The following is a 57,671-nucleotide window of genomic DNA, read 5'->3' as shown; positions in this document are numbered from 1 at the left end:
ATCCCTTTCAAGAAAGCCTGGAAACTGCTAAGAAGATTGTATCCAATAGTTTTTATGCTATCCGAGAGATTAAAGGGTTATTAACAGGTATTGAATATTCAATCCTGGAAAAACGATTCAAATTAGAACGTGTAGCTTTTAAGCAATTATTTATAGAAGGTGAGGCAAGAGAAGGACTTCTTGCTTTTACAGAAAAAAGAAAACCAAATTTTAAAAGGTTGTGATAATAATGGAAAACGTATACATTGTGGCGGCAAAGCGAACAGCAATTGGTTCCTTTGGCCAGTCATTGAAATCCTATTCTGCTGTACAGTTAGGCGAATTTGTTGTGAATGAGTTGTTCTATGAAATTCCGGCTGTCAAAGAAGAAGTGGATGAAATTTTAATTGGAAATGTGTTGAAACACGGTTTGAAAGGAAATCCTGCACGTCAAATTGGCATACATACAGGATTGCCAGTCTCTGCAACGGCTATGACAATCGATATGCAATGTGCTTCGGGTCTTACAGCAATTATTCAGGGTATGAATAATATTCGAAGTGGTCAAAGTGATGTCGTTGTAGCAGGTGGTATTGAAAGTATGACAAATGTACCGCATTTAATGTTACAAAGCAGATGGGGGACACGTCTTGGAAATCCCAATGTTGTAGATGCATTGCTTCACGATGGATTGATTTGTGCGATAGAAGATTATCATATGGGTCTCACAGCGGAAAATTTAGTGGATCGATACGGAATTTCAAGAGAAATGCAAGATGCATTTGCGTTGGAAAGCCAAGAGAAAGCATTGCGTGCTATCGAGGAAAATCGATTTGTAGAAGAAATCGTTCCAGTACCTTGTGAACGGGAAGATAAATATTTTAGTACGGACGAACATCCTCGAAGTACATCGATTGACCGCTTAGGTAATTTAAATCCAGCCTTTAAAAAGGAAGGTTCGGTCACTGCAGGAAATGCTTCTGGATTAAATGATGGTGCTGCAGCAGTATTGCTCGTTTCTGAGAGTGCATTAAAACGTCTTAATCTGAAACCTTTGGCGAAAATTGTCTCGACTGCTACATGTGGCGTCCAGCCCTCGATTATGGGCATTGGTCCTGTTCCAGCGATTTTGAAAGCACTCGACAAATCTAATTTGGAGATGGATGACATCGACTTGTTCGAAATCAATGAGGCATTTGCTGCCCAAGTGTTAGCGGTCAATATGGAACTCAATATCCCACTTGAGAAATTGAATGTCAATGGTGGTGCGATCGCCTTAGGTCATCCAGTAGGTGCTTCTGGTGCTCGTATTATTGTCACACTATTGCATGAACTAAAAAGAAGAGGACTAAAGAAAGGAATCGGTTCATTATGTGTAGGAGGTGGTCAAGGTGCAGCAGCAATCATTGAAGTTGTTTGAGGATGTACTCGTTGTTGGTGCGGGGTTGATGGGTGCTGGAATTGCGCATGTTCTTGCGGAAAGTGGTGTCCAAGTCACCTTAGTAGATCAAAATGTCCAAGTTTTGGAACGTGCACAGCGTCAAATTGAAAAAATGCATAACAGGAAGCATCCGGATGTTGATGTCCAATCGATTTTCAAGAACATGATATTCTCTACAAATTTGGAAGATGGCAGGCATTGTTTATTGGCGATTGAAGCTGTTCCTGAAAAAATGGGTATTAAACAAGAAGTTTTCAAACAACTGGATGAAATATTACCGAAAGAAGCCATTATTGCAAGCAACACCTCGTCTTTATCGATAGCAGCTTTAAGCAGTGTAACGATAAGACCTACTCAAATCGTCGGCATGCACTTTTTTAGTCCGGTACCAATAATGCGACTAGTGGAAGTTGTACGTGGCATCAATACATCAGATGATACAACTGAAAAAATCAGGAAATTTGGTGAACAGATAGGTAAAGATGTGATTATCGCAAAAGATTTCCCAGGTTTTACGGTCAATCGTGCCTTAGTTCCGTTATTGAATGAGGCAGCGTATCTAGTAATGGAAGGAAATGATCCGGAGGAAATTGACCGTGGTCTAATGCTCGGCGCAAATCATCCAATTGGACCACTAAAGCTTGTAGATTCTTTAGGTGTCGATGTTTTGTTATTTACAATTGAAAGCTTGTATGAAGGATTTAATGATTCGAAATATAGACCTTGCCCACTTCTAAAGAGAATGGTAGAGGCTGGACATTTAGGTAAAAAATCAGGTAAAGGGTTTTATGACTATTCTTAAATGAGGTGTTTAGGTGAAACTTGTAGAAGAAAGACAGTTGATACGAGATTTAGTGAAAAAAATTGCAAAAGATCAAATAGAACCACAAGCGGCTGCTGTAGATAAAAGTGGGGAAATGCCATGGGCTAACTTGAAAGTTCTAGCGGAAAATGGGCTTTTCGGAGTACATGTACCAGAGGAGTACGGTGGAGCAGGGGCTGATTATGCAAGTCATTTAGCGATAGTTGAAGTAGTGGCGAAAGCATGTGCATCCACATCGGTTGCTTTGTCTACACAAGCTCTTACAATGGCACCATTCTTGTTAGCTGGAACACACGCGCAAAATATGAAGTATTTGACGAAATTGGCCTCTGGTGAGGTGCTTGGTTCTTTCGGTATTACAGAGCCGCAAGCCGGATCAGATGTATCGGGCGTTCAAACAACAGCTAAAAAAGATGGCGATGATTACATTTTAAATGGGCATAAGATTTTTATTACGAACGCGGGGGAGTCGGGGATATATGTGTTCGTTACTCGGACGTCCGAGGAGAGAACAAAAGGGATTACATTATTTATTGTGGAGAAAGGAACACCGGGATTAAGTTTTGGCAAAAAAGAAGAAAAGATGGGCATTAGAGGTTCTGTTACACGCGAAGTGTTTTTAGATAACGTCCGTATTCCAGCGGTAAATATGCTCGGTAATGAAGGGGAAGGATTCAAAATTTTAATGAATGTCTTTAATGAAACAAGACCAGTTGTTGGGGCGCAGGCATTAGGCATTGCAACAGCTGCATTCGAATATGCGAAAAATTATATCTCAGAGCGTAAACAGTTCGGCAAAACACTCGATCAATTTCAACTATCACGAGCTAAGATTGCTGAGATGTTTATTCAATTAGAAACGGCGCGTCTTTTGGTTTATGAGGCTGGACAGAAATTGCAGGAGCAAGATGCACAAGTGCCGCTCTATTCATCCATGGCTAAATGTTACGCTTCAGATGTAGCAATGAGTATTACAACAGATGCCGTCCAATTATTGGGAGGGAATGGTTATATTCAAGAATATCCCGTTGAACGTTATATGCGAGATGCAAAAATTACACAAATTTATGAAGGAACGAATCAAATTCAACTGTTGATCATTGCGAATGAATTATTGAAATAAAGGTTAAGTATAGTTTATTAGTTATAAAGGTAGATGACTAGTATTTAACTGGATTTGAAAACTAAAAGAAAATAAGATTTATAGTCGAATTATAGTTAGAATAGGAGTTTTTAATACAATGATGGAGGTGCAGCATGAATCATTCTTTTCAACTCAACCTAAAGACATTTCTAGAAAGAACAATCAGTTATTTTCCTAATAAAGAAATTGTTTCACGAGAGTCTGATGGTTCATTATTCAGTTATACTTACTCGGATTTTTTTACTAGAGTCCAAAAGCTAGCGAATGTCTTGAAATCTTTAGGAATACAAAACGGAGATAAAATTGCTTCGCTTGCTTGGAATCATCATCGTCATCTTGAATTGTATTTGGCAGGTCCTTGTTATGGAGCAGTACTTCATACTGTCAATCTTCGATATGGAGAACCTGAAATCATTTATACAATTAATCATGCAGAGGATAAGATATTATTTTTCGACGAAGATCAATTGCCAATTATAGAATCGATAGCAGATCAATTGCCATACGTCGAAGCTTATATAGTTCTAGGGAATAACATTCCCAAAACAAAGCTTTCGCCGATCTATAGTTACGAAGAACTTATAGAGGAAGCAGACTCACAGTTTCAATTTGAAATGCTAGATGAACATTCCCCGGCGACGATTTGCTATACATCAGCAACGACAGGGCTTCCTAAAGGAGTTACTTATACTCATCGAAGTTTGTACTTGTACACATCTGCGTTATGTTACAAAGATGTCCTGGCTATTTCGGAGACAGATACCATCATGCCGATAGTGCCAATGTTCCATGTTAACGCTTGGGGGTTACCGTATGCTGCGATTGCGACAGGGGCTAAATTGGTACTGCCTGGCTATCGTCCAAATGTCCATCAGCTATTATCCTTAATTGAATCTCAAGAGGTTACGTTAACTGCAGGAGCCGTTACGCTAGGTATTCAAATGATGAGTAAATTAGAAGAATATGAATACAATGTGTCCAGTTTAAGAGCACTTTGGCTAGGAGGACAATCAATTCCAGCGTCCCTGATTAACAAGTTCCATCAAAAGTATAATGTGCCGGTTGTTCAAGGCTATGGGGCAACAGAAACTTCTCCATTAATTACATTTCTACATGTAAGAAAAGATCAAGAACAGATAGACGAAAATGATAAAGTTAATCTACAGACCAGACAAGGGATTTTAATTCCTGGAATTGAAATGAAAATTGTTGATGAATTAGGGGAAGATATTCCATGGGACGACCAGAAAATGGGAGAAATTTATGCGCGGGGACCATGGGCAGCAGATAAGTATCTAAATGATGAACGATCTGCTAGCTCCTTTATTGATGGCTGGTGGAAAAGTGGCGACATTGCTACCATCGATAAACTAGGATCGATTCAAATTGTTGATCGAAACAAAGATATGATCAAAAGTGGTGGTGAATGGATCTCTTCTGTACAACTCGAAAATGAACTTATTGCCCATCCAGACGTACTAGAAGCGTGTGTAGTAGCTATTCCTGATACAGAGTGGCTTGAACGACCATTAGCTTATATAGTACTTAAACAATCAATGGACGAGTCAGATATGAAAGCGGAGTTAATCAAGTGGTTAACACCAAAGTTCCCTAAATGGTGGCTTCCAAATCAGTTTGAATTTTTAAAAGAAATTCCTAAAAATGCAACTGGAAAATACAATAAAAACTTATTGCGGGAAATGGTAATTAAAAAGGGAGAAGAAAATTTTAAGCCTGTTTAAGAAATAGAGTATTTTCTTATCTTTTCAGGTAAAAAGGGTATAGAGGATAAATTATCATCAATTTGTTCTGAATTTTCAGCGAAATTTTAAAGGTGGAGGGATACAAATGAAGATTGACGATAAAGTTCAAAAAAAACAAATGAAGAGAGTGGCACTTGCCAGTATTATTGGAACATCAATTGAGTGGTATGATTTCTTCCTTTATGGAACAATGGCAGCATTGGTTTTCCCTCAAATATTTTTTCCCGAATCTAGTTCTTTTTTAGGGACTTTACAAGCATTCATCACCTTATTTGTAGGTTTTGTTGCTCGTCCTATTGGGGCAATAATCTTTAGTTCTTACGGCGATAAAATAGGGCGAAAAACAGCCTTGGTTACTTCATTGCTATTAATGGGGATTGCCAGTACTTTGATGGGCTTATTGCCTTCCTTTGAGACTATTGGTATTCTTGCACCCATTTTGTTAGTTATTCTCCGTTTCATTCAAGGAATTGGTGTAGGTGGAGAATGGGGAGGTTCTGTTACTCTTTCTGTTGAATGGAGTTCAAAAAAATCTCGTGGATTAATGGGAAGTATGACCCAATTAGGAGTTCCAATTGGAATGTTATCTTCCACGGCAGTGGTTTCCCTTTGTATTTTCTTGACCGGTGATCAATTTGCAGTATGGGGTTGGAGAATACCATTTTTATTAAGCATCGTCCTTGTCTTTATTGGCTTAGGAATCCGCTTAGGTATTGAAGAATCGCCAGAGTTTAAAAGGTTGAAAGAAGCGAATTTGACAGTTAAGTCTCCAGTTCTTGAATCTATCAAAGGCTATCCAAAGGAGATTCTATTTGCTGCTCTCACTCGTCTTGCTGACAATGTGCCTTTCTATGTTTATACGACTTTTGTTATATACTATGCGACCACACATCTTCAATTAGATAAACAATTTATAACCAATGTCGTCTTGCTAGTTTCTATTACTTTTTTATTTTTTGTACCGTTTTCAGCTTATTTATCCGATCGGTATGGACGGAGAAATATTTCTTTGGTAGGTATGATTTTAACGCTCATCATTGCTTACCCATATTTTTATCTAGTTAATACTGGGGAAACGGGCCTTATTATTATTGCGGTTATACTTTCAAGCATCGGACCCGCTATAGTGTATGGACCACAAGCAGCATTAATTGTTGAAATTTTTCCTGCTCATTTGAGATTTAGTGGGTCATCTATTGCTTATCAATTCGCCTCTATTATTGCGGGGGGACTTGCACCTATTATCTCATTAAGCTTATTCGAAAGGTTTGGTACTACATCGTCCATAAGTATGTATATTGTAATCTGCTGTACTATCTCGATAATTGCTTTATTCCTTCTGAAACCTGTTGAAAGTCATAAGGTGAAAGAAGTACGTCATAATGTGATTTAGTTATAATTCTGATTAGATTCATTACCCGAAAAAAGTAGTCTCTATTAAGGTAAAAGTAATTAAATTGGATGTGGTATTTGATTGAGATTCAAACTTATTAAAATAGTGGTTAATCTGAGAGAGGGCCGAAACAATGATTGAAGATGAAAATGATCGAAGTTTATCTTAGGATTAGCTAAATTAAGGGTAGGATAATGAGTTAGTAGAAATTAGGGTTGGAACGCTGAATCTAATATTATGGTATATGCACTCTGTAGAGCAATCTCTACGGGGTGTTTTATATTTTTTATTTTGGAACAGTACATTTTAATTAATTTTTTTCCACCTATATAACCTTTTAGGGAGTAGGTTTTTTAACAAATTCCGGAGAATTTAATACACGTGAAACCGTCGTTTGTGAGACGCCTGCGTGTTTTGCTACGTCTTTGGATGATCCCAAAACAATCCCTACTTATGTATGAAGTAATGTATAGTGATAACTATATAAGGAATCAGATAAGATGACTACTAAAATTTATAATATATAAGATGAACCAGGAAGAGAGGATTACAAATGTGTTTAATTAATTTTCAATTTCATGCACACCCAAACTATAAACTGATCGTAGTAGCAAATCGAGACGAGTTTTATGATAGGAAAACGGAGCCCGCGCACTTTTGGAAAGATGCACCGAATTTATTGGCTGGACGGGATTTAGTTGGATTAGGAACTTGGCTAGGAATAACAAAAGAAGGAAAATTCGCTGCATTAACAAACTACCGCAATCCAACCGAAGTGGTGAGTGGGAAGACTTCTCGTGGTGAAATTGTGCAAAAATTTTTGGCTGGTAATCTTTCGTCAGAAGAATATCTTCAATCACTGCACAAAGACAAAGAAAAATACAATGGATTCAATGTTATTTTAGGGAATGCAGAAAAACTATATTATTATAATAATGTAGAAGGAGAAATTGTAAAGATTGTTCCTGGAACACATGGTTTGAGCAATAAGTTTTTGAACACAGCATGGCCAAAGGTAGTTAAAGGAAAAGAGAGGTTGAAAGCATATAGTTTAAGTAAAGAGGAACTTGATATAGAAGAACTATTTGCGATTGTGACGGATGCCGAAATGGCTATGGATGAGGATCTGCCAAATACAGGAGTAGGTATGGAACTTGAGCGGAATTTATCGCCGTTATTTATCAAAATGTCTAATTACGGAACCCGCTGTTCGACCGTAATATTGGTGGATAATAACAACAACATTACCTTTGCAGAACGTACATACATGAACGAAGAGTTTTTAAGTGATAAGCATTTTACATTTACACTATCTTCCCCATAAAGTTAAAAACCATTGTTTTTTCTCTTAAGAAGAACGGAAACAATGGTTTACTTTTGCTGAGTTATCGAAAAGGTATTAACTTTTGTGTTAACAGAAATTATAAATAGGGATATTTCTACGATTAATAGTATAAGAACAATCCATCCTAAAAGGTGAAGGGTATGAACTTGAAAATCCAAGACACTACTTGAGGTTGAAAAGGTGTGCACAACATTTAATGTGAAAAAATAAAACATTCCAAATGTGAAATTTCTTGCCCATTGGGTGATATGGTAAGTAAAAACACCTTTTCGCCAACCATATTTATGAATCCTCGCAATACCTCTTGTTATTTCAGCTGCTTCAACTACAAGAAACAAAACGACAACCAAATACCAGACAAACATTATTGAGTTGAAAGTAAAATTATCGGATTGAACCATAGCTAATCCGGTGATTGAAACGGCGCCATGTATAATACAATCGGTATTCTTCCATTCATGAATATCCCGCCATTTTCTAGTAAAGCGAATAATAATCAAAGTAATAGAAAACAGATAAAATAAAAATCCTAACATAATGAATGCAGTCATTAAAGAGGATAAGAAGTTTGTCCCAAAAGTAGTCACCAATAAACCGACAATCGATTGTGTACTAACGGTTGAGAGGAGGATAACTCCATGAGTATTTGCAATCTCCTTGTTTACAATAATTGATTTTAGTTGTCGTATACAAAAAATAACAAAAACTATCCACAAAACTAAATTGGCACAAGCCAATACTTTAACAATTGGCAGCAGTGCAGGAGTTCGCTGTATAATTAAATCAACAATTACGGAAGTTGCAGCAATCCAAGTACCAACACCGAAGCTTTTAATAGGTAAATTTACTAAGTCATTTCTATAATCTCTTTTAAGCATGGAACGAAAAAAGGTGAAAAACATAAGCAACCAAGCCAAAACTAAAAGCCCGGATAAGGTTAATGCTAGATGAATATTTAAAAATGAAAATTGATAAACAGCGCCAAGCAGAAATATACCAAAGGCCATAATAATAGAACCTGCTGACACATCAATCATTTTATTTGAAAACATAATATTATCTCCGTTGTTAAAGAGCATTTAGCTCTTATAATTTGTCAAAAAAAATAACCCATTCAGGAGTTAAATACTCGCAAAGGGTTAACAATTACAATATTGGAGCGGGTGAAGAGAATCGAACTCTCATCATCAGCTTGGAAGGCTGAGGTTTTACCACTAAACTACACCCGCATTACTATGGTGGCTCAGGACGGAATCGAACCGCCGACACAAGGATTTTCAGTCCTTTGCTCTACCGACTGAGCTACTGAGCCGCTTCGATTTACGCTAAGCTTCGCATCTCTTCGTCAGCTGCACTCGCTCTATCAGTCACGTACTTAGGTACGCTCCTTCTTTCACTCGATTGCTTTCTCGACCTGCTTGCTTATCCTAAATCTCAAAYWAATAAATTAATAAAAAAATGGCGGTCCCGACCGGGATCGAACCGGCGATCTCCTGCGTGACAGGCAGGCATGTTAACCGCTACACCACCCGACCGGGATCGAACCGGCGATCTCCTGCGTGACAGGCAGGCATGTTAACCGCTACACCACGGGACCATTTGGTTGCGGGGACAGGATTTGAACCTGTGACCTTCGGGTTATGAGCCCGACGAGCTACCGAACTGCTCCACCCCGCGACAATAATATACTTACAACAATATTTTAAAAAATGGAGGAGGAAGAGGGATTCGAACCCCCGCGCGGTATGACCCGCCTGTCGGTTTTCAAGACCGATCCCTTCAGCCGAACTTGGGTATTCCTCCGAAATATTATTGAAGACAAGATATAGTATACAACACATTTAATAAAAAAAGCAATACTTTTTTGAAAAAGTTTTTAAAACAAATAATAAGAGTATTAATTGTTTAATAAAAAAGGCACCTCTACCAGAGATGCCATCTTAATTTACTCGTTTATAAATTCCTCAAATCCTACCATTTTATCCAGGTGGCTAGCGATCATGGCGATGATTGTACTTCCCTCTTCTTTTTTAAAGGTAAAGTTACTTTCGTCCTCGAAGAACTCAGAGCCTTCCGTCCAAATACGGTTAACTCTTCGTAAAACACCATCTCCATTAGCGCTATCGATCCCAAATTGATAAGTTACTTCAATCTTGTCTTCAATTTGGAAAGCAGTAACTTCCGGGGTTTCCCATTCAACATCAATTTCTTCAAGCGTAATTTCACCATCTAGCACTTCGTATTCTTCTTCCAGATCATAATAATCGGCGTCGTCATCTTCTATAAATTCATGAAAGCTCTCATGAACGGCTTCCATGATATCGGTAATATCATCTAAAATAATTCTTGTTGGTTGTTGGAGTACTGTATCAAAACTTTCTTCGTAAAATTCTTCATTATAAGGATCGAAAAGCAAAGTAAAGAAATATTCTCTTTCATCATTATCTGTTTCAACAAAAAATTCAATTCGAGGATGCTTAGAAGCCTGATTTATACTCAAATGCCCACTTTTATCATATTCCTCACAAATAGATTCCAATTGTTCCTGAAGCTCACTAGCTACTCTGTTAAACCATTCCATTGACATGCCATCTTCGCCTCTATTCTAGTTTTTTTCCTCTTCTATCTTCTCCCAAATTGTTATTTTAATTCATGCAAATTAAAAGGACTTTTTTGCTAATTATTATATTGAATAGTTTTAGTTTGCCTAGGAACGATAATACTCGTATGACCTTATTAAAAATAAGCGGAGTTTTTCCGGTTAGACTGTGGAATAGAGCTCGGTTCGGCGTACATAAGCGGAAGTTTTCCGACTAAACAAAGCTAGACTACCTATTTTCACGTTTTTCGAGTCAATAGTCGGAATTCCTCCGTCTATTTAAGCTGTTTTCAGTGCTAATTCCTAATTAAGAGAAACTTCTCCGCTTATTTATCGAATTCCCTTAGCGAATAATGAATTAGATAACTTACGGGTGCTTTTTATAAGTCTAAAACTTATTTCGTTTATATGAACATAGGTGCTTCTTTTTTGGACAATCTAAGGGAAAGAAGAAAGTTACATGAGGTGATGTTCATGATTATTGAAAGGTCGTCTGAATGGAAAGAAGGTTTCATAAATAAATTAGAAAACAAGGAACCATGGGATAATTGGACATTATACAATATGAGTTACGAAGTGGTGAAAGCAAACCTTATTACGGAGTTTTCGGGACTTCAATCTCCAAAATATTTGCCTAATCTAACACCATTGGCTCATCAACTAGAAGTAGCGGAAACGGTTATTTCTAGAATGAATGGAAAAGCAATTCTTGCAGATGAGGTTGGTCTAGGTAAAACAATTGAGGCAGGTTTGATTTTAAAAGAGTATCTAATACGAGGGCTAGTAAAAAAAGTATTGATTTTGGCACCAGCTTCTTTGATCAACCAATGGATTGAAGAATTGAACTATAAGTTTTATATTCCCGCGATCGCCTACAAGAAAAACACCCCCATTGATTACTATGATGTAGTCGTCATGAGTATGGATACGGCCAAAAAAAGCCCACATAAAGAACTTATATATGGACAAAACTATGACATGATTATTATTGACGAAGCACATAAGCTTAAAAACCACAAAACCAAAATTTACGAGTTTGTTCAAGGTTTGAAGAAAAAGTTTTGTTTGTTATTAACGGCAACTCCTATTCAAAATGATGTGTTTGAGTTGTTTTATCTCATATCTCTACTAAAACCGGGGCATCTGGGTAACTATGAGAACTTTCAAGCGGCTTTCTCGGCTAGTAAACATAGTGTAGAACACGATGATTACTTGAGGGAGTTGGTCAATCAAGTAATGGTAAGAAATAGAAGAGAAGAGACTGGAATTGAATGGACCAGTCGTCGCGTTCAAACAATCCCAATCGAGTTTACAAATGAAGAAAGAGAAGTTTATGATTTAATATTGGAACTTAAAAACGTCTCGCCTGTCTTTTCAGGTGCATTTTCAATGATTACTTTGCAAAAGGAAATGTGTAGCAGTAAAGAAGCTACTTATTTGACATTAAGTAAAATGCGTCAAAACTGTACTAATCAAGAAGAAATTGACTTCGTCGATCATATTATTCAAAAACTAATGGCATTAGAAACGAATTCAAAAGCGGAAAAAGTATATGAGATTATTTCCGAGGCAAACGATAAGGTCATTATCTTTACGGAATATAAAGCTAGTCAAGTTTACTTGCAATGGTATTTAAATTCTAAAGGCATCACAAGTGTACCCTTTAACGGGCAGTTTAATAAGAGCAAAAGAGAATATATGAAGCATCTTTTTAAAGAAAAATTTCAAGTATTAATCGCGACCGAATCGGGTGCTGAGGGGATTAACCTTCAGTTTTGTCATCACGTCATCAACTATGATTTACCATGGAATCCGATGAAGTTAGAGCAACGAATTGGACGTGTCCATCGATTAGGACAAGAACATGACGTTCATATTTACAATTTGGCGATTGAAAATACGATTGAAAAAGATATATTGGAATTACTTTACGTAAAATTAGATGTCTTTGAAAAAGTAGTAGGGGAGCTAGATGATATACTATCCACTTTTAAGAAGACGATTTGAGGAGGATCAATATGTATCCACAGCAGGTTCACGATTATTTACAGAAGTTTTTCAAAGAAAATAGTTGTGAAATCGTACATGGTAATGAGTATTATATGACAGTTCAATTAACAGTTGATATGGATAAAAAAATTATGAATCGCCCTTTTCATTGGCAGTATATAGAAAATACAAACGGGGTGCCAGACCCTGCCCAATTAACTTTAATCACCGATCAAACTAAACTTAGTAACAATATAAAAGGGGAAGTAATCCATTTTGGTTCACCTAGACTAAGTCAGCTCTTTCAAACGACGAACGAGCTTGGTGGCTACGTACAAATGTATGAACGTGTATCAAACAATTTGGAAACGAGACCTATTTTAACCCCATGGCTAGGAGTGAATTATAAAATATCGTATTATTGTGATCGAACGAAAGAAATGCTTCATTCATTAGGCATTAATTTAATGACTGGTGAGGTTGTAAATGGTTTCCAGGAATCGTTAGTGACGAAAGAATTGGATGCACACAAGTCAGAGCGGGCATTTCTATTACCTTATATTATCAAGCCACTTCGTGCGTTAGATAGATTAGATGCTGTAATTGAAAATGTCATACAACAGGATGATCACGGATGGGCAGAAGAAGCAAAAAGTAGATGGCAAAAGGATCAAGCCATATTAGAGCACTTTTACGAAGAAGTAGAAGACAAGCCGGAATGTTATGAGATGGAGAAAAAAGCAATGGAAGAACAATACGAAGCAAGGATTAAAATTGATGTAGTAAATGGTGGATTATTTTACTTGAAATGAAAAAAGTACTGCTAAGAGGTTACCCTTTAAGCAGTACTTTTTTTGTTGGTCATTCTTTTGAATCGTTTTCCGAATCGTTCATGATTGGGACAAAATCGAAAATCTTCTGGTCTTCGAAGACATCCACCAATCGTTCAAGCCACTCATAGTAATTTTTAATATACTTTAGTTTTTCGATATCGATTTGGACTTCTATTAGTAATTCCTCACTAGCTGTTGGATCGATTGATAATTGCTCGAGTTCAGCTAATGATTTTTTTATCGCAACTAAATGAAGCGTAACGGATCTCCGCCATTTGATCGAAAATAGATCAATAAAGCTTTGGTACCAATCATCTGTCACTTTATATAAATCCTTTCGAACTCCTTTTTTCCAAGCGCGTTCGACTAATTTTAAATCAGATAAAGCTCTAACAGAAGTACTCATGCTTGTTTTACTCATCCCAAGCTTTTCCGTCATGTCGTCTAATGTTAATGGTTCATTTTGAAAAAACATCATCCCGTACTGTCTACCTGCAGAAGGTACCAAACCGTAGAGATGTATATTTTGTGCAATTGTCTCGATAATACGTTCACGTGCTTTTTCGAGTTTTTCGTGACCTTCCATTTGCGTCTTCCCTCCACTGAAATCAGCTCGTATATGGTGCATTAGCTGAATAAATTAAATGTATAATATCCTTGTTTAAAAAGCAATTTATTTGTTAAAAGTTTGTACAGTTTTTACTGTACAAACTATAAAAAAAGTTATTACGGTTGTTTTACAAGCGTATTACATATATAATGATTAGGTGTTCATTTATTATGAACAGTTAGGAGTGTGTATATGAACGAACAAAATATCAAGAAAAAAATCGTAGTAAAAGATACTACGAAAATTTTCGGTAAGAACATGAAGCGAGCAGTACAGCTTCTAAATGAAGGAAAGTCGAAAAGCGATATTTTAAAAGCAACCGGCGCAACTGTGGGTGTTAAAAATGTAACTTTTGACGTAAATGATGGTGAAATATTTGTCATCATGGGTCTTTCAGGAAGTGGTAAATCTACTTTAGTTCGGATGTTAAATCGTTTAATCGATCCGACGGTGGGACAGATTTTGCTTGATGGTGAAGACATTGTCCAGATGAACAAAGAACAGTTACGGGAAGTAAGAAGAAAAAAAATAGGCATGGTTTTTCAAAATTTTGCTCTTTTTCCACATAAGACTATTGTTGAGAATACCGAATATGGTTTGGAAATCCAAGGAGTACCAAAAGATCAACGCCGACTAAAAGCGATCGAATCTTTAAAGCTTGTTGGTCTTGCTGGCTATGAAGATCAATACCCCAACCAACTGAGCGGTGGAATGCAACAACGCGTGGGACTTGCAAGAGCACTAGCTAATGATCCAGACATTCTACTAATGGATGAGGCTTTCAGTGCACTAGATCCCCTTATTCGGAAAGATATGCAAAATGAGCTCCTGCAGCTTCATAGTGATATGGGGAAAACATTTATATTTATCACCCATGATCTAGATGAAGCGCTACGAATCGGAGATCGCATCGCATTGATGAAAGATGGAGAAATTGTTCAAATTGGTACACCTGAAGAGATATTGATGAGTCCTTCGAATGAATACGTAGAACGCTTCGTCGAAGATGTGGACTTAGCCAAAGTATTAACGGCAGGACATATTATGAAAAAAGCAGATACAGTGCAAGTAGACAGAGGACCTCGCGTTGCCCTTCGTTTAATGAAACAACTCGGAATTTCTTCTATTTATGTAGTAGATAAAAGTAATCGTTTGATGGGAGCGGTAACTGCGCAGGATGCGGTAGCAGCTTCAGAAACAGATAAGTCACTAAAAGAAGTATTAATCTCTAACCTCCCAATGATTACGCCAGATACAGTGTTGACGGAGCTTTTTGATGTGGTATCTACTGCGTCTATTCCGGTAGCAGTTATTAGTGAAGATCAAAAGTTATTAGGTATTATTATTCGTGGTGCACTGATTGGCGCTTTATCGGGTGACAACCAGTTTATTAATAATGATGGAATAATCGAACCAACTAACCAAACGAATACGGAGGTTATATAAGATGAATGAATTATTACCAAGACTCCCGTTTGCAGATTGGATAGATAATGGTGTCGATTGGCTCGTCTCTACATTCGGTTCGGTATTGGACGGAATTGCAGAAGTTTTAGGCGGTGTCGTTGAAGGAGCCGTTACCTTTCTAGATATGGTTCCATCGATTTTACTTGCGATTATCTTTGCATTGATCGCTTATTTTATTTCTACAAGAAAAATTGCTTTGTTTACGTTAATCGGACTTTTATTCATCGACTACTTAGGTTATTGGTATCCAATGCTTCAAATGTTAGCCCTTGTGTTAACATCTGTCTTTTTGGCTGTCGTAATCGGCATTCCGATTGGTATTTGGGGCTCGCAAAAAGCTGCTGTTCGTAAAGTGGTAAACCCGCTACTAGACTTGATGCAAACAATGCCAGCATTCGTTTACTTAATACCTGCCATCTTCTTCTTTAATATTGGAGTCGTTCCAGGAGTGGTAGCTTCAGTCATTTTTGCAATGCCACCAACGATTCGATTAACGATGTTAGGAATTGAGCAAGTTCCAAAAGATTTAATAGAAGCAACAGAAGCATTTGGTTCTACCACTAGTCAACGGTTAATGAAAATACAAATTCCGCTAGCTAAACCAACGATTATGGCTGGTGTTAACCAAAGTATCATGCTTGCCTTGTCCATGGTTGTTATCGCATCAATGGTAGGTGCACCGGGACTTGGAGAAGAAGTTTACCGATCTGTAACACAATTGAAAACCGGTGTAGGTGTTGAAACCGGTGTTTCTATCGTTATTGTTGCTATTATTTTAGATCGTATTACACAACAAGCGGGAGCAAGAAAGAAAAAAATAGGGGGAAAATTATCATGAATTTAGCTAAAAAGATTACAGGATTAGGGGCAATCGCTCTATTATCACTAGGACTTGCAGCGTGTGGTTCAGATGAGGATAATGGTTCCACTTCAGACACAAGTTCAGTTGGAGATTCAGTCAATTATAAAATAACGGGTATTGATCCAGGTGCCGGAATTATGGAAGCAACTGAGCGTGCTATAACTGATTATGAATTAGATAAATGGGATTTAGTTTCTGGTTCTGGTGCTGCAATGACTGCTGCTTTGAAAAAGGCATATGATGCAGAGAAACCAATTATTATTACGGGTTGGACGCCACACTGGAAATTCGCGAAATACGATTTAAAATATCTGGAAGATCCAAAAGGTTCATATGGTGGAGAAGAAGAAATCCATACAATCGGCCGAACAGGACTACAAGAAGATTTACCGGAAGCTCACCAAATCTTATCAAACTTCAGCTGGTCAGAAGAAGATATGGGTGAAATTATGATTGCCATCCAAGAAGGTGAAAAACCTGAAGTTGCTGCACAAAACTGGGTAGACACTAATGCAGAAAAAATTGCTGTATGGACAGATGGTGTTGAAAAAGTTGATGGCGATGAAATCAAGCTTGCATATGTTGCATGGGATAGTGAAATTGCTAGCACAAATGTGATGAAAATCGTGTTAGAAGATATGGGCTATAAAGTAACAACTGTACAAGTAGAAGCAGGTCCTATGTGGACTGCAGTTGCTGATGGTAGCGCGGATGCATCCTTAGCTGCATGGTTACCATTAACACACGCAACATATTCAGAGAAGTTTGATGGGAAGTTTGAAGATCTTGGTACTAGTATGACTGGTGTGAAAATAGGTTTAGTTGTCCCATCTTATATGGACATTACATCTATTGAAGATCTACAAGAATAAGAATCATATAGAAAGCTCATCATTCGTAATGGATGATGAGCTTTTTGGCATTGGAGATAGTATAGGATAAAGCGTCGTATCATTGTCGTCTCTATCCAAGTAAAGAGCTATTTTAGGGATTGGTTGCTTTCATTGACAATTTGGTTGCTCTCGTGCGGATCTGGTTGCTTTCGCCTTGATTTAGTTGCTTTCCGAATAGGATTGGTTGCTTTCTATGCCTGATTAGTTGCCCTTATCCACTTATTGGATTTACTTAAGACGCTTTATCCTTATAATGTACAAGCTATTCTTGAACAATTCGATTGCATAACGTATTTTATTGGAATACCATGGAAAGAAGGAAAAAGTCGTTTGAAGTTTTAAGGGGGAATACGAAAATGGATGCAATAGAAGTACTAACGAATTTAGATAAACTGAAAGTGTGTTTTCAACCAATTTTTAGTGCGGAAGAGCATATTGTTATTGCTTATGAAATCTCTGGGAAGCTTCTTATAAACGATCAAGAGGTAAATTTAAAATCATTTGCTTATGATGAGGACATTCCAGAAGAGTACCGGGTGGAAGTGACGCATAAAATTTGGAGTCTTGCTCTTTCCCAATTAATAAAGGAAGCGAAAGGTTTTGACATTTATTTGCCGTGTAATTCGAATTTACTTGTGCTTGATTATGGGGAAAGTTACTTTGATATCATTAAACAATACATTCCAGAAAATGAGTTGGAACGTATCGTTATCGTCGTATCAGAGCATAACTTTAAAGGTGAATTTAAAGAACTGAATAATGTGCTTCGTTATTTACGGACATATGGGATAAAAATTGCTATAAACCAGGTTGGGTCAGAAAGTCACCTAGATTATATTAATATGTTATCGCCTAATATATTGAAGTTGAATATTGCAAAGTTGAGTTATGAATCTTGGGGTGTGGAAAATGATTTGTTCACATCACTTAATACAATGGCGCGAAGAATTGGTGCGAATATGTTATTTGAAGGCATCGATAGCGTACATCAGCTTCAATTCGCATGGAAAAATGGAGGACGCTATTATCAAGGAAAGTATTTAGCTGATGTACATCCAGCAATGATTCCACGAGAACAATTAAAAGAAAGCTTTAAAGAAAAATGTCGGCAGTTCATCTCCGCAGAAAAAAGGCTACTTGAAGAAAATTATAAGGAGCTAAAAAGTTTGCAGAGTATATTAGAAAAATCTGTACACCGTTTAAAGCCTACATGTACTGATACAGAACAACTACTAGCACTTGCTCATGCCCTCAATGATTATTCCTTCCGTCTTTATATTTGCGATGAAGAAGGTTTTCAAACGTCTCCTAATATTATGCAGATAGATAAGGAGTGGTGCGTACAAAAAGAAGCGATTAATAAAAATTGGAGTTGGCGTCCATACTTTTTGAAAACCATTATTACTATGCGAAATGATCAAAGTGGTGTCTTTTCGGATGTGTATAGCGACATCGTAACAGGGGAGATGACGCGCACTTTTTCTGTTCCAGTTAATGCGAATGAGTATTTGTTCATCGATATTTCCTATGACTACTTATTTAAGCGGAATATTTTTAGGTAAAAAAATAAATCTTCTAAGCCAATAAATAATTTTCAATTGCTGAAAGAGAACTGAATGAAGAAGGTCTTGTCGAAAGTTGAATAATCATAGTAACTCCATTTATGACGAATCGCCATAGATGGAGTTTTTTTACGTAGAAAATATTGTGCAACTCTATTAAAAACTCCCGGAATAGTATATAAGGTCTTTTTTAATGGAAAAAAATATAAATTTACACGCTTTATGTCACGCGGGATTGACGAGCATTTTATTGTAATTATCGACAAAATACTAGTTCTTAAGATTCATATATTAGATTGACAAAGCTGTGAAGGCTAAAGTAATATTCGGAATATACTAAAAATTAATGAGTTAAATTTGAAAGGGGAATCCCGGTGGAACCTATTTTAGAGATAGAAGCRGTGTCTTTACAATTTGGAGGAGTAAAAGCATTAGATGACGTCACCTATCATATAGAAAAAGGGGAGATTTTCTCACTTATTGGTCCTAACGGTGCTGGGAAAACAAGTATGCTCAACTGTATTAGCGGTTTATATCAGCCAACTAGCGGTTCCATCCGTTATAAAGGACAGGAAATTGTTAATATGAAGCCCTATCATCGGACAACACTTGGGATTGCAAGGGCTTTTCAAAATATAGCATTGTTTGCTCATATGTCCGTATTAGACAATTTGAAGCTAGGTAGACACACATTATTGAAATCGGGTGCTATAAGTGGGGGATTGTATGTTGGTAAAGCGGCCAATGAAGAAATTGAGCATCGTAAAAAAGTGGAAGAAGTTATTGAGTTTCTAGAACTGCAAGATATACGGCATACGCCTGTTGGAACACTTCCTTATGGATTACAAAAGCGAGTGGAAGTAGGCAGAGCCCTAGCACTCGGACCGGAGCTAATATTATTAGATGAGCCGATGGCCGGAATGAACAATGCAGAAAAGGACTTAATGGCTCGCTTTATATTAGATATGCATGAAGTAATGGATATTACGGTTGTATTGATCGAGCATGATTTAGGTATCGTGATGAATTTATCCGATCATATTGCAGTTTTAGATTTTGGAAAACGAATTGGATTTGGTACACCGGAAGAAATACAGAAAAATCCGGATGTAATTAGGGCTTATATTGGGGAAGAAACCGTTATTTAGAAAGGTGGAAAAAGCGTGGGGTCAGAAAAAACATTACCTAATCTTTTAGCGGAACGTGCGTCCAAGAAAGAACATGAAGTTGCATTAAGGCAAAAACATCTAGGAATATGGAATGAAATCACATGGGGCGACTATTTTAAAAAGGTAGAGCAATTATCCCTTTCACTTTCCCAAAAATTGAATTTTACAAGAGGTGAAAAACTCGCAATTATAGGAGAAAACCGACCACAGTGGCTCTATTCACAAATGGCTGCTCAAAGTTTAGGCGGTATTTCAGTTGGGATTTATCCAGAATCGCTTCCAGAACAGCTTATATATTATTTAAATGATTGCCAGGCCCGTCTTGTTGTGGTGGAAGATCAGGAACAAGTAGATAAATTGCTGGAAATTGAAAAAGAGATTCCATTTGTCGAACATATCATTTTTTACAATAAACAAGGAATGCGCCATTATAAGCACTCAAAGTTACTAGATTTTGAAGAACTTTTGGAGACTGGGGGTAGTTTAGTAGAGGATAATCCTTCCTTTTTTCAAGGGAAATTGGCGCAAGGACTTGGAGATGATCATGCTATGATCGCGTATAGCGCAGCAACGACTGGCAAACCAAGAGGAGTATTGCTTACGCATGAAAATTTGCTAGAAGCTGCTAGAAACCTTACGATGGTCGACCAAATGGAAAACAAAGATGATTACTTTTCTTTTTTACCGCTATCATGGATTCATGAACAAGTAATCAGCGTTGTTATTCCATTATCGACTGGAATGGTCGTAAATTTTCCAGAAAAGCCGCATACGGTGATTGGTGATTTACGTGAAATAGGGCCGCAAACACTGCTAGCACCACCTAGGGTTTATCAAAAATTCATGTCCGATTTTACTATCAGAATGGAGGGGGCAAGTTGGTTTAAGAAAAAGGTCTATCAAACTTTTAAGAAGTTCGGAGACAAAATGGCACAGGCGAAGCTAACTAAACAACCTCTCTCACTTGGAGAGAAAGTCATGTACCAACTTGGTGATTTCCTTGTGTTCAGTGCGATTCGAGATCATCTTGGATTAGCTAGAATAAAAAGGGCCTATATCGCAGGAGCAGCACTTCAAACGGAAGCCTTTTATTTTTTTCATAGTCTTGGAGTAAACGTAAAACAAACTTATGGAGGAACGGAATTAGCTGGAATTGCATTTGTTCAGCATGATGACGATGTTAATGTGGAAAGTTCAGGTGTACCTCTACCTGGAACAGAAGTAAGAATTGGCGAAGATGGGGTTATTTACGTAAGAAACTCCTCTATTTCTACACAGTATTTACATGAGGAAGATCGCCAGACAATGATAGATGGATGGACTACTCTCGGAGATTGTGGGCGCTTAGGAACAGATGGGCATCTTTATATGCTCGACCGACAAGAGGATATTATCAAGGACCCAAATGACAAGCTCATTTATCCGAGAATAGTAGAAAGTAAATTGAAAACAAGTCCATATATACAAGAGGCTGTTTGTTTTGGTAAGGATATGCCGTATATAACTGCTATTTTGAATATCGACTTAAACAGTGTAGGTCGCTGGGCAGACAAAAACCGCATTGTGTATACCGAGTATTCCGATTTAGCAAGAGACCCTCAGGTTATCGAGTTTATCGAACAACAAGTTGCAGGGTTAATGGGGCAATTACCATCTCACGCACGTGTAAAAAGGTTTTCTATTTTACACAAACAGTTTAGTGCGGATGATGGAGAACTTACACGTACATTAAAAGTGAGAAGACAGTTCATCGAGGATAAGTATCAAATGCTTATTAATGGTATGTATTCCGAGACTGAAAAAGTAACAATGACTAATTTTGAGAAAGAGTCTATTGGGGAGATCAGTTTACAAGTTATTCAGTTGAACATGAAACAGGGGGTGGCATAAACATGACTTTTTTTCTACAAATGCTCGTAACAGGAGTGGTTGTTGGCAGTATTTACGGACTTGTTGCATTAGGATTCGTTCTAATTTATAGAGCTAGTGGTGCATTAAATTTAGCGAACGGAGAGTTCGTTATTGTTGGACCTTATATTTGTTTAATCTTAATGACTGCTTATAAAATCCCTTTCATCTATGCATTGATTATAACGCTTGTTTTTAGCGCAGTTCTAGGATTAGTTGTGGAGAGACTTGTTATTAGACCTATTCAAAATGCACCGGTCGTATCCGTCATTATGGCCACTATAGGATTGTCGAGTCTTCTAGGTGGGGCGGTGCATATGATTTGGGGGCATCAGACACGTACATTCCCACCGGTTTTTCCACAAACACCCATTAATATAGCGGGAGTCGTCATCACTCCTGTTTATCTGTGGTCGTTTATAGTGGTTGTTGTGTTGCTTGTTATTTTTTCTCTTTTCTTCAAGTTTTCTAAAATGGGGATTGCGATGAGAGCAGTTGCAGATGATCGTCAAGCGGCATTATCCATGGGGATGAGCGTGAAATACGTTTATGCCGCAACTTGGATGATTGCCGCGGTAGTAGCTGCAGTTGGGGGAGTACTCCTAGGTAATATAAATGGTTTAAGCCCTACGATGTCAGCAATCGGTTTAACAGTATTACCTGTCGTTATTCTAGGAGGGCTGGATAGTGTTTTAGGAGCAATTATTGGAGGATTTATCATAGGTATTGTTCAAAACTTAGCTGGAGGTTATTTGGATCCTCTTGTTGGAGGGGGTCTGAAAGATGTCGTTCCTTTTATCATTGTCCTCCTTATATTGATGATAAAACCTCATGGCTTATTTGGTAGTCGAAGAATCGAGAGGGTGTGATAGATTGCGAAACTTATTTGTAAAGGAAAGCGGGAATTATAAAACTTCCTATAAAGACGATATGAGGTTGTTTGGGACAACCGGTGCAAAAGTCAAAGCCCTACTTATTGTTCTTCTAGTTCTTGCATTGCCCCTTTTTGTATCCAATTACTGGATAGGGCTGCTAACATTATGTGCCATTGCTTCTGTTGGGGCAATCGGTCTTAATATTTTGACTGGTTTAACAGGACAAATATCGATAGGAGTAGGGGCATTTTTAGGGGTAGGAGGGTATACTTCAGCGATATTGACATCCACTTACGGTTTAAGTTTTTGGATTGCATTGCCAATTGCCGGCATCATAACAGCATTAATAGGCGGTTTGTTTGGGATTCCGTCATTACGCTTGAAAGGCTTGTACTTAGCAATTGCCACCTTAGCTGCTCAAGTTATTATTCTTTTTGTTATTAGCAGATGGGATAGTTTAACTGGTGGAACGGCAGGCATGGTGCTTAACAGACCTAAAATTGGAGAATTTTCTTTATCAAGTAATACAGGTTATTACTATTTATGTGCCATTATTCTTCTCTTAACCGTATTATATGCAACGAATTTGATAAGAACTCGAACTGGTAGAGCTTTTTTGGCAGTACGTGATCGTGATATTGCAGCGCAAATTATGGGGATTAATCTATTCCAATATAAAGTAATGGCATTTGCTATAAGCTCCTTTTTTGTTGGAATTGCGGGTGCATTATTAGCGCATTACACGATGATTGTTAGCCCAGAACTTTATAGTTTTCATGTGTCGATAGAATATTTGGCCATGATCTTAATAGGAGGTTTAGGTAGTGTATTCGGTTCCATTTTAGGGGCAGTCTTTATCACCCTTTTACCTGTAAGTTTAAGTTCAATCATTGACGTTTTAACAGCTTTTGCGCCGGATTTATACCAACTACTTTCCGCTTTTAAAGATTTTGTATTTGGAGCAGTTATTATTATATTTTTAATATTTGAACCAGGCGGGTTAGCTCATATTTGGCTCAATTTGAAGAAGTATTTTAAATTATGGCCGTTTTCCTATTAGAATTTCGTTTTATAAACAAAGGGGGATATTTATGAAAAATAGAAAAAGTATGTGGACAAGCTTGTTAATAGGAATCATGTTCGTATTATTGCTTGGTGCGTGTTCAGATGAAAAAGTAGCAGTAAGCGGAGACGTGAAAAATGGGGAGAGAACGGTTGTAATCGGTGGGCTTTACGATATAACTGGAGGAACTGGTGATGTTGGAACACCCTATGCAGAAGGAGAGCAAGCGTATTTTAAGTATTTAAAAAGTAAAGGCGGAGTAGAGGGCCTAAATATTGAATTGACTGGGAAAGACTACGCTTATGAAATTCCTCAAGCACAAAAGATTTATCAGGAACTTCGTGATAAAGAAAAGGTTTCCGCTGTACTCGGTTGGGGGACTGGTGATACGGAAGCTTTGCGTCAACAAGTAGCTAGCGATAAACTTCCATTCTTTTCTGCTTCCTACTCAGAAAACTTAAAAAGTCTGGAAGAAAGTCCCTATAATTTCTTAGCTGCTGCATCTTACTCGGATCAAGGGCGTTCCGCTTTGAAATGGATTAAAGATAATCATAAAGGATCGGATCCAAAGGTAGCGTTATTATACAATGATACTGCATTTGGACGTTCACCGATTGAAGATATTAAAGCATATGCAGCTGAAATTGGTATTGAAGTTGTGGATGAGCAAATTGTCGATGTGCAAGCAACAGAAGCACAATCACAATTGTTAAATATGCAAAAGAAAAATCCTGACTATGCCATTATTCAAGAAACATGGGGGGCAACTGCGACCATTTTAAGAGATGCTAATACACTAGGTATTGAGACACAGTTTATCGGTTTGAACTGGGCATCTGGTGAAGGTGTAATTGATATTGTTGGTAATGACATTGCGGAGGGCTATATCGGAATTCTTTCGCATGCTATGCCATCAGAAGATCTTCCAGGCATGGCTGAAATAAAAGAGTATTTAGATGGGGAAGGAAAGACTTTAGAAGACATTAATCAAAAATTCATACAAGGTTGGACAACTGCCAAAATTTTAGTAGCAGGAATTCAAGAAGCTGCTAAAAACCATCCAGAAGGTGAATTAACTGGGGAAGAAATTCGTTCAGGTCTAGAGTCTATCAAAGATTTAGATCTAGGTGGTTTAGGAGCTCCTGTCAGCTTTAGTGCAGAGAACCATACAGGTACTGAAAAAACACGTCTTGGCATTGTGAAAGGCGGGAAATGGGAGCCGTTGACTGATTACTTCAGCCATAAAGATTAATAAATGAATTTGGTAGAAAGGAGAATACAATGCTCCATGTAAATAATATTGAAGCGGTCTATTCGAAAATCATTTTAGCCTTGAAAGGGATGTCACTTCACGTACCAGAGGGAAAAATTGTTGCGCTTTTAGGTAGCAATGGAGCGGGAAAATCGACAACTTTAAAATCCATTTCTGGACTACTCTCTGGTGACGGCGGACAAATCACAGATGGGTTAATCGAGTTTCAGGGGAAAAATTTGAACAATATGACACCTGATGTAATTGTAAAGAATGGTATATTCCTTTGCATGGAAGGGCGGCATGTATTTAGAGATTTAACTGTCGAAGAAAATTTAATGGCGGGAGCGTATTCTCGTAAGGATCGAGCTAATATTAAAGAAGATATGGATAAGATATTCGTCTATTTCCCAAAACTAAAAACTTTACGTTCAAGAAAAGCGGGTTTCTTATCTGGGGGAGAGCAACAAATGCTCGCTATTGGTAGAGGTATTATGGCAAAACCAAAGCTATTATTACTGGATGAACCATCCTTAGGGATTGCTCCATTACTTGTAAAAGAGATTTTCCAAATCATTAAGCAAATTAACCAAGATGAGGGTACATCCATGTTAGTAGTGGAGCAAAATGCCAATGTCGCACTCTCCATTGCGGACTACGGATATATTATGGAAAACGGTAGAGTCGTCATGCAAGGAAATGCAGACTATTTACTATCCAATGGGGAAGTTCGCGAACATTATTTAGGAATTGGAAAAGAAGAAAAGAATTATAAAGAGAATAAAGTATATAGACGCCGGCAAAGGGTAGTGTGGTAACTTCCTGTAAAGCTGAATGGTTTAAAATTCCGAATGAACGAAAAGTATCATTGAACTTAATCAATGATACTTTTCCATTCATTATAAAGGGATGGGTTAAGATTTTTTACATGTTGCATGAACTCTTCTAAATAGCCTTTTTTTTTCAATCCATCTAATAACTTTGAGGGATTAGACCTAAACGAACCGAATGCTCTCTTCAGGTCTATTACTTTTACTTCCATATTTTCATTAAACAAAATATGACGAACCTCTGTATCACGTCTCTCAAATCCTACTCTTTCCAATTCAGTCAACATAGCTAGAATTTTTTTCACTATAGGTTCAGGCAGTTGCTTCTCTTTTTTTAAATACTGAGGAAGAGAGATTCCTTTCACATACTCCATAACTATATAGTTTGGTCCATCCTCATAAAGTCGGGGAATAACAGGGGATGATTGTCCCACCTGCAGCGCTTTCAGTTCCAATTCTTTTGTTTGTACCTTCTCGAAAATTTTAACACAACGGTCAGTTGTCAATTGAAAGACGGATCCATCTGCTCCTTTTCCTATCAGTTTATATTTCTTTAAGTTCTTTGTACTGGGTTTCCCTTTATTCTTTGCTACTATCGCCCAAAACTTTTCCATTACTTATCACTCCCTTATCATATAAAAATAATTTGTATTAATATAATCCGAGTTCTTGTCCCCAAATCGTTATTTTTTCCAAGTATCTTTTTAGAAGTACACTTTTTTCTCCCCTTAACACCCTGCGTAGGTGATTAAGCAGCCTCTTCTCTAAGGTTCTCTGTAAATAAGTCATTTTTAAAAGCAGTAAGGGATCCATCTGGAATATAATTCCATGTTTTTTCATTTCTTCACTGTATAAATGGACACAATGTTTTCGAATCTCATCGGCATCTTTATGCCAATCGGTTCGAAAATCGATTAATATTTCGACTAAAACGACAAGATCAAACCAAACAGGAGCGTATTTTGCAGATTCCCAATCGACCAATCGAACTTGCCAGTCTTGATCTTTTATTGCATTATGACAGCTAATATTATGAACATGGAGATCTCCATGAATGAGACACAGACCATTTTGCATGATTTCTGGGAAATAGATGGGACCTTTTTTCAATATTTTTTGAATGATATCATAGCTAGGTGCCACTATTTCTCTTAAACTAGGATCTTTCATTGCTAAATCAAGGTACTTCCTCGTATTTTTTATATGGTTTTTTCGCTCCGAAGCCATCGACTTTGAATGATAATTGGGGAGCCAAGAATCAAAAGCATCCCCATGTTGTAAAATACGATTCTCAAATGTCTGCGCATGAAATCTCGCCACGATTGGAATGATTTGATCGTAGTGTTTTGGGGCAAGGGGAATTTGCCCACGTAATGGCTCTACATATTCAATAAACATCCAGGTTTCATCCTTATTTACATTCGATTCGACCCAATATACTTTCGGCATAAATTCATACAGAATTTTATTTGCTTTTAGATACATATTAATTTCAACTATATGATTTTCATTAAGAGGTGGTTTGTAAATTTTAAGCACGATCGGAATGGATTCCACTTTATCAGTAATCATCAGTTTCCAAATGCTCGTTTTTTCACGAGAATTTTTGAGACATTTTATTTGTGTGTCCACTAGTTCGACATTTTTACCGAGAACATCTTCAAACCTGTCTTTCCAACTAAAATGCTGCCATTGTCTTATAATTTCATCGTTGCTACTCAAAGGGTTGTTCACTCCTTTTCATCGTCTCCACCATAAATTTCGCAGGTGGGATATAAAGCTTCTAATAAATGGAAGTGGATCATTCCATGCAAAAAGAGCTTCTACTTTTTTCCCTGATAGCCCCTTTAACCAATTGGCCAGTGTCATCTTCCCATTTCTTCTATTTTGAACAAAAGAAATAAAATCTCGAACTAGATAAACCCATTTTACTCCATCTTTTTGACTCGTTACTGGTGATGGATTTTGATCGGTTAACAACAAATAATATAAGTAGGCTAAGTTAACACCGACTGCGGTTGATAATCTTTGTGTAAGCCCGATTCTTGCGTTGATCTCAATAAATTTTAACTCTCCATCTCTTTGATCTCTTTTGAATTCTGTAATGGCCAAGCCTTTGAACTTTATCTCTGAGAGGAAAGATACAGCTTTTTGAATAACTTCCTCATCTCTTTTACTAATGACCATAGCAGAGGAACCAAAATTAGGAGGAAACTGATGAATTTTTTGGTTCATCCATATGCCAGTCAAATTCATCTGATCATCAAAAAGCGTTTTTACGGAATAGATGCATTCTTCATTGCCGGGAATCACTTCTTGGAGCATCAGTTCACCGAAAGGTCGGTAAATAAGATATTCTTTTCGTAATTCCGATGCTTGATCTACCATAATTGCTTTTTTGTACAAATTATGATCGATTTGCTTACGGAAATCAGATGAATGGACTGGTTTTAAAATACAAGGGAAGGTGATTTCATTAATGATTTGTTCAAGTTGAGTCTCATTGTGGATTGCAAAGGTTTTAGGACATGGAATATTATGCTTTACGGCTAATTCATACGTTAATGTTTTATCTAACACTGCTTCAACTAGTGAGTGTACTGGTAATAAGAAACGATAGTAACGATATAATATGGATCTATGTTTAGATATAAAATGGACAAAATCATCTGAGCCCGCATAGAGAACAGGTTTATTGTTAAGTTTCTTTCCGAAAATAGTTAGAAATTGAAGTAATTCTTTTTCATCAGAAACGGGATTAGGACAAATACCACAAGTTGCATGACGAGTTTTACCAATTTCATATTTACCTTTTATGTCAAATGCATACACTTTAATACCTTTTTCTTTCAAACTTCGAACGATTCCAATCCCCGTGGCGCTTAAATCCAATACAACAGCGGAAATATTATGTCGCATCTTTTTTCTCTCCTTGGCATTGAAAAGATTGATAGATTTCTTCTGTTTTTTTTACCATATTCAAACTTGTCAAATGCTTATTTGCAAATGCTTTTGCATTTTGAGCTAAGGTTTCCCTTAAAGATGAGTCGCGTAAAAGAAGAGATAATTTTTCGGATAATTGGAGAGCATTTTTTTGTTCTACAATTAATCCTGAATGCTGGTCCTTGATGATTTCCAGAATGCCGCCGCAATTCGTCGTAATAATTGCTTTTTCGGCAAACATCGCTTCGATAATGGAAATCGGTAACGTATCGCTTGTGGTTGGTAGAACAAAAATATCAGATTGGTTTAACAATTCAGGCACATCAGTTCTAGCTCCTAGAAAGAAGACATTATCTAATTGTAAAGTGTTCACCTGAGCTTCCAGTTGTTCTTTCATTTCTCCATCGCCTACAATCCATACCTCAACATTTTTGAGAGCGCTTTCTAATAGCGCGAGAGCTTCAAACAAGTATTTATGACCTTTACGAGGACGAAGACGTGAAACACAAGTAATAATTGTTTTGTCTTTTGCTGTTTTTTTAGTGTTCTCTAAATTAAAATCAAGACCAGTATAAATAGTTGTCATTTTACTATCTTCAACTCCCATATTTTTCAAAAGGGGGCGAAAGGCTTCACATAGGATAATCATGTGGTTGGAACTCTCTGTGGCCTTTTGATCCATTGATAAAAAGTAGGCTTCTTCTACGGAACCCTTTTCCAAAAGATTAAACTGAAGTCTACGATGAGTCATAAAACCATGTGGGGTAAACAATAGTGGTTTTTGGTAATAGCGGTTTATTCTTCCGAGTACGTTGGCTGTAAAACGGTCTTGTGCGTGAAAAATATCATATATCTCTAAATTCATGTTTCTTAACATCATTTCATAACTAGCTAGACGTACATTTTGTTTTACAATTACTTGGCTGGAACAACCGTAGCGATTATTATAAAATTGCTCGGTTTTGTTAGTAAAATTATTTTCCATTTCTTTCATAATATCTCGAGGAAATTGATTGGGAGCAATAACATCAACAATATGTCCTAACTTTTCCAAGCCGATCTTAAGTGTGGAAATATAGTTTTGAAGTCCTCCTACAGCAGGATAGTCCCAAAACGTAGTAATTAAAATTCGAAGTTTTTTACTTTGTATCGCTTCAATAGATGATTGCTCTTTATTCTTTACCTTCATTTTTTCTGTCTTTGTTTCTTCGTAGGAAGGGGGCACACCATAGTAATGGTCCGTAACGGAGACATGATAAGGATCCGGGAAAGAGAGAAAATGTAGATTATTCATTTGTTTATCTATCATTTCCAAATCCTCCTAATGGTTTCAAAAGCTTCTGCATATTCAACGCCAATAGTCATCCMACGTACCTGGGCTAAATGTTTTACACCTTTGTAAGAGCGTGGGTGAGGGAATGGTCTCATTTCTACATCATAGAACTGAAGTGCCTCTAGTTTTTCTAAGATCGTATCTGTAATATCGACATAATAATTAGGTTTAAAGGACTTATCATTCGTATGATGACTCCATTCACTGGAAGAAACAGTTTCAAAACAAAGGAGTTCAATCGCCTTTTTGCCAGGTAACGGACGGGCGGCTGTTAATACGGCTTGAAACACAATTTGATGGTCCTTATTAATGTCACCGTAATGATGGGTAAAAATCATAGATGGTTCATACTTAGCTATTAAAGATTCAATCTTTTTGATAATTACATGTAATGGAAAAGTTTCTAATAGTAGATTTGGATATTCTAAGAAAATAGACTCCTCTATCCCTAGGTATTTATTTGCATTTGACACTTTTTGCTGCATATTTTGCTCTTCTTCTATCCGTCCTTTCGCCATAACAACAGTGATAACTTTGAATCCATTGTTAATTAGTTTCTTTATCGTTCCACCGCTTCCGAGAATCTCATCGTCAGGGTGTGCAGCAATTACTAAAACTCTTTCATTCATCTTATTCACCCTCTCAAGTTTAATAGTGATTCACTATACTGAATCGATTAATTATGCTTGTTCTTTAAAATCATGTAAACACAGAGTGCAGATTAGGCTAAAGCTTTCTGAACATCAGTTAGCCTATCAATTATTAGTTTGAGTACATTCTACATAATATGTCTCAAAACCGAATGTACCTTGGCTTTCTCCCCTATGTAGTTGAAACTTTATTTCGACAAAAAAAGCAAACTTTAACTGGGTCAAGACTATGTGGTTTCCATAATTACCAGTTATTCAAATATCTAAAAAAAGTGCAAATCGATTTTGCCATTAAAGTGTAATCACTCTTGTCATATAATTGATATCTCTTTCTCACAATTCTGCAATAGTATTGAAATCTTTAAATGTTAAACTAAGTGTCGTTAGTGAAAAGGAGGAAATTCATTTTATGAAAAAACAAATTGTTGCGCTAACGGTAATTGCAGCATTATCAGTAGGAGCGGCGGGACAAGCATCCGCATCAAGCGTTCATACGGTAGAAAAAGGAGATACACTTTGGTCTATTTCAAAAGAGAAGAATGTAACTGTACAAGACTTGCAAGCATGGAATGGACTTGACTCAACTATTATATATCCATCTCAAAAGTTGAAAATAGAAGAGATGTCTGAAACGCATATCGTTGTATTGGGAGATACGCTTTTTGATATTGCCAAACTACATAATCTATCCGTGGATGAATTAATGAAGCGTAATCAACTTACTAGTGATTTAATACAACCTGGAGATGAATTAGTAATTGATGGGACTAAAAAGGTTGAACGTAAAGTAAGTACGGCTTCTTTACCAGTCGCAAATGTATCTACTGCACCTGCTACGCCTAAACCATCAGCTCCTGTAGCATCTACAGCAAAAGAACTGACTGTTACTTCAACAGCGTATACAGCATCTTGTGAAGGATGCTCAGGTATAACAGCGACTGGTATTGATTTAATTGCAAACCCACAACAAAAAGTTATTTCTGTAGATCCTTCCGTTATTCCACTAGGTTCTAAGGTTTGGGTAGAAGGATACGGTGAAGCAATTGCTGGGGATACTGGCGGGTCGATTAAAGGAAATAAAATAGATATTTTCATTCCATCAAAACAAGAAGCAATCAATTGGGGCAAGAAAACTGTTAAAGTAAAAATTTTAGATTAAGAGAATATGTAAAAGGTGGGTCCTTGCGCTCATCTTTTTTTGTGTTTTAGGAGATAATCAAGTAGGAGGTAAGTGGACAACTTTTTCTTAACAACATAAGGAATGCCGCTTTTTATAGAAAGTGCGTCGTAGAGAAGTAACCACTAGCCTTCGCGCTTGCCGCACCTTGCATGAGCCAACTCGTGTTGCACACGAGTGGGTCTCATGACTGCGGCTCATGCGGCCCGGCGCGCTGCGGCATCAATATCCACTCTATTTATTCGGAGAAGATTATCCAATAAAAAATGCGTAACGTTGCATTCGTTACTTGTAAAATCTCCCTTCAAACTCACAACATTATAGACCATTTGCGCAACCTTTAGAAATAATGCATCCAATTCCTAGTCGTCTCAATCCAAGTAAAGAGCTATTTTAAGAAATGGTTGCTTTCACCGGCAATTTAGTTGCTCTCCTGCTGATTTGATTGCTTTCAGAATAGAATTGGTTGCTTTCAATAACTGATTGGTTGCTCTAAGCCATTTATTGGATTCATACAGTCGAAAAACTGTATAAGATTTTGTTTTTAGCTAGTCGATACGGAATAAGTAAGCAATTTTCATTGATTTTCGCTGCAGGCGTCGACTCCTACCGGATAAGTGAGCAAAATGAGACTTCACAACGTCCGCCTAAGCGGCGGTGAAGGCTCATCGCTTACCCGGTGGAAAGCGTACGACTGTAGCGAAAATCACAGCGGTCACTAAGACGCATTATCCCTATAATGTACAAAATATCTTCAATGGGCTACTCTGGTAAGCAAGATACATGTAAAGCCCACTTCCACTTTATTTACTTGAACAAAAGTATTGCTTTTCCATTCATTGAAGAAAAGAGATACAAACTATATAATAACTGGATAGGCGTTAACACTAAGTGTATATGAATGATTCCGAAGGCGTGAAGTGAGGTTATGGGTATTTCAATGAAAAAATCACGAGTGACGTTATTGAAACAAATGACGCTACTTATAATAGTTGTTGTGCTAATCAGCACATTGCTAGTAAGCATCCTTTTTTCGACAATGCTCGATGATATTGTGGAAAACAATATGGGCAAACAAGCGATGACTGTCGCAAAATTAACTGCACAAAATCCTACAATTATTGAAGCATTTGAAGATGAAGATCCATCCAAGCGTATTCAACTAATTTCAGAAACGATTCGTGAAACAACCGGGGCAGATTACGTCACTGTTGCTAATGAACAAGGGATACGGTATTCACATCCTAATCCTGTAAATATCGGAAAACCAACAGCTACGAGTAATGATGCGGCACTTCAGGAGCACAAATCCATCATTTACCGAGGTAATGGGATATCAGGACCAGCCATAAAAGCGAAAACGCCGATTTGGAACGACAAAGGGGAAGTTATCGGTGTCTCCTCTGTTGGATTTTTAGTAAATAGCATAGAGCAACAAGTACTAAATTATAGAAAGCATGTGATTCAACTAGCTATTATTCCGCTATTAATAGGAATCGGCGGTGCAATATTAATAGCGAGAAGGTTAAAAAAACTGACCTATGGACTAGAGCCAGCAGAGATCTCCTTCCTATTTACAGAGAAAGAAGCAACGCTAGAATCCATTCGTGATGCAACGATTACCGTGAATATTGAAAAAAAGATTACATCGATGAATCGGCGAGCGCGTGAATTATTTCATGACCAGCAGCTTATTATAGGTTCCATTATTGCAGACAACCAACTTGAAAAATATATTAATGAAGCAATTGCAACAAAAGAAAGCTATACGAGTAGGAAATTGTTACTAAACCAACAACTGTATGTACTGGATGCTTCCCCTATACTTATTAAGGAAGAGATTTTGGGAGTTGTTTTAACGATACGAACTGTGTCAGAAATTGAACAATTGGCCGAAGAATTTTCGAAAATAAAAACCTTCTCGGAAAACATGAGAGCTCAAAACCATGAGTTTTTAAATAAATTAAACACCATATATGGGTTGCTTATTTTAAAAGAATATGACCGTGCGATTAACATCGTTTCTTCGGAAGTGAGTGAACGACAAAATATTGTATCATTCCTTATGGAATCTGTAAGAGATCCTTTAATCGCGGCATGTTTGCTAGGTAAAATGAATCGTTCAAAAGAGTTGCAAGTTACTTTGGAAATTGATTCTGACAGTCGATTAGATAGCATCTTAGCTAATGATAAATCGAATCATTTTGTCCCTATAATTGGTAATATAATAGACAATGCAATGGAAGCAGCGAGGAAACAGAACGAACATAAAGGTTTGGTCAAAGTTTCTTTTACCGATTTAGGAAAAGAAATTATTTTTGATATCGAAGATAATGGACCAGGCGTTCCTCTGACGATGGAAGATACCATTTTCCAAGAAGGATACACGACAAAAAGTGGAGAAAACCATGGGATTGGGTTAGCTATTGTAAAGAATTCCATTGGGTTGTTGAATGGTCAGATTTATGTGGACAAGAGTGAATTAGGCGGAGCTAGATTTACCATTATTATTCCACAAAATAGTTAGGGTAAAAGGAGGTGTGAATATGTCGAGAGAGACGATAAATGTCATTATAGTGGAAGATGATGAAGATGCAGTAAATATTTATAAGCAGTTTACCAATCAACTCGAATATTACAATGTCATTGCTACAGCTAGTTCAGGGAGTCAAGCACTACAATTATTAAAAGTTATTCAGCCACAGTTACTACTGCTCGATGTATATTTGCCTGATATGAATGGAATAGAGCTACTTCGGGAAATTCGGAAAGAATATCGTGGCATCGACGTTATTATGATCACCGCTGCAAATGATACCAAAACTGTTAGTGAAGCGATACGGGGTGGAGCGTTCGGGTATCTTATAAAGCCCATCATCATCGATAAATTTATTGCCACATTAAAGCAATATGACGAAGTGAGAGAACAATTACATCTAAATCCATTAGTGAATCAGGAAAATATAGATGATTTATTCCGTTCCAACAATAAAGTAAAGTCAGTATCTGCTACTAAACAAGTTACTTATCCAAAAGGAATTGATAAGCACACATTGAAATTAGTTCGAAGTAAAATTGTGCATATCAATGAAAGTTTAAGCGCAGATGAGTTTAGTCAACTAGTTGGGATCAGTTATTCAACTATGCGCCGCTATTTGGAGTATCTAGTTTCACTGGAAGAAATGGAAGTAGAAGTTCTGTACGGAAGTGTTGGAAGACCTGAAAGAAAATATAAACGACTAATCAAATAAACCCCTGTTAATGATTCGTTTTATGCGTTTCTTAACAGGGGTTTTTCACGTAAGATGGCACGTGAAAAATATGAAATTAATAATAACAATAAAAAAAATACCCATTATTATCTTTTTGTATTTTAAATATTTTAAAGCTGATAAGATTATAAAAATTAGAAAACAACGAAGAAAGCGCTATCATTTAGTTCGGACGATGGGAGTGTTAAGTGACGGCGAGCGCGTTTTCAAAGTAATGGGGGGTTAATATATGTTATCACTATTAGGTTTTTCAATGGTCGCGGTATTTATGTATTTAATCATGTCGAAGCGACTTTCAGCTTTAGTAGCAATTATGATAGTGCCAATTATTTTTGGAATTATCGGTGGATTCCTAACAGATTTAGGACCAATGATGGCAGCTGGTGTAGAAAAGGTAGCAATGACAGCAATTATGATTTTATTTGCCATTTTATATTTCGGGATTATGATCGATACGGGTTTATTTGATCCTTTAATCGCTAAGATATTGCAGTTAGTAAAAGGAGATCCTTTAAAGATTGTTATAGGGACTGCTGTACTTTCTATGATGGTAGCGTTAGATGGAGATGGGACAACGACTTACATCATCACGGTATCTTCATTATTACCACTATATAAACGACTCGGTATGAATCGTTTAGTTTTAGCAACAGTAGCTATGTTATCTATGGGCGTTATGAATATGACACCATGGGGTGGAGCATCCGCTATGGCTATGGCGTCGCTAGGACTAGATTCTTCTGAATTATTCATCCCAATGATTCCAGTAATGGGAATAGGTCTTGTTTGGGTAATTGTAGCAGCGTTTATGTTAGGGAAAATGGAACGCAAAAGAATTGGTGTTATTGAGCTTGAACCAATTCAAAAAACTGGAGCTAATCAGTTTGGTGCGAATCCTGAGCTAGCTGCAACAGCTGAAGTAGCGGATTATAAACGTCCGAAACTAGTATGGTTCAACCTAGGTTTGACGATTTTATTGATGGTTTGTCTAATTTTAGATTTCATGTCATTAGCGGTCTTGTTTATGATTGCATTTGGAATTGCATTGCTAGTGAACTATCCAGAATTGAAATTGCAACAAGAACGTATTGCAGTACATTCAAAAAATGCATTAGCTGTAGTGTCTATTGTTATCGCAGCAGGTATTTTCACAGGTATTATGACCGGTACTGAAATGATTGATGCGATGGCTAAAACATTAGTAGCGATTATTCCTGATGCAATGGGACCTTACTTAACAGTAATTGTTGCATTCTTGAGTGCACCATTTACTTTCTTTATGTCGAATAATGCATTCTATTTTGGTGTATTACCGATTATTTCGCAAGCTGCCGAAGCGTACGGAGTGAGTGCTGTAGAAATAGGGCGTGCATCGTTGATTGGTCAACCAATTCATGTACTAAGTCCTTTAGTTGCAGCAGCGCATTTATTGATTGGCTTAGTTGAAACGGAATTCGGTGATTTGCAACGATTTGCCTTAAAATGGGCTTTTGGAACAGTTGTTGTGATGACACTTGGAGCGTTAGTATTAGGTGTTATTACAATTGGATAATAAAAAATGACGATGAATCGAAAGGATTCATCGTCATTTTTTATATGGATTTTAAAAGTATAGTAGATGTCGTTTTTGCGAGACTCATGACGGTATCTAGTCTCGTGCTATTTAATGAGTTCACGGGATAGTTTGGATCTAAGTAATTTACAATACCTTTTAAATGATAGTTACCGACTGCAGGCAATAGGTTATTAATAGCATATCCTGGAGTAAGTGGACCCTCTTTTAATATAATGGAACCGATTTGATGATCATCTCCTAAACAGGCATCCACACTGAAAATAATAGGATTGCTGAATTGACGATGAATTTCTTCTAGTACGACTTTCAAGTTTAATGCATGAACAGGTTCCGAAATTGTTCCGAAAACTTGAAAGGGGAAGTTTTGTTCTTTTAGCATAGTTCCAACAAAAGGCCCATAGGAATCCCCGGTGGAACGATCTGATCCAATACATAGAAAAACGATATCGTTAGTAGATGCCCTACATAATGTTCGAAGTAGATAGGACATCTCATCCATATCTTCTTCGTTCGATGAGCTCGCTGAATAACTGTAATACAATGCATTGTTTTGCATGTGCACTTTTTCTTTTTTCTTAAAAGGAAACAACCCGTCACGCTCCCCTCATTTGAAAGTTCATATAAGCATGTTCTATCATTGTAACCGTAGTATAAGTCTGAATTGTTTGAATTTCAAGTGCCGTTTCTTTGCTTCATGGAGGGGGTATTATGTTTTTAGAATAAGGAGCATAGAATATGAGTAGGGACAATAGGAAAGGGGCAATTTAATGTATTTTTCGAACGTTCAATACCCTCCGATGCGAGTCATAATAGTGACAGGTAATGGAAAAGTTGATGCACAGCCAAATTATGTGCAGCTTCAACTAGAAGTCAGTACTGAGGGGGAAGACTTAAGTAAAGTCCAACAAGAAAATGCGAATATAATGAACCAAGTTATTCAATCTATTTTAGCGTTAGGTATTCCTAGAGAAGATATTCAAACCTCTGCTTATAACATAGTTCCAAATTATGATTTTGTAGACGGAAGACAAGTCTTTCGGGGGTATGAGGTAAGGAACGCAATTTCTGTAAAAGTAACAGACGCTAGTCAAGTCGGTACTGTCATCGATACCGCTGTACAAAATGGTGCTAATCGCGTTTCATCTGTGCAATTTAGAATCGATGATACGACCCCATATTACCAACAAGCACTACGTCTAGCTCTTCAAGATGCACAAACAAAAGCAAAGACGATAGCCGAAACGATGCAATTACCTTTGCATCCACATCCGATAGAGATAGTGGAGGAAAGTCAGAGTCAACCTGTAGCATATAAATCTGTTGCGATGGCAGAACAGAGCTTTACGACTCCAATTGAAGAAGGACAAATCACGATAAGCGCAGCGGTAAGGGTTAAGTTTCAATATTGATTAGTAAATAAAATAGCTTTATTACATGAAATCTAGCAGATCAAAATACTGCTAGATTTCTATTTGTCTAAAAAACGAATTTCATGTACCGATCTTTTATAAGTCGTCAAAATGAATTTCATATACTTTTTTTGGACGTCCTCGTAGTTTCTTTTGCAATTGAGTAGTTACAGTTGCTGCACCATTCTCCTCTAATTTCTTGAGTATGCGATTTGCAGCTCTTGGTGTAATTCCTAAGTGAATGCTTAAGTCTTCTGACGCCACCATGTTTGATTGTAGTTTATCCATAACAGCAATAATTTTTTGTATTTGCAAAGGGGAAGTGTTAAGTTTTGTACTTAATTTCTCAATTTCCAAATCATATTGCGTATCTACCTTTATCCAATCTTTGTCACCTAGTGGTCCGATTAGTGTCTCCTCTTTAGTTAAAATATAGGCCTGAGTTTCTAAAGCTGCACACATTTGTGCGGCTTTTTCTGCATTAAGCTGTGCTTCTTGAATAGAATGCCCAACACCCCATCCAATGTGCACAGGGAATTGTAATTCTTGTGTGAGAAAAGATGCTAATTGACAGTTTTTCATCTCATTTGTGATCGATTTGAAGTCGCTATAATTTGTAATGATTTCATAATAGAAAGCATTTCGATGGATGATAAAGGACATTTGATTGTTTTTGCTAAAGTCGAGAATAGCTTTATGTAATGACATTTGTCGATATTCTAAGTCCGCCACGTTATCTCGATTAATAGACATCTCTAAATGAGCAATAACTACCTGGTTTTCAATTAATTGTAGAAGCTGAATTTCTTTTAACAAAGCCTCTATTATCTTAATCATACTTTGTTCAGAAGGAACAACTAATAAAGGCTTGATACCATATGGCTCCAACATTTCAGGCAAATTACCTAGTCGTGTCATACTCACATCCACTTTGTTTTGTTTCCACATCTCCACGTGAAAATCACGCATTTTATTATATACGTCCATATCTGCGTATGCTTGCATACTAAGATCAAAGATATAAGGAGTATCATCTTTTTCAGCCCATTCATATACACCTAAATAATTGTTTTCTTCATACAAAAAATCTACTAAACATCTCTTCATTTGGAAGTCTTTATGTTTATAAATATATTCGGAAAGAGTTCTGTAAAAGTCCTCTTGGGTGACGTCAAAATGTAACATTGGCACGGGTACATTCGGAAAATATTGTTTAATGAAAAAATAAGGAATTTGTCCACTAAATAATATACCATCCACTTGATGAATTTTTTCGAGAAATATTTCTTGTAAATGTGCTAAAGAATCATAAATAGTAAAAATAAAATTACATTGTTCAATGCCCAAAGTATCAACATTCTTTACCCATTTTAATGAATTTTTTGTAGTGAAAATAAGAATTCTCGGCATTTTTAAACTTTTCTCCTTTTTCTAAAAATATATTGATATTTTTTTGCTGTTAGTTTACTCTGTTATTTAAAGACATATCACAAAGGGGTCTTTTAATCGAAAAAGGGGTGATTCTATTGCAACAAGTATTTACTAAGGTTGAAAAGAACGATGAAAATAGATTTTCAAAATTTTTGTCTATTATTGAGAAAGTAGGAAACAAGCTTCCACATCCGTTTATCTTGTTTTTCTACTTAACAGTTCTTCTCGTCATTCTATCATGGATTTTAAGTTTATTTAAGGCAGCGGTTGTTCATCCGAATACACAGGAAATGGTTGCGGTTAAAAGTATTATTTCTAATGAAGGTATTCAGTTCATTTTATCAGATACGCTTAAAAACTTTACGGGGTTCGCTCCTCTAGGTTTAGTTCTAACGATTATGCTAGGTATTGGTTTAGCAGAAAAAGTCGGATTATTAGAAATGCTCATGAAAAGGGCAATTCTAAGTACACCCAAAAAAATTATTACGTTTGCAGTATTCTTCATCGGAATTTTAGGAAATGTTGCTTCTGATGCAGCTTTTGTTATAGTACCACCTTTAGCGGCGCTCGTTTTCTTATCTGTCGGTCGCCATCCAATAGCTGGTTTAGCAGTCGGCTTAGCGAGTACAGGTATTGGTTTCACTGCCAATATATTAATCGCTGGTACAGATGCACTTTTATCGGGTATTTCTACTGAAATTTCGCAAGGAATTAATCCAGATGTTATGGTGACACCACTTGATAACTGGTTTTTCATGAGTATTTCTACATTTGTTCTAGCAGCTCTAGGTACTTTTATTACCGAGAAATATGTCGAACCGCGTTTAGGTGTATATAAGGGAGAGCAACAGACTATCTCCAACGATATAAGTCCGATAGAAAAAAGAGGTTTACGTAATTCTCTTATCTCTGCAATCGCTTTCATTGCTATAATTGTCATGGGCATGCTTATCCCTAATTCGCCCCTCTTAAATGAGGATGGCACTATATTGCGATCCCCATTTTTATCGGGCATTATACCAATTCTATTTTTATTCTTTTTAGTAGTAGGTATTACTTATGGTATTAGTACGAAGAAGATTAAATCTTCAGCTGATATTCCAAAATTGATGACGGAAGCTATCGGAAGTTTATCTGGATATATTGTACTGATTTTTATGATTGCTCAGTTTGTGGCTTACTTTAACTGGAGTAATATTGCCATTTGGTTTGCAGTTAATAGTGCGGCATTATTGACAACACTAAATATGACCAATGTCTTTGTTATTGTGTTGTTTGTTTTATTAACAGCATTTCTAAGCTTATTTATTATTAGTGGTTCTGCCTTGTGGTCATTAGTCGGTCCGGTGTTTATTCCGTTGTTTATGGTACTTGGCTATCACCCGGCATTTATTCAGTTGGCGTATCGTATTGGTGAATCTTCTACCAATATGGTGACACCTTTAAATCCTTATTTCGCGATAATTCTATCGTTTATGCATGTGTATGATAAAAAAGCAGGTATTGGTACGCTTATGTCACTTATGATTCCGTATACTATAGCGTTTCTAATAGTTTGGATTATTTTAATGTTAGTTTTCGCATTGTTTGGAATTCCGATTGGACCAGGTGTTTCATTACATCTGTAATTTACTTAATCTAAGGAGTGGTAAGGGTGGACATTTTTACAATGAATCCCAATTTGACTGAGCAAATGCTTACATGGAGAAGAGATTTTCATCAATATCCCGAAGTAGGATGGACAGAATTTCGTACTGCCTCGATTATCGCGCATGAATTAAGTCAATTAGGGTTTCAAGTGCAGATAGGAAAAGAAGTATTATCAGAAACTAGGATGGGGTTACCTTCTGAAGAATATTTGGCACTTTATTATGAGAAGGCCAAGGAGCACGGCGGTTACTTGGAGTATATGGAAAAAATGGTTGGAGGATTTACAGGAGTAGTTGGAACAATTAAAGGGAAGAAATCAGGTCCAACCATTGCTTTCCGTTTTGATATGGATGCTTTAGAAATAGAAGAATCTTCTGAGCCATCTCATATTCCCCAGCAATTTGGTTTCCGTTCACAGTATGAAGGAAATATGCACGCTTGTGGGCACGATGCTCATTGTGCAATTGGTTTAGGTTTAGCGAGCGTACTTGCAAATAATACAGATCATATTGAGGGAACTATTAAGATCATTTTTCAGCCTGCAGAAGAAGGTGTTCGCGGTGCAAAATCAATGGTTGATGCTGGTGTATTAGATGGTGTTGATTACTTTTTAGGTATGCATGTAGGAGCAGGTTCGCCGTTAGGTACAGTTCTTGCAGGTACAAATGGATTTCTAGCGACAACTAAAATTGATGCAAAATTTACTGGAAAAGCTGCACATGCAGGGGCAGAGCCTGAAAAGGGGAAAAATGCTTTACTTGCTGCGGCTTCAGCAATACTGGGACTCCATGCAATCCCAAATCATAGTGGCGGTGCATCACGTATAAATGTAGGTACTTGTATAGCTGGAGATGGACGTAATATTGTGCCAGCGCATGCTTCTTTACAATTGGAAACGCGTGGGGAAAATAGCGATGTACATATGTATGTTCATGAGCAAGCACTATCTGTCTTAGAGGGAGCATCGAACATGTATGGAACGGAGCTTTCTTATGAAATAGTCGGGGCTGCCAAAACTTGTTCCTCTTCTGAAAAATTAATAGAAATGGTTGCTCATGCAGCAAAGAATGTTAATGGTGTAGAAGAAATTATACCAAGCTCCAAGTTTGCGGCTGGTTCAGAGGACGCAACCTATATGATGGATCGAGTCCAAAGACAAGGTGGACTTGCTACATATGCCGTCTTTGGAACAACCTTAGCAGCGGGTCATCATCATGAGAAATTTGACATCGATGAAGCGGTACTATTTATTGCTTTACATACATGGTTAGCTACGATTGAACAGCTTTATCAAAATGAAAGTAGGTAATACTAAATGGTTGATGTAATAGGTTTAATTGATTCTTTAATAGAGGAAAAAAGTAAGGAAATCACAACGTTAAGTGATCGAATCTGGGAAACGCCAGAAACGCGTTTTCAAGAATATCAATCTACTAAACTGTTAAGCGGTTTTTTAGAGGACAATGGTTTTTCTGTAGAACGTGGAGTGGGAGGCATCGAAACAGCTTTTACGGCAACATTCGGACAAGATAAACCAGTGATTGGGATCCTTGGCGAATTTGATGCACTTTCAGGGCTTAGTCAAAGAGAAGCTTCAGATATAAGAGAAGCTTTAGAGGAAAATGGAAATGGGCATGGCTGCGGTCATAACTTATTAGGTACTGCAGGAATTGCAGCAGTTATTGCTTTAAAGCAACTTATTGAGGAAAAGAAAATTACTGGTTCTATAAAATACTTTGGATGTCCTGGAGAAGAAGGCGGATCAGGAAAAACTTATATGGTCCGTGAGGGTGTCTTTAACGATGTCGATGTGGCGCTTACATGGCATCCAAACTCATATTCTGGTGTCTTTTCGTTTTCATCTCTTGCGAATTATCAAGTTTATTTCTCTTTTGAAGGGAAAGCATCGCACGCTGCCAATTCACCTCATCTAGGACGAAGTGCATTGGATGCAGTCGAGTTAATGAATGTTGGGGTCAATTATTTACGTGAACATATTATTTCTGAAGCAAAAGTACATTATGCTGTCACTAATACAGGTGGATCTTCTCCAAATGTTGTTCAATCAGATGCGGAAGTACTGTATTTAATACGGGCTCCGCATATTAAAGAAGTAGAAGATATTTATCAGCGTGTTATTAATATTGCTGAAGGAGCGGCTTTGATGACCGGAACAAAGGTGACGGTACGCTTTGATAAGGCATGCTCTAATTACATTCCAAACGATACGTTAAATATTGTTTTACAAGATCAGTTGGAAGCTTTCGGATTACCAAATTACGACGAAAAAGAACTTAGTTATGCACGGAAAATGGCTAGCACTATTACAGTTGAGGAAGTAGATTCCGCTATTTTGGATGCACAAAAACTATCTAACTATCAAATAAGCGACCAATTTTATACAACAGATTACCCGTTTTTCAATGAGGTTATCCCTTATGCTAAAACCCGTGAAGTAATGCAAGGATCCACAGACGTAGGGGATGTTAGTTGGATTGTACCAACTGCCCAATTTTTTACAACATGTTTTGTAGCAGGGACTCCTCTCCACACGTGGCAACTTGTTTCGCAAGGGAAAACTTCGTTGGCACATAAAGGACTATTATATGCTGGGAAAGTCCTTGCTGCTAGCGCAGTAGAGATTTTTGAAAATCCCGAGTTAATTGAAAAAGCAAAAGAAGAACTAGCAAAACATACAAAAAATGCTTATCAAAATCCATTACCAAAAGTTTTACAACCAAGTATTTAGTAACTAAGTGGAATTAACAGATTAACATGTAAAAAAGGTACCATGCTATGATTATCCAATAGCTTGGTACCTTTTTAATCTGCTTTTAAAACTTAGTTGTCATCGTCATCCAGATCAAGTTCTAACACTTCACCAGTAGTAGCGTCGATTGTGATGTCAGCTTCCCCTTTATTTGTACGAAGTTCTATTTCATATTCATATCTATTATCGTCTTCGTCCAATTCAATTTCGATAACTTCGCCGTTCACTTGTTTTTTTGCAATAGCAATCGCTTCTTTTTCTGAGATTAGTGATTTTGGAGACGTCGCTTTTGCAGTAGCTTTTTTATTATCATCGTCATCGTTATCATCATCCAAATCTAACTCAAGCACTTTACCGGTAGTAGCATCGATTGTAATGTCATAATGTCCTTTATCATCACGAAGGTCTAATTCATATTCATATCTTCCATCATCGGAATCTAACTCAATTTCAATAACTTCACCGTTCACTTGTTTTTTAGCGATAGCAATCGCTTCTTTTTCGGAGATTAGTGTTTTTGTAGCGTTCACAATTTCTTTGCTTTCTAATTTACCATCATCTTCTTGTGCATAAGCATGAATTCCGATTGCCCCGCTCACTAATAGAGTAGTTGCTAATGAACCAATAACTAATTTTTTCATCATTTTTTCCTCCTAAGTTTGTTTTGCCTTACAGTTAATACTATAACCAGACAAAACTAAAGGACGGGGAAAGGAAGGTTAAAACTTGGAGAGAATAAGACTCGATTTTTTTCATAAATGAATAAAGCGACGGATACATCTCCATATTCAGATGTATCGGTCGCTATTAAAGTAAAGAATGAGTGGAATCCATCAGTCATCCCAATTGACTGATTTCACTTCTCCGGTGTAAGCATCCACTTGGACGGTTGCTTCGCGGTCATCCTCACCGTTCTCGATTTCCACATCTACTAGGTAATAGGGAGTTTGACCAGGAATTTGGTGAAACTCTGTATCATCCCCGTCTGCCGTTCCTTTAAGATGCTTGGCTGCAATCTCTACTGCTTCTTGTTTTGTTATTGGGATGATTTCAGTAGGTGCTTTTTCTGGTACTTTGTCTACTTTCGTCGGTGCAATGACTTCTTTTTCCGGTTGCTCCGGTGCTTCTTGGACGGGCTTTTCTGCTTTTTCTGTTTGGAATAGGGATAGCACATCTCCGCTTTTTGCATCTATTTTAATGAGATATACACCAGTTTCGAGCTTCAATTCTATTTGATATTCTCTTTCGGTCTTTGTTGTATTTATAATATCTCCGGGATACTTTTCAAGTACAACTGAATTCGCTTCTTCTTCTGTTAGGTCTTTTGCTGAGATAGAAGGGGCTAGCCAGAAGATCAAGCAAACAACAAGGAGAATAACTCCTACCGACCATATCCATTTCCTTTTCATTCTAAATCACTCCATACAACTATTTGTTAGCCCTAGTATACAATCTAAAAGTAAGAAAATGATGAGAAATGGTCGGTTACCTCTCCTCATTTTCTGTTGATTTGAAAAAAAGCGTAATAGTCGTTCCAAGATTTTCTAAGCTATCCAATTCTATTCGTATCCCAATTGTATCGGCTATTTGCTTTGCCATCGTAAGTCCTAGTCCAGAACCGCCTTGTTTTCTGCTTCTTGCTTGGTCCACGCGATAAAAACGATCAAATAGATGAGGTAAATCATGTTTTGGAATTCCCATTCCTTTATCTCTAATTTGGATATAGGTCTCATCGGAAGCTTGACCGATATGAATCGTAATTTGGTCCTCACTATATTTCCGGGCATTATCTAAAAAGATGTAAAGTAATTGTTTCAGTCTTTGTGCATCGGTGTAACCATTCGTAATTTCATTACTTGTTACTAGTACGTTTCGTTGATAGGTGTGTTGAAAAGTGTTTGCGGTTTCTTCTACAAGTTCTGTTACGTTTATTTGTTCCAACTGGATATTCCATTGCTCATGCTGCCTTGCAAGTTGTAATAACTGCTCAGTCATTTCTCTCATTCGCACGGCTTCTGAGTGAATAGCATCAATCGATTCTTCAAATAAGTCGGGTCTTTCCAAACCTCTCCGCTTTAGCAGGTCAGCGTAGTTTTCAATAATTGTAAGTGGGGTTCTTAACTCATGTGAAGCATTCGAGACAAATTGTTCTTGTTTTTCAAAATTGGACTGGAGTATATCAATCATATGATTAAATGTTTCACCCATTTCCACTAGTTCGATTTCCGAAGTTTTTTCCAGTTCTAGTCTTTTAAATTGAGCACTTTTTTGAATATCCTTCATGGTGTCAATCATGGACCTAATTGGTTGGATTATTAAATTACTCAATACTCTACTAGACAGAAAAACAGGAATCATAGCGATGATCGTTACAACTATCAGCACGAAACGTAGTATATTAAGCATGTCGTCCGTTGCCTGTATACTGTTTGTTACTTGCAGGCTCACTACATTACCATCATTCCAAACGACTGGATAGGAGGTGAACACATAGCGCTTTTTTTCAAGGGTGATGACTTCACTTACTTGGCCAGGTTCAAATCGAGCAGGCCGTGCTTTTAATGCTTCCTCTCCCTCTGAGGGGGTAGTGATTTTCTCGTTAATCGTTAAATCATTATTTAGTACTCGAATCATCCCATCGACGGGAACATAGGCAAGAAGAAGTTGAGCAGGTGGAATAAGATCCATATTGTCACCGATATTCGTTACAATCTTATCGACATTAGCCTCTGCTCTATTTAGTTCGTTTGTCATCATTAAATGGCTGAAAAGAATATAAATAGAAGCATTCATAAGAATTAATAAAGCAATAAATAACACGGAAGTATATAAATTAATCTTATTTCGAAGTTTCATGTCGCTTCCTTTAACACATAACCGACGCCTCTTACCGTATGGATGAGTGCCTGATCATAATTTGCATCCACTTTTTTTCTGAGATAACGAATATATACATCGACTATTTTTGTTTCTCCATCGTAGTCATAGCCCCAAACCGCTTCTAGAATTTGATCGCGATCTAAAACTTGCCGCTTATTTTTTAATAAATATAAAAGTAAGTCATATTCTTTTGGGGTTAAGTCAATATCACTTTTTTGCCGAATCACTTCTCGTGTTTTTTCGTTTACCTTTAAATCGCCGGCATGAAGCCATTCATCGTCTACGGCGTTTATGGATGATGTAACTTGTTTTATTCGTAAAACTGCACGAATTCTTGCAAGTAATTCTTCCATACGAAAAGGTTTGGTAATATAATCGTTGGCTCCAAGATCAAGACCTGATACTTTGTCTTCAATCGAATCTTTTGCGGTTAACAAAATAACTGGGATTAAGGAATCTTTTAATCGAATGCGTCGAAGTAATTCAATTCCACTCAAAGCAGGAAGCATGACATCTAATAATATTAAGTCCCATTCCTTGGAGAGATAAGCTTCTAGAGCATCCCTTCCATTAGTGGCTTTCCCTAGTTGGTATCCTTCATATTCTAACTCGATTTCCAGCAGTCTTAAAATCTTCTCTTCGTCTTCTACAATTAGTATGGATTCTTTCGTCAAAAGTCATTTCACCTCGCGATTATTTGCTTTCTTTATTCTAGGGGAGTTATGTATATAACTCAATTGAATCGCTAAGAACCAATTGAGTTATTCTTTCTACTTTATCTTAGACATAGACATACAAGAGTGAAACGATAGGAGGTAGAAATTTCGTGATTAATTACAAGAACTCGACTGAGTTAAGTCTTGTGCAATCTGCTACATATAATCTGCCACCAGCTTTAGTAAAGTAAGCAAGATTAGTGTCTAAATTCACGCTTACAAATCTTTCTACAGGTACACGAGTACTCTCCATGAAAACAGCTTCAAGAGCATAACCTGTTGGGAAAGTAGCTAATAGGTCACAAATACTTTCATTCATATATATCCACCTCCCACACAAAAAAATTCTCTCCGGTTTGGAGAGATTACTATACTGTATTAAATCTATTTGCTAACGCTTAGGTTTCTATCTTGAATAGAAAAATATTTTCGTTTTCTACGTAATAAATTAAATAAAAGACTATGCATAATATAAGAAAAGCAGGCTGTCTATTATGCAGCCTGCTTTCCTTATTCCCAACGAATAGCTTCAATATTCCCAATGGCAACGGAGATTGTCTCCAGTCCATCTGAAAAATATGCAATATCCAATTTATTGTTTACGAAAAGAAAATTTTCTAAAGATATGGCAACACCTTCCACTATTACTTGTTTGATTGGATAGTTTGGAGGAAGGGAGGATATAAGTGTGCGCATGTTTCCTTTTACTTCTAATACTTTTTCTAATAATGATTTCACTTCTTCAAAAGCTTCCTCCAGTTGTAATTCTTGCTGTTTCATGTTTTTCAGAATGATTTCATTCATTTTCTCAAGTGTGTCCTGTTTCTCTAAGGCTGCTTGATTATACATTGCGTTTTTTTCGAGTTGATTTAAAACAGATTCAAAATAGTTATCGTGATTGTGAACGCTTTGCTCCAGTCGGTTTAATAATTCATACTGTTTATGTGATCTTCTTGTGAGTAATTTATTAAAACCATCTTGCTTATTTATATGTTCGTTTATTGCGTGAAGGGAACGCTCTTGTTTTTTTATATAAGTTTTATAATTACTGGATGTCCGTGCCATTTCAAGGAAAATGTCTCTTAGATGCAGATAATTTTGTCTTTGCATTTTTTTTTGAAGGTTCAAGGCCTTTTCTTGTTTGCGCATATCTTCCAATATCGTTTGACACGATTTTTCAAGTTGAGTAATACAATTTATTACATGTAGATTTACTAATTTTTGCTCTTCTAAGGAATCTTTATATTTGTCGGCAACAAAACGACGCTGATCCTTATTCATTGCTAGCGCTGTGGTAAATATTTGTACCTCTGATTTTTTCATTTTTACATACCCCTTTTAAAAGTAACTGGTCATCATTCAGTATGTTATGTGCCTACCTTTATTTGAGTGAAGAAATTGCTATAGCTTACTTTTCAAAGACTTCAATATTGGAAGGAAATTGCTGGTTTTTGTCGAATGAAGTAAAGGAGTGATAAATAAAATTGGGTGTACTGGCATAATTTAAAAGAGAAAGAAACCTGGAGGGGGAGTAAATTGAACGAGGAAGAAATGGAAAAGCTAAATCCGTTTTTCTCTATTTGGTTTTCTACAAGACAAACGATTCGCTACGTGCTAGATTATAAGGATTTGAGATATTCGTTAACGATTGCGGCGATTGCAGGTATTCCTAATACAATTGGGGTAATAGGTGAATGGGAAAAGAATTTTGATGTTTCTTTGTGGCTAATACTAATTGGTGCTATTTTGCTTGGTCCGATATTCGGTTTAATTGGATTAACGATAGGAGCAGCTATTTATACTTGGGTTGGAAAATGGTTTGGTGGTACTGGAAAGTTTAAAGAAATGCTTCAGGCGGTTGGGGTAAATGCGATTCCTATTATTTGGATGACACCGTACTATATTATAGCGGCATTTATTGCTCACAGTGGATTTGCAGATATGACGAATGGACCAGTATCAGCAGGTGCAATTGGCTGGTTGTTATTATCGTTTTTTATCATGACCGCATTAGCGATTTGGATGATTGTTATTCAGAGTAAAGGGATTGGTGAGGTTCATCAGTTTTCTAGTTGGAAAGGATTTGCAACGCTTATCATTCCATCGATTATTATTGGAATCATTGTGTTCATCATTACATTTATCGTTATTTTTTCCGTTATGTCAGGGCAATACTAATAGTTTTAGGGGACTTGAACTAGTATTAGTTCAAGTCCTTCTTAATGTGATTATTAAAGTAAGCATTACATAGGAGGATAAAGAAATGAGACAAATTATTGCAATGGGGGGCGGAGGTTTCTCCATGGAACCGGAAAATCCCTTATTAGATCGATATATTTTAGGGCAATCCCCCGAAAAAAGACCAAAAATTTGTTTTATCGGAACGGCTAGTGGGGATGCAGACAGTTATATAGAAAAGTTTTATCATTTTTTCCAGCAAGAAGAATGTGAACCGACCCATTTATCTTTATTCAAACCTTCTACGCGAGATATAAACAAATTCATCATGGAACAGGACATCTTATATGTAGGTGGAGGCAACACCAAAAATCTAATGCTTCTTTGGAAAGAGTGGGAATTAGATATAGCAATTCAGCATGCTTATAATAATGGAACAATTTTAGCCGGTATTAGTGCCGGCTCACTTTGCTGGTTTGAAGAAGGAGTGACGGATTCATACGGGGACGAACTGGAGCCTATTACTTGTTTAGGCTTAATAAAGGGGAGTAATTGTCCACATTATGATGGAGAGGCAGATAGACGTCCTGTTTATAAAAGCTTCATCGAAGAAGGTATTATAGGGGCAGGATATGCTGCAGATGATGGAGTTGCCTTACATTTTGTGAATGAAAAATTAAAAAATGTAGTGAGCTCTCGTCCACAGGCAAATGGATATCATGTGGATAAGGACATCGAAACAAAGTTATCCACAACGTATTTAGGTAATGAATGAAAACAGGTTTACTAGCCATATTAAAAACGTACCAATGAGATGAAAGGGTGGTTTTGATATGTCTTTTGAAAATTTTAAAAAAGCGAGTAAATACACGAATTCGTTAAACCCGGAAGTTAAAAACAAAAACATGAAGGAAGAAATTTCACTCGAGGCTGAATTTGACAGCTTGTTACCAAAGCATGAGCCGATGACACCGAACCAACGTAAAGAGGGTGTAGCGGATAAAATGTACAAAGATAAAGGCTAAATAAGGTATAGAGTAAATGGGCTATCCACAAGTCATTGTTGACAAGGGGATAGCCCTACTTTGTTGTTTCTTTAGTTTAGTCCAAATTCGTTAATTAATGCAGCTAATCCGCCTTGGAAACCGCTACCGATAGCATTAAACTTCCACTCGTTACCATGTCGGTAAATTTCTCCGACTACGAGTGCTGTTTCAATGGAAAAATCCTCGCCTAAATCATAACGAACGATTTCTTCATTGGTATCTTCATTGACAATGCGAATAAAAGCATTGGAAACTTGCCCAAAGTTTTGTTTACGTGAATCTGCATCGTGAATAGTAACGGTAAATACAACCTTTTGCACTACACTTGGTACAAGTGGTAACTTAACGAGTAGTTGTTCATCATCGCCATCACCATCTCCAGTGCGGTTATCCCCAGTGTGGATAACTGAGCCGTCTTCACTTTGTAAATTATTATAAAAGATAAAGCTTTTTTCATTAAATGCTTTTCCGTTACCGTCGACGATGAAAGCGGATGCATCTAAGTCAAAATCTTCGCCTCCGCTGTATCTATTCGTATCCCAGCCTAATCCGACTAAGACATTTTTTAAACCTGGATTCGTTTTCGTTAAATCAATTTTTTGTCCTTTTGAAAGGTTAATAACTGACATTCTGTTTCCTCCTCATCCATTTTAATCGCCTTTTATTTTCGTTGACCGTCTTCATATTTCTTTTGTAGCTCTTCTAGTCGAAGGCGACCTTGTTCTCTCATTTTCCGATTTTCTTCTTCGATTGCCTTTGTTTCGTTCATTCCACGCATGATCGTATCCCATGTTTGTTCAATAGTTTCGATCTTAATGCTCGGTTGCCCTGACATTCTAGCAATATCCACACTCTGTTTCGAAATATCATTGGCATTTCGAAGAAGCATTTCATTTGTTCTACGATCTAATTCACTCATCGATTGTGCAACAAGATTTTGTCTTTTTGCAGAAATGGCGTTAATTAGTCCAGTTTTAAAAATTGGAATAGTCGTTACAAACGCTGAGTTTATCTTCCCGATTAACTTTGTATTGCCTCGTTGAAGCATTCTAATTTGGGGTGCGGATTGATAGGAAACTTGTTTGGCCATTTCCAAATCATAAATTCGTTGATCAAGTAGTTCAATCGCGTTTTGTAGGCTATTTAGTTCCATTAAGACAAGTTGATCGCCTGATTCTGCTTTTTGTTGTAAATTCGGAACAAGCTGTCTTAACTGATTTACTTTTAGTTCACCGGCTACAATATACTTTTCCAATTCCATGAAGTAGTTAAAGTTTTTATCGTATAGTTCTTCTAGCGTAGCTGTTGAGTTTTTCATTTCTTTTTCGTATTTTGTTATTTCTACAAATACTTTGTCGATTTCACTACCCATTGTTTGGTATTTGTTAAATAACTTTTCGATAATTTTTTCGCCTTGTTTGAAGATCTTCCCTAAGAAAGAAGGTTTTTCAACAAAGTCCTTTTTGTCGAATTTGTCCATGATTTTACCAAGCTGTTTTAATAGTTCGCTTGATTCTTCCATACTGCTCGATTTGATCGTGCTTAAAATTTTTCCTGTAAAGGTGGATATTTCATTTGCTGGTTCACGTCCAAATTCCAAAAGTTCGATTTGGTTTTTAGGATCGATTCGTGCTACTAGCTGTAATACTTGAGGATCACGTTTCAGCTGTGCTTTTAAATCGGTGCTTCCCTCTAATAGCTGTTCTTGTTGGTCTATTTCTAACTTTTGTAGTTCCATTTCTTTTCCCCCTCATACTAGCGAAATTTTTTAAAGATTTTTTGTACGACGCTCGGATTTTTAAAGGCTTCATTAAAACTACGATCATCCATCCAGTGTAAGTCAAATGTGCCTTCCTGTACCCATTTTTCGATGTCCAGATGCCCTTTAGGGTTAACAATGATCACGTCTAGTCCTAGTAAATGCATCATACATAGTGCGTTAGAATCGGCTCTACTTAACTCCGGGCCATTTTCCTCATTGTAGAGAAAGATGGTAGGAACGAATTGTGGATAGTCAAAAGTTTGCAAAAGGCGAATAACAAAGTCCGGTAATACCATCGATTGTGCAAATGCATATAGCTGGAGATCTTCCATTGTTTCACTTCCTTGGCGAAGTAAAATTGGATCCTCTGCATGTTTTGCAATTGCTTCTCCAATGACAGTTTGCGTTCCTGTTGGTAATTTACCATACGTCCACCAATTGGCAGATTTCATTTTTCGAGGATCTAGTATTCCGTCGGTTCCTAATGCATCTCGATAATGAAATAACTGGTTTGTTTTTTGCTCTTTTGTGAATGGAAAATGACGGATTACATGCGTATCTTCACGTTCTGTTAAAGAGTGCACATTATTCCAGAAACGTTTGCGGTTTTTATCAATTCCCATCATTTTAGCAAACACAACCGGAATGGTAACTTGCTTATTGCTTACTTCGAAATATGGACGAATCATTGCTCTTTCTTTTGCGATTAAAAATACTTCATCTTCCGTCGTTTTTAAACGGATGGAGTTCGTGGAAAAAGATTTGAATTGGAACGGCTTATATAATCCTGAATTTTCATGATGTAATAGTTCATTAATTTCTTGCGTTGCTTTAAATGCAACAGTTCCTGCAATTTTCGGCATTTCATCTGGCAATGGTTTTAATTGTGTTTCTATTTTTGGAAAGCGGTGGCTAAGTTCAGCGCTAATTCCTAGCATTTGTTTTGGCCAAGAATCATCAGCAGGATTAAAAAGAACGACATGGAAACCGTAACTAGCTAAATATGTAAGGAACCATTTCTCACTAGGTGTAGAGTGTCCGTACCAAAGATATCCTGGAAGTCCTGTTTTAAAGTCTACTTGCTCTAATGCAGGTTCTACGTGATTGAAAATCCACTTCACAAGATCCGTCGTAATGCGCCGGTATTCATGGTGTAGCGTTCCTTCCGCATAGGTAGCTTGAAGTTTCTTTAGTATATCAATTAATGTTGTTCTAATTCTTCTATTAAGGCCAGCATCTTTTAAGGTAGGTAATAGTGCATACCCATCTAAAAAAGCAACCATACGATTTGGAGACAATCCTTTTTCTTTTCGATGCATATCGAATAGCTGATTGATCGAACGTAACCTTTCTGCTGTAATTTCCTTATTAAGCGCATCAGAAAGAATCGTTAACATGCCAGAAGATTCGTTTACTTGTGTATGCAGGAAAGAGAAATATTCATCTTCGTCTAAGGACATACCGACGTATTGGCACACTAATTGAGGGTAAGTTAGTTGTTCCCCATCAATAGAAACTTGTGTAGGATTTCCTAAAGAATCTTTTAACCAATTACCAATATTGGATGAATCCCACGAGTTCATCCTTTTTGGATTTAAATTCACCATGGGTTCTCCCCCTATTCATACCTATTATAACAAATATTCACACAGTTTTTTTACTATTTCTTCACCCGCAAGCACTCCACTATTGTTTGTAACGAAAATATGAGGGGGCAGCAGCTCTTTTTGTTTAACTGCTTCACCGTGAGAGGGGATATAGCCTTGATCGGCATTCATTACCATATCAAAGTCAAGCATGGAATCTCCTGCAGCAATGACCGTTGTTGCCCCGATTCGTTCTTTTACAAATTGAAGTGCTGTTGATTTATTAATACAATTTGGCATAATATATAATTTTCTACCTTGATGGGAAAGTGTAAAACCTTGCTCATAAAAAATTTGTGAAAGGTTTTCGAGTTCTTCCACCGAGAACATTTTTTCATCAATAATCATATAGACAAACCAAGACTCTGCATGCAAAACACGGAGAACAAATTCTTTTTTGGCATATGCCTCTAATTGAGGCATTACATGTTCAATCGATGTACAATCTTGCTCTAGTTGTTTTTTTACTTTGTCTGACCATTCCGTAAGTGGCAGTCCATTTTCTAAAATAACAGCACCATTGGAAACAATCGCATAAGTAGGTTTTTCTGCTGTACCATAGATTCCTGTTATACGATTGTATTGATTGGCAGTTCTAGTAGTGACAGGTACAAAATGAATTGTAGGTAAAAGTTTCTGAAAGTATTCAAGCTCTTTATTAGTCATAAAAGCAGTTGGTTTTTCGTCAACCGATTCTACCGCAAAAAGATCCTGTTCGTCGACCGCCGTACCTCTAGAGTTTTTGCTGTAAATAAGTGTTCGATCTAAGTCACTTGCAAACAAGATAGTCATAGTAGATCCTCCGATTCGATCAGTCCAATTGCAAGATAAAATAACTCCGGAATAACTTCTATTGGAATATTTTTTTCCTTGCTTAACTGTAAGATATGTCGAACTGATATGTGGTTAGTATCTCGTACTAATATTTTATATGGCTTTCTTCTTAACAATACCCTTGTTGTTTCCCCAACACTTGGTTTTACTTTATTAATATTTACTGTTTTGTAGTACTGTTTAGCAATTGCTTCTACTTCTCGCATGCCTCTCCAAGTTCTGACACTAGCGATGGGGAAGTCAGCTGCCAATTTGTTAATAGTCTCTTCTTGGGCAGAAAATTGACTTGAAATATTGTCTATAAAATCATTGGAAACATCTTCTTTTTCAAGATCAACATAGTATTTGGCACCATGGAAATCACCGATCTGTTGAAACTGTTCATTTAAAACAGTGCGACTGACAAGTCCAGACACTGTAGAGTTTAAACAAGCGTTCGGAATAAGGAAATCTTCTCTTGTTCCGAAAAGTGTCGCACATTCTCCAGGGTCCGATAATACAGCTAAATCATCATTTAACTGAAATTGGTATGTTTCGTTTAATTGCTGAACTGATTTTGTCAGTTCCTTTTGTATAGCGCCTTTTCCTGTCCACCCATCTACGAACTGTATATGGCTATTTGGGTGAAGAGCTCTAATTGTTTTAACTGCCTCCACGTCAATTCCTTTTCCTCTTAGTATAGATATACTAAAATGGGGCCAATTAAGTTTCAAAAACTTTTGAGCGTATCTTTTCATTAATATTCCAATTGGGCTACCAGCTCGTGCAAGGGAAACGAGTACAACATCATCCGTGTTTGCGAATTTTCTTACGCGCCTTGTTAAGATTCCAACTAGTTGTGCGACATGGTCAGCAGAATCTTCTAGCGCTTGATCATAAACTTTCGTGTATTCAGCAGTTGGGCGATATTCAATAGGTAAAGATTCAGCATAGTGGGATCCGTTTTGAAAAGACTTTTCCCTAGTCTCAATAGATGATTCGATTTGAACGTTTGATAAATCCTTTAATAAAAACGTAATATCGTCCGGAGAATAGCTTGTTTTTACTAACTCATTCGTATGTAACTTCATTTTATTCTCCTCCTTTAAATGGCTTAGTAAGGGATATCCATGTAACGGGCGCAAAAGTATCCAAATGCGTTAATAAAGGAAACCAGGAAGCTTTATCTTTTACCGATTCTGCGATAATAATGATTTGTTCGGCTTCTACATCTGCTAAGTTATATATATATTGATCGATTCCGTTTGAGTCCGGTAATGTAAATTTACATTTTTGTTTAATTGGATAGGACTTTTCATTTTTAGCGAATATAGGACTTCTTGTTGTAGTTTGAACTTTTGTCTTTTGACCAAAAGCTAAAGCGAATCTGAGCGGAATATATATATTTTCACCAACACCAATCACTAGTGTGGATTTGTTTCTATCAATAGAAGGAAGCTTGTGGATAAGTTGTTGAACCCATTCTTCTAGTTCTTCATGATGATTGTCAGTTAAACCAAATCGGCCTGTGAAAGTGTTGTAAGATCCGTGAGCACTATAAAATGTAGAAGTAGTTGGAGCCACTAGCTCTTCATCTGTAACTAGGTCAAACTTTTTATAGTCGTTTAGGTAAGTTAGTTCATGTTCTTCCAGTGTCGCCTCATTACTCAATGTAAATTGCCCAGAAAGGATGGAAATAACTTCTGCCGAAATGCCACGAGCTTCCATGACATGATCAAATTCACTTTTTTGGTCGTCTTTGCGCCAATCTAAGATGGACAACACCTTGTATCGTTTATTAGGAAATGAATTATTTAATGCTGCGATTAAATTGGTCGCTGTAAGACCTGTCGTAATTTCATCATCCACAAGGACAATTGTTTCTGCTTCTAATAGAATTTCTTCAGGTGCATATACGCGGTGCGAAGTCGCGTGTGAATGCTCTTCTTCAAAGTAAAAAGAAGGGTGTAGATTAAGTATTTCTTCTCTCGTTGTATGGATATAAGTCGCATCGTGAAAATGGTTGAATACCGCATGTCCTAGCCCAGTCGCTGTTTCTGCAAACCCTATAAAAACGGTCTTTGTCGGTAACTTTGCTTTGTATGCTAAAGATTCTGCACTTAACGCTCGATCTGGAACACCTGAATTCACCATTTGCACAATTTTACTTAATTGGGGATGAGGTTTTTCTCCTTCACTTTCCAAAAGCATGGACGCTAAAATAGAGCCAGTTCCAAGAGAAATGGCAGGATCTACAGCCAAATGCTTGCCGAGTAAACGGCTTACAAATAAAAAACTCCTTTTTTTGTTGATTCTTACACCCATTTCAAAAAGGGAGTCAGGTGAAAAGTTATTTGGATTGTCTTTTACTTCAATTGTTAATTTCAAGTCTCCGTGTAAATTGTACGTTTTTAATATGTTGGAGGAAGTCGAGTGATGTAACATTTTCTTTAAGCACCCCATAAATTTCTGCTTGGATTAGTATTTTTAAAGCCCAATTATAATGCGGCTTTACTTCATTCATTTTATTTCTAGCTGAACTTCGTAAAACTCCGTTCGTCTCGTGTTTGTTATCGACGATTAAGCATGCATCGTCATATATTTCTTTTGGTACTATGT

The 57,671-nt window shown here is 37.1% G+C and carries 52 protein-coding genes, 5 tRNA genes and 2 pseudogenes (2 of these 59 running past the window's edge); 30 read left to right on the top strand and 29 right to left on the bottom strand.

All coding sequences use genetic code 11. The annotated features are described in order from the left end of the window. From AC1DFT_RS05755 to AC1DFT_RS05730, 6 genes are all read left to right on the top strand, one after another. Nucleotides 1–224: the 3' end of an enoyl-CoA hydratase/isomerase family protein gene (locus AC1DFT_RS05755; protein WP_477918230.1), read on the top strand. The gene continues 598 nt to the left of window position 1, outside the view; only the last 224 of its 822 coding nucleotides appear in the window; its start codon lies beyond the left edge, outside the window; it ends in the stop codon at nucleotides 222–224. Nucleotides 225–229: 5 nt separating this feature from the next. Further along, a complete protein-coding gene (locus AC1DFT_RS05750; RefSeq protein ID WP_477918229.1) occupies nucleotides 230–1,399 on the top strand; it encodes a thiolase family protein in 1,170 nt (389 codons plus the stop codon). Next, complete coding sequence (locus AC1DFT_RS05745) at nucleotides 1,371–2,222, top strand: 3-hydroxyacyl-CoA dehydrogenase family protein (RefSeq protein ID WP_477918228.1); 852 nt, start codon at nucleotides 1,371–1,373, stop codon at nucleotides 2,220–2,222. The genes AC1DFT_RS05750 and AC1DFT_RS05745 overlap by 29 nt, the downstream gene beginning before the upstream one ends. Nucleotides 2,223–2,235: 13 nt before the next feature. Beyond that, the gene (locus AC1DFT_RS05740) at nucleotides 2,236–3,366 is read left to right on the top strand and encodes an acyl-CoA dehydrogenase family protein (protein ID WP_477918227.1); all 1,131 of its coding nucleotides are present in this window, start codon (nucleotides 2,236–2,238) and stop codon (nucleotides 3,364–3,366) included. Nucleotides 3,367–3,500: 134 nt separating this feature from the next. Then, nucleotides 3,501–5,129, top strand: coding sequence for a long-chain fatty acid--CoA ligase (locus tag AC1DFT_RS05735; protein WP_477918226.1), 1,629 nt, complete (start codon nucleotides 3,501–3,503; stop codon nucleotides 5,127–5,129). A gap of 106 nt (nucleotides 5,130–5,235) precedes the next feature. Next, entirely contained in the window at nucleotides 5,236–6,543 is a 1,308-nt protein-coding gene (locus AC1DFT_RS05730) for an MFS transporter (RefSeq protein ID WP_477918225.1), read from the top strand. Between the two features lie 343 nt (nucleotides 6,544–6,886). Here AC1DFT_RS05730 and AC1DFT_RS05725 read toward each other — a convergent pair. Further along, nucleotides 6,887–6,982, bottom strand: a pseudogene (locus AC1DFT_RS05725) (LacI family DNA-binding transcriptional regulator); the annotation flags it as partial. A gap of 114 nt (nucleotides 6,983–7,096) precedes the next feature. Between AC1DFT_RS05725 and AC1DFT_RS05720 the strand changes: the two are divergent. Next, complete coding sequence (locus tag AC1DFT_RS05720) at nucleotides 7,097–7,867, top strand: NRDE family protein (RefSeq protein ID WP_477918224.1); 771 nt, start codon at nucleotides 7,097–7,099, stop codon at nucleotides 7,865–7,867. 47 nt (nucleotides 7,868–7,914) lie between these two features. Here the strand turns inward: AC1DFT_RS05720 and AC1DFT_RS05715 are convergent, their stop codons facing one another. The 7 genes from AC1DFT_RS05715 to AC1DFT_RS05685 all read right to left on the bottom strand — a co-directional run bounded on the left by AC1DFT_RS05715 (nucleotide 7,915) and on the right by AC1DFT_RS05685 (nucleotide 10,475). Next, nucleotides 7,915–8,940, bottom strand: coding sequence for a TDT family transporter (locus AC1DFT_RS05715; protein ID WP_477918223.1), 1,026 nt, complete (start codon nucleotides 8,938–8,940; stop codon nucleotides 7,915–7,917). Between the two features lie 103 nt (nucleotides 8,941–9,043). Next, nucleotides 9,044–9,117 (bottom strand) — tRNA-Gly (locus AC1DFT_RS05710). A gap of 7 nt (nucleotides 9,118–9,124) precedes the next feature. Continuing rightward, a tRNA-Phe gene (locus tag AC1DFT_RS05705) sits at nucleotides 9,125–9,200 on the bottom strand. Between the two features lie 147 nt (nucleotides 9,201–9,347). Next, nucleotides 9,348–9,417: transfer RNA gene (locus AC1DFT_RS05700), tRNA-Asp, on the bottom strand. Between the two features lie 71 nt (nucleotides 9,418–9,488). Beyond that, a tRNA-Met gene (locus tag AC1DFT_RS05695) sits at nucleotides 9,489–9,565 on the bottom strand. A gap of 33 nt (nucleotides 9,566–9,598) precedes the next feature. Then, a tRNA-Ser gene (locus AC1DFT_RS05690) sits at nucleotides 9,599–9,691 on the bottom strand. Between the two features lie 142 nt (nucleotides 9,692–9,833). Then, nucleotides 9,834–10,475 carry a hypothetical protein gene (locus AC1DFT_RS05685; protein ID WP_477918222.1) on the bottom strand — a complete coding sequence of 214 codons (642 nt, stop codon included), beginning with the start codon at nucleotides 10,473–10,475 and terminating at the stop codon, nucleotides 9,834–9,836. 486 nt (nucleotides 10,476–10,961) lie between these two features. Here AC1DFT_RS05685 and AC1DFT_RS05680 point away from each other — a divergent pair. Continuing rightward, nucleotides 10,962–12,558, top strand: a pseudogene (locus AC1DFT_RS05680) (DEAD/DEAH box helicase). Then, nucleotides 12,506–13,288, top strand: a complete 783-nt coding sequence (locus AC1DFT_RS05675) for a YqhG family protein (protein ID WP_477918221.1) — start codon at nucleotides 12,506–12,508, stop codon at nucleotides 13,286–13,288. Before AC1DFT_RS05680 ends, AC1DFT_RS05675 begins: the two are co-directional and overlap by 53 nt. A 49-nt stretch (nucleotides 13,289–13,337) precedes the next feature. Here the strand turns inward: AC1DFT_RS05675 and AC1DFT_RS05670 are convergent, their stop codons facing one another. Continuing rightward, on the bottom strand, nucleotides 13,338–13,895 hold the full coding sequence (locus AC1DFT_RS05670; protein ID WP_477918220.1) for a GbsR/MarR family transcriptional regulator: 558 nt from the start codon (nucleotides 13,893–13,895) through the stop codon (nucleotides 13,338–13,340). Between the two features lie 216 nt (nucleotides 13,896–14,111). On the opposite strand from AC1DFT_RS05670, the gene AC1DFT_RS05665 reads away from it, so the two are divergent. The 10 genes from AC1DFT_RS05665 (at nucleotide 14,112) to AC1DFT_RS05620 (ending at nucleotide 25,788) form a co-directional block, all read left to right on the top strand. Beyond that, complete coding sequence (locus AC1DFT_RS05665) at nucleotides 14,112–15,365, top strand: quaternary amine ABC transporter ATP-binding protein (protein WP_477918219.1); 1,254 nt, start codon at nucleotides 14,112–14,114, stop codon at nucleotides 15,363–15,365. 1 nt (nucleotide 15,366) lies between these two features. Then, nucleotides 15,367–16,224: an ABC transporter permease gene (locus AC1DFT_RS05660; protein WP_477918218.1), complete on the top strand. Its 858-nt coding sequence runs from the start codon at nucleotides 15,367–15,369 to the stop codon at nucleotides 16,222–16,224. Then, entirely contained in the window at nucleotides 16,221–17,120 is a 900-nt protein-coding gene (locus AC1DFT_RS05655) for a glycine betaine ABC transporter substrate-binding protein (protein ID WP_477918217.1), read from the top strand. Before AC1DFT_RS05660 ends, AC1DFT_RS05655 begins: the two co-directional genes overlap by 4 nt. A 377-nt stretch (nucleotides 17,121–17,497) precedes the next feature. Beyond that, nucleotides 17,498–18,703 (top strand): EAL-associated domain-containing protein, encoded by a 1,206-nt coding sequence (locus AC1DFT_RS05650; protein ID WP_477918216.1) that lies wholly within the window; start codon nucleotides 17,498–17,500, stop codon nucleotides 18,701–18,703. Between the two features lie 374 nt (nucleotides 18,704–19,077). Then, nucleotides 19,078–19,851 carry an ABC transporter ATP-binding protein gene (locus AC1DFT_RS05645; RefSeq protein WP_477918215.1) on the top strand — a complete coding sequence of 258 codons (774 nt, stop codon included), beginning with the start codon at nucleotides 19,078–19,080 and terminating at the stop codon, nucleotides 19,849–19,851. A gap of 15 nt (nucleotides 19,852–19,866) precedes the next feature. Then, nucleotides 19,867–21,762 carry an AMP-dependent synthetase/ligase gene (locus AC1DFT_RS05640; RefSeq protein WP_477918214.1) on the top strand — a complete coding sequence of 632 codons (1,896 nt, stop codon included), beginning with the start codon at nucleotides 19,867–19,869 and terminating at the stop codon, nucleotides 21,760–21,762. A gap of 2 nt (nucleotides 21,763–21,764) precedes the next feature. Then, nucleotides 21,765–22,649, top strand: coding sequence for a branched-chain amino acid ABC transporter permease (locus AC1DFT_RS05635; RefSeq protein ID WP_477918213.1), 885 nt, complete (start codon nucleotides 21,765–21,767; stop codon nucleotides 22,647–22,649). A gap of 4 nt (nucleotides 22,650–22,653) precedes the next feature. Continuing rightward, entirely contained in the window at nucleotides 22,654–23,715 is a 1,062-nt protein-coding gene (locus AC1DFT_RS05630) for a branched-chain amino acid ABC transporter permease (RefSeq protein ID WP_477918212.1), read from the top strand. 31 nt (nucleotides 23,716–23,746) lie between these two features. Continuing rightward, nucleotides 23,747–24,970 carry an ABC transporter substrate-binding protein gene (locus AC1DFT_RS05625; protein WP_477918211.1) on the top strand — a complete coding sequence of 408 codons (1,224 nt, stop codon included), beginning with the start codon at nucleotides 23,747–23,749 and terminating at the stop codon, nucleotides 24,968–24,970. Nucleotides 24,971–24,999: 29 nt separating this feature from the next. Further along, a complete protein-coding gene (locus tag AC1DFT_RS05620) occupies nucleotides 25,000–25,788 on the top strand; it encodes an ABC transporter ATP-binding protein (RefSeq protein WP_477918210.1) in 789 nt (262 codons plus the stop codon). A gap of 56 nt (nucleotides 25,789–25,844) precedes the next feature. On the opposite strand, the gene AC1DFT_RS05615 is transcribed toward AC1DFT_RS05620, so the two are convergent. From AC1DFT_RS05615 to AC1DFT_RS05595, 5 genes are read right to left on the bottom strand one after another with little or no spacing between them, the layout of a single operon-like run. Beyond that, complete coding sequence (locus AC1DFT_RS05615) at nucleotides 25,845–26,414, bottom strand: lipopolysaccharide kinase InaA family protein (protein ID WP_477918209.1); 570 nt, start codon at nucleotides 26,412–26,414, stop codon at nucleotides 25,845–25,847. A 37-nt stretch (nucleotides 26,415–26,451) separates the two neighbouring features. Beyond that, on the bottom strand, nucleotides 26,452–27,522 hold the full coding sequence (locus AC1DFT_RS05610) for an aminoglycoside phosphotransferase family protein (protein WP_477918208.1): 1,071 nt from the start codon (nucleotides 27,520–27,522) through the stop codon (nucleotides 26,452–26,454). 18 nt (nucleotides 27,523–27,540) lie between these two features. Next, complete coding sequence (locus AC1DFT_RS05605) at nucleotides 27,541–28,719, bottom strand: carboxylate--amine ligase (protein ID WP_477918207.1); 1,179 nt, start codon at nucleotides 28,717–28,719, stop codon at nucleotides 27,541–27,543. Next, entirely contained in the window at nucleotides 28,709–30,052 is a 1,344-nt protein-coding gene (locus AC1DFT_RS05600) for a glycosyltransferase family 4 protein (protein WP_477918206.1), read from the bottom strand. Before AC1DFT_RS05600 ends, AC1DFT_RS05605 begins: the two co-directional genes overlap by 11 nt. Next, entirely contained in the window at nucleotides 30,049–30,705 is a 657-nt protein-coding gene (locus AC1DFT_RS05595) for a PIG-L deacetylase family protein (protein WP_477918205.1), read from the bottom strand. Before AC1DFT_RS05595 ends, AC1DFT_RS05600 begins: the two co-directional genes overlap by 4 nt. Before the next feature lie 430 nt (nucleotides 30,706–31,135). On the opposite strand from AC1DFT_RS05595, the gene AC1DFT_RS05590 reads away from it, so the two are divergent. The 4 genes from AC1DFT_RS05590 to AC1DFT_RS05575 all read left to right on the top strand — a co-directional run bounded on the left by AC1DFT_RS05590 (nucleotide 31,136) and on the right by AC1DFT_RS05575 (nucleotide 36,727). Next, on the top strand, nucleotides 31,136–31,885 hold the full coding sequence (locus tag AC1DFT_RS05590) for a 3D domain-containing protein (RefSeq protein WP_477918204.1): 750 nt from the start codon (nucleotides 31,136–31,138) through the stop codon (nucleotides 31,883–31,885). Nucleotides 31,886–32,843: 958 nt separating this feature from the next. Next, on the top strand, nucleotides 32,844–34,430 hold the full coding sequence (locus AC1DFT_RS05585; protein WP_477918203.1) for an ATP-binding protein: 1,587 nt from the start codon (nucleotides 32,844–32,846) through the stop codon (nucleotides 34,428–34,430). 19 nt (nucleotides 34,431–34,449) lie between these two features. Further along, nucleotides 34,450–35,154 carry a response regulator gene (locus AC1DFT_RS05580; protein ID WP_477918202.1) on the top strand — a complete coding sequence of 235 codons (705 nt, stop codon included), beginning with the start codon at nucleotides 34,450–34,452 and terminating at the stop codon, nucleotides 35,152–35,154. A gap of 250 nt (nucleotides 35,155–35,404) precedes the next feature. Next, on the top strand, nucleotides 35,405–36,727 hold the full coding sequence (locus tag AC1DFT_RS05575) for a CitMHS family transporter (protein WP_477918201.1): 1,323 nt from the start codon (nucleotides 35,405–35,407) through the stop codon (nucleotides 36,725–36,727). Between the two features lie 40 nt (nucleotides 36,728–36,767). Here AC1DFT_RS05575 and yyaC read toward each other — a convergent pair whose 3' ends face one another. Further along, nucleotides 36,768–37,340, bottom strand: coding sequence for a spore protease YyaC (yyaC, locus tag AC1DFT_RS05570; RefSeq protein WP_477918200.1), 573 nt, complete (start codon nucleotides 37,338–37,340; stop codon nucleotides 36,768–36,770). A gap of 178 nt (nucleotides 37,341–37,518) precedes the next feature. Here yyaC and AC1DFT_RS05565 point away from each other — a divergent pair, with 178 nt between their 5' ends. Continuing rightward, complete coding sequence (locus AC1DFT_RS05565) at nucleotides 37,519–38,160, top strand: SIMPL domain-containing protein (protein WP_477918199.1); 642 nt, start codon at nucleotides 37,519–37,521, stop codon at nucleotides 38,158–38,160. A 96-nt stretch (nucleotides 38,161–38,256) separates the two neighbouring features. Here AC1DFT_RS05565 and AC1DFT_RS05560 read toward each other — a convergent pair whose 3' ends face one another. Next, complete coding sequence (locus AC1DFT_RS05560) at nucleotides 38,257–39,570, bottom strand: hypothetical protein (RefSeq protein ID WP_477918198.1); 1,314 nt, start codon at nucleotides 39,568–39,570, stop codon at nucleotides 38,257–38,259. 116 nt (nucleotides 39,571–39,686) lie between these two features. On the opposite strand from AC1DFT_RS05560, the gene AC1DFT_RS05555 reads away from it, so the two are divergent. From AC1DFT_RS05555 to AC1DFT_RS05545, 3 genes are read left to right on the top strand one after another with little or no spacing between them, the layout of a single operon-like run. Beyond that, entirely contained in the window at nucleotides 39,687–41,219 is a 1,533-nt protein-coding gene (locus tag AC1DFT_RS05555) for an AbgT family transporter (RefSeq protein WP_477918197.1), read from the top strand. A gap of 26 nt (nucleotides 41,220–41,245) precedes the next feature. After that, nucleotides 41,246–42,550, top strand: coding sequence for an amidohydrolase (locus AC1DFT_RS05550; RefSeq protein ID WP_477918196.1), 1,305 nt, complete (start codon nucleotides 41,246–41,248; stop codon nucleotides 42,548–42,550). Nucleotides 42,551–42,556: 6 nt separating this feature from the next. Next, a complete protein-coding gene (locus AC1DFT_RS05545) occupies nucleotides 42,557–43,990 on the top strand; it encodes a M20 family metallopeptidase (protein ID WP_477918195.1) in 1,434 nt (477 codons plus the stop codon). Between the two features lie 92 nt (nucleotides 43,991–44,082). Here the strand turns inward: AC1DFT_RS05545 and AC1DFT_RS05540 are convergent, their stop codons facing one another. From AC1DFT_RS05540 to AC1DFT_RS05515, 6 genes are all read right to left on the bottom strand, one after another. Further along, entirely contained in the window at nucleotides 44,083–44,652 is a 570-nt protein-coding gene (locus AC1DFT_RS05540; RefSeq protein ID WP_477918194.1) for a PepSY domain-containing protein, read from the bottom strand. A gap of 192 nt (nucleotides 44,653–44,844) precedes the next feature. Further along, entirely contained in the window at nucleotides 44,845–45,420 is a 576-nt protein-coding gene (locus AC1DFT_RS05535; protein ID WP_477918193.1) for a PepSY domain-containing protein, read from the bottom strand. Between the two features lie 76 nt (nucleotides 45,421–45,496). After that, entirely contained in the window at nucleotides 45,497–46,867 is a 1,371-nt protein-coding gene (locus AC1DFT_RS05530; protein WP_477918192.1) for a sensor histidine kinase, read from the bottom strand. After that, the gene (locus AC1DFT_RS05525; RefSeq protein WP_477918191.1) at nucleotides 46,864–47,565 is read right to left on the bottom strand and encodes a response regulator transcription factor; all 702 of its coding nucleotides are present in this window, start codon (nucleotides 47,563–47,565) and stop codon (nucleotides 46,864–46,866) included. Before AC1DFT_RS05525 ends, AC1DFT_RS05530 begins: the two co-directional genes overlap by 4 nt. A gap of 160 nt (nucleotides 47,566–47,725) precedes the next feature. Continuing rightward, the gene (locus AC1DFT_RS05520; RefSeq protein WP_477918190.1) at nucleotides 47,726–47,926 is read right to left on the bottom strand and encodes a hypothetical protein; all 201 of its coding nucleotides are present in this window, start codon (nucleotides 47,924–47,926) and stop codon (nucleotides 47,726–47,728) included. 191 nt (nucleotides 47,927–48,117) lie between these two features. Next, nucleotides 48,118–48,930 (bottom strand): hypothetical protein, encoded by an 813-nt coding sequence (locus AC1DFT_RS05515; RefSeq protein ID WP_477918189.1) that lies wholly within the window; start codon nucleotides 48,928–48,930, stop codon nucleotides 48,118–48,120. 213 nt (nucleotides 48,931–49,143) lie between these two features. Here AC1DFT_RS05515 and AC1DFT_RS05510 point away from each other — a divergent pair, with 213 nt between their 5' ends. The 3 genes from AC1DFT_RS05510 (at nucleotide 49,144) to AC1DFT_RS05500 (ending at nucleotide 50,810) form a co-directional block, all read left to right on the top strand. Further along, on the top strand, nucleotides 49,144–49,785 hold the full coding sequence (locus AC1DFT_RS05510; RefSeq protein WP_477918188.1) for a Yip1 family protein: 642 nt from the start codon (nucleotides 49,144–49,146) through the stop codon (nucleotides 49,783–49,785). Between the two features lie 85 nt (nucleotides 49,786–49,870). After that, a complete protein-coding gene (locus AC1DFT_RS05505; RefSeq protein WP_477918187.1) occupies nucleotides 49,871–50,560 on the top strand; it encodes a Type 1 glutamine amidotransferase-like domain-containing protein in 690 nt (229 codons plus the stop codon). A 58-nt stretch (nucleotides 50,561–50,618) separates the two neighbouring features. After that, complete coding sequence (locus AC1DFT_RS05500; protein WP_477918186.1) at nucleotides 50,619–50,810, top strand: hypothetical protein; 192 nt, start codon at nucleotides 50,619–50,621, stop codon at nucleotides 50,808–50,810. Nucleotides 50,811–50,881: 71 nt separating this feature from the next. On the opposite strand, the gene AC1DFT_RS05495 is transcribed toward AC1DFT_RS05500, so the two are convergent. The 7 genes in view from AC1DFT_RS05495 to AC1DFT_RS05465 are tightly spaced (at most 32 nt apart) and all read right to left on the bottom strand, a layout consistent with a single transcriptional unit that may run on beyond the window. Then, nucleotides 50,882–51,460: a TerD family protein gene (locus AC1DFT_RS05495; RefSeq protein WP_477918185.1), complete on the bottom strand. Its 579-nt coding sequence runs from the start codon at nucleotides 51,458–51,460 to the stop codon at nucleotides 50,882–50,884. Nucleotides 51,461–51,492: 32 nt separating this feature from the next. Beyond that, nucleotides 51,493–52,569 carry a toxic anion resistance protein gene (locus AC1DFT_RS05490; protein WP_477918184.1) on the bottom strand — a complete coding sequence of 359 codons (1,077 nt, stop codon included), beginning with the start codon at nucleotides 52,567–52,569 and terminating at the stop codon, nucleotides 51,493–51,495. Between the two features lie 17 nt (nucleotides 52,570–52,586). After that, nucleotides 52,587–54,200 (bottom strand): YceG family protein, encoded by a 1,614-nt coding sequence (locus AC1DFT_RS05485; protein ID WP_477918183.1) that lies wholly within the window; start codon nucleotides 54,198–54,200, stop codon nucleotides 52,587–52,589. 24 nt (nucleotides 54,201–54,224) lie between these two features. Then, nucleotides 54,225–55,031: an HAD family hydrolase gene (locus AC1DFT_RS05480; RefSeq protein WP_477918182.1), complete on the bottom strand. Its 807-nt coding sequence runs from the start codon at nucleotides 55,029–55,031 to the stop codon at nucleotides 54,225–54,227. Continuing rightward, nucleotides 55,028–56,143, bottom strand: coding sequence for a cysteine protease StiP family protein (locus tag AC1DFT_RS05475; RefSeq protein ID WP_477918181.1), 1,116 nt, complete (start codon nucleotides 56,141–56,143; stop codon nucleotides 55,028–55,030). Before AC1DFT_RS05475 ends, AC1DFT_RS05480 begins: the two co-directional genes overlap by 4 nt. A gap of 1 nt (nucleotide 56,144) precedes the next feature. Next, nucleotides 56,145–57,497 (bottom strand): phosphoribosyltransferase domain-containing protein, encoded by a 1,353-nt coding sequence (locus tag AC1DFT_RS05470; RefSeq protein WP_477918180.1) that lies wholly within the window; start codon nucleotides 57,495–57,497, stop codon nucleotides 56,145–56,147. Then, nucleotides 57,424–57,671 carry the 3' portion of an HpcH/HpaI aldolase/citrate lyase family protein gene (locus tag AC1DFT_RS05465; protein WP_477918179.1) on the bottom strand. 913 nt of this gene lie beyond the right edge of the window, so the window shows 248 of its 1,161 coding nt (coding positions 914–1,161); its start codon lies off the right edge, out of view — the gene reads right to left on this strand; its stop codon occupies nucleotides 57,424–57,426. Before AC1DFT_RS05465 ends, AC1DFT_RS05470 begins: the two co-directional genes overlap by 74 nt.

Source organism: Psychrobacillus sp. 05T411, assembly GCF_056396485.1.
This window is presented reverse-complemented; position numbering and strand designations above follow the sequence as displayed.

What these genes read in the sequence shown, in the direction of transcription:
- AC1DFT_RS05480 (WP_477918182.1), bottom strand. Translation starts at nt 55,031, where the DNA reads ATGACTATCTTGTTTGCAAGTGACTTAGATCGAACACTTATTTACAGC.
- AC1DFT_RS05495 (WP_477918185.1), bottom strand. Translation starts at nt 51,460, where the DNA reads ATGTCAGTTATTAACCTTTCAAAAGGACAAAAAATTGATTTAACGAAA.
- AC1DFT_RS05540 (WP_477918194.1), bottom strand. Translation starts at nt 44,652, where the DNA reads ATGAAAAAATTAGTTATTGGTTCATTAGCAACTACTCTATTAGTGAGC.
- AC1DFT_RS05650 (WP_477918216.1), top strand. Translation starts at nt 17,498, where the DNA reads ATGGATGCAATAGAAGTACTAACGAATTTAGATAAACTGAAAGTGTGT.
- AC1DFT_RS05660 (WP_477918218.1), top strand. Translation starts at nt 15,367, where the DNA reads ATGAATGAATTATTACCAAGACTCCCGTTTGCAGATTGGATAGATAAT.
- AC1DFT_RS05670 (WP_477918220.1), bottom strand. Translation starts at nt 13,895, where the DNA reads ATGGAAGGTCACGAAAAACTCGAAAAAGCACGTGAACGTATTATCGAG.
- AC1DFT_RS05505 (WP_477918187.1), top strand. Translation starts at nt 49,871, where the DNA reads ATGAGACAAATTATTGCAATGGGGGGCGGAGGTTTCTCCATGGAACCG.
- AC1DFT_RS05500 (WP_477918186.1), top strand. Translation starts at nt 50,619, where the DNA reads ATGTCTTTTGAAAATTTTAAAAAAGCGAGTAAATACACGAATTCGTTA.
- AC1DFT_RS05580 (WP_477918202.1), top strand. Translation starts at nt 34,450, where the DNA reads ATGTCGAGAGAGACGATAAATGTCATTATAGTGGAAGATGATGAAGAT.
- AC1DFT_RS05685 (WP_477918222.1), bottom strand. Translation starts at nt 10,475, where the DNA reads ATGTCAATGGAATGGTTTAACAGAGTAGCTAGTGAGCTTCAGGAACAA.
- AC1DFT_RS05575 (WP_477918201.1), top strand. Translation starts at nt 35,405, where the DNA reads ATGTTATCACTATTAGGTTTTTCAATGGTCGCGGTATTTATGTATTTA.
- AC1DFT_RS05485 (WP_477918183.1), bottom strand. Translation starts at nt 54,200, where the DNA reads ATGGTGAATTTAAATCCAAAAAGGATGAACTCGTGGGATTCATCCAAT.
- AC1DFT_RS05605 (WP_477918207.1), bottom strand. Translation starts at nt 28,719, where the DNA reads ATGCGACATAATATTTCCGCTGTTGTATTGGATTTAAGCGCCACGGGG.
- AC1DFT_RS05730 (WP_477918225.1), top strand. Translation starts at nt 5,236, where the DNA reads ATGAAGATTGACGATAAAGTTCAAAAAAAACAAATGAAGAGAGTGGCA.
- AC1DFT_RS05560 (WP_477918198.1), bottom strand. Translation starts at nt 39,570, where the DNA reads ATGCCGAGAATTCTTATTTTCACTACAAAAAATTCATTAAAATGGGTA.
- AC1DFT_RS05675 (WP_477918221.1), top strand. Translation starts at nt 12,506, where the DNA reads ATGTATCCACAGCAGGTTCACGATTATTTACAGAAGTTTTTCAAAGAA.
- AC1DFT_RS05470 (WP_477918180.1), bottom strand. Translation starts at nt 57,497, where the DNA reads ATGTTACATCACTCGACTTCCTCCAACATATTAAAAACGTACAATTTA.
- AC1DFT_RS05735 (WP_477918226.1), top strand. Translation starts at nt 3,501, where the DNA reads ATGAATCATTCTTTTCAACTCAACCTAAAGACATTTCTAGAAAGAACA.
- AC1DFT_RS05620 (WP_477918210.1), top strand. Translation starts at nt 25,000, where the DNA reads ATGCTCCATGTAAATAATATTGAAGCGGTCTATTCGAAAATCATTTTA.
- AC1DFT_RS05625 (WP_477918211.1), top strand. Translation starts at nt 23,747, where the DNA reads ATGAAAAATAGAAAAAGTATGTGGACAAGCTTGTTAATAGGAATCATG.
- AC1DFT_RS05585 (WP_477918203.1), top strand. Translation starts at nt 32,844, where the DNA reads ATGAAAAAATCACGAGTGACGTTATTGAAACAAATGACGCTACTTATA.
- AC1DFT_RS05615 (WP_477918209.1), bottom strand. Translation starts at nt 26,414, where the DNA reads ATGGAAAAGTTTTGGGCGATAGTAGCAAAGAATAAAGGGAAACCCAGT.
- AC1DFT_RS05665 (WP_477918219.1), top strand. Translation starts at nt 14,112, where the DNA reads ATGAACGAACAAAATATCAAGAAAAAAATCGTAGTAAAAGATACTACG.
- AC1DFT_RS05655 (WP_477918217.1), top strand. Translation starts at nt 16,221, where the DNA reads ATGAATTTAGCTAAAAAGATTACAGGATTAGGGGCAATCGCTCTATTA.
- AC1DFT_RS05715 (WP_477918223.1), bottom strand. Translation starts at nt 8,940, where the DNA reads ATGTTTTCAAATAAAATGATTGATGTGTCAGCAGGTTCTATTATTATG.
- AC1DFT_RS05635 (WP_477918213.1), top strand. Translation starts at nt 21,765, where the DNA reads ATGACTTTTTTTCTACAAATGCTCGTAACAGGAGTGGTTGTTGGCAGT.
- AC1DFT_RS05515 (WP_477918189.1), bottom strand. Translation starts at nt 48,930, where the DNA reads ATGAAAAAATCAGAGGTACAAATATTTACCACAGCGCTAGCAATGAAT.
- AC1DFT_RS05530 (WP_477918192.1), bottom strand. Translation starts at nt 46,867, where the DNA reads ATGAAACTTCGAAATAAGATTAATTTATATACTTCCGTGTTATTTATT.
- AC1DFT_RS05600 (WP_477918206.1), bottom strand. Translation starts at nt 30,052, where the DNA reads ATGATAGATAAACAAATGAATAATCTACATTTTCTCTCTTTCCCGGAT.
- AC1DFT_RS05750 (WP_477918229.1), top strand. Translation starts at nt 230, where the DNA reads ATGGAAAACGTATACATTGTGGCGGCAAAGCGAACAGCAATTGGTTCC.
- AC1DFT_RS05520 (WP_477918190.1), bottom strand. Translation starts at nt 47,926, where the DNA reads ATGAATGAAAGTATTTGTGACCTATTAGCTACTTTCCCAACAGGTTAT.
- AC1DFT_RS05490 (WP_477918184.1), bottom strand. Translation starts at nt 52,569, where the DNA reads ATGGAACTACAAAAGTTAGAAATAGACCAACAAGAACAGCTATTAGAG.
- AC1DFT_RS05545 (WP_477918195.1), top strand. Translation starts at nt 42,557, where the DNA reads ATGGTTGATGTAATAGGTTTAATTGATTCTTTAATAGAGGAAAAAAGT.
- AC1DFT_RS05590 (WP_477918204.1), top strand. Translation starts at nt 31,136, where the DNA reads ATGAAAAAACAAATTGTTGCGCTAACGGTAATTGCAGCATTATCAGTA.
- AC1DFT_RS05565 (WP_477918199.1), top strand. Translation starts at nt 37,519, where the DNA reads ATGTATTTTTCGAACGTTCAATACCCTCCGATGCGAGTCATAATAGTG.
- AC1DFT_RS05720 (WP_477918224.1), top strand. Translation starts at nt 7,097, where the DNA reads ATGTGTTTAATTAATTTTCAATTTCATGCACACCCAAACTATAAACTG.
- AC1DFT_RS05475 (WP_477918181.1), bottom strand. Translation starts at nt 56,143, where the DNA reads ATGAAGTTACATACGAATGAGTTAGTAAAAACAAGCTATTCTCCGGAC.
- AC1DFT_RS05535 (WP_477918193.1), bottom strand. Translation starts at nt 45,420, where the DNA reads ATGAAAAGGAAATGGATATGGTCGGTAGGAGTTATTCTCCTTGTTGTT.